Consider the following 57,671-nt stretch of genomic DNA (forward strand, 5'->3'; position numbering starts at 1 on the left):
CGGAGCGTCCGGGGCGGCATTCCCACGCAGAGCGTGGGAACGAGCAGGCTCGGGGGTTACTTGGGGTAGAGCGGCGGCAAGCTGGTGGTGTCGGTGGCCGGGTCTTGCTCGCGTTCGGCCACGGGGATCGCTTTGATGGCACGCCACAGGTCGTCACCCAACCAGTATTGGCCGCTTTCGCTATACAACGCGCCATTCAACCCATCCAGGGCATCGGACAGCGGCACAAACCGCGCGGCCATGTCGGCCAGCGTTTCCGGCTGTTGCCGTGCCCAGGCGTCGAGGGCCTGGCGGGTAGCATGAGGGTCGTTGGCCTGGGTGGCGCGCTTGAGGTCGTCGAGCAGCGTGCGTGGGCTGGGACCGGTTTGCGCGGCGCGTTGTACCGCCGGTTGCCGGCGTGCGCGCCACCACAGGCCAAAGCCCAGCAGGGTGGTGCAGGCCAGTATCAGTGTGCTCAGTTGCCACAGCCACAGGCGGTCATCATCGGGGGCGGTGATGATGGTCGGTGTCGCCGGGGTGTCCACCACCAGGCTGGGGTTCACCGCCACGTGCACGGTGCGCGCCGGCAGGCTGGTGCGTTCCAGATGATCTTCGTGGGTGTTCCACCACACCACTTCCACGGCGGGCAGTTCCAGCTCGCCGGCGCGGGTCGGCACCAGGGCTTCGCGGTCTTCACGGCTGCCGGTCAGGCCGCGGTCGCTGGTACGGTTAGCCATCACTGGTTGGTCGGGGTAGCGGCGCAGGCCGTTGACCTCGGTGCCGGGCAGCGCCGGCAGCTGTGCGCTGGACAGGCCTTCGGCCTCCACGGTAAGGCTGCGGGTCAGGGAGTCGCCGACTTGCACGTGGTCCGGCGTGGGGTTCCAGCCTTCGCTCAAGGTCAGGCTGCGCGCGGGCAGCCAGGGGGCGTCGGCGGGGTAGGCGTCCGGTTTGGGTTTGACCGTCAAGGGCAGGGGCGCAGAGCTGACATGAATCATCTTGCCCGGCTTGGTGCCCTGCAGGGTGTTTTCCTGGGGCGGTCGCGATTCCACCAGGGTAGCGCTGAAGGTCTGCGCCGGAATCACCACGGCGCCACTGTGTTGCGGGTAGAGGGCGTAGCGGGTTTCGATCACGCCATGGCGGATGCTGTTGATGACCTTCTCATAGGTGCGTGATTCGCCCAGTTGTTCGACACGTGCATCCGGTATCTGCAAGGGCGTGAGGCTGCTGTCGTCATACAGCGACACCGAGTGGTACACGCGTACGGTCAACAGGGCCTGGGCCTGCACGTACACGCTGGTCTGGTCGAGGCTGGCTTCGATGAACACCGGGACCAGTTCGGCGCTGGTGTTCTGGCTGGCGCTTTCCACCACTTGCAGGGTGATCGGCTGGGTCTTGAGCGCGCCCACCTGCAGCGGCGGGATCACCACGTTGCCGTTCACCTTGGGCAGCAGGGTGATGATCCAGCGGGTGGTGGCGTGGTTGTCGCCGTCCAGCGTGGTGAGTTGGTTGATCTGGCGGGTGCCGCTGACTTCGAACTGCGCGTCCAGGGGCGACAGGTCCGGTTTGCCAAACTGGGTCACATCACTGGATTGCACCGTCAGCTCCACCGTTTCCCCGGAGTTGAGGCGGCTGCGGTCTACGCTGGCGACCAGGTCCGCCGCCTGGGCGTGGCCTGCCGACAACGCGAGCAGGAGCAAAAGGGTGGTGCGGCGGCTCATCGAGTGGTGTCCTGATGTTGTTGCTGTTCGTACCAGAATTTGCGGCGCAACAGCTCGCCGGGGTTGTCCGGGATCTCCTGCAACCATTGCTCCAGTGCTTGGCGGCGCTCGCCTTCCAGGCGTGTGTCGGCGGGGCGCAGTGGCGGCGTGGTGGTCTGCTCGTCGCCCAGTTCGCTGCCAGGCACTTCATTACCGCCTGGCTGTGGCGCGGCGCCTGTCTGAGTCTCAGCGGTACCGGCTTCGCCCTGGCCGTGGGACGATTGCTCGCCGCCCTGGGCCGTTTGTGCGCTGGTGCCCGGTTGCGCAGTTTGGCCGGGTTGGGCGGTTTCGTCATCTGCGTTTTTTGCGGGCGGGTCCGGCTCGGGCTGCGCTTGCTCCTGCATCAGCGCTTCAACCAGGGCTTTGTTTTTCAGCGCGGGCTGCAAATCGGGCTGGGCTTCCAGGGCTTGTTCATACGCATCAAGGGCCGCTTCAAGTTCACCGGCCTTGGCCAGGGCATTGCCGCGGTTGTAGTGGGAATAGGCGTCGCTGCCTTGGGCAAACCGCTTGATGGCCTCGGCGTAATTGCCGGCTTCATACAGCGCCACGCCTTGCCATTGCGGGTCCTGGAAGTGTTCTGCGGCTTCGGCCGGGCGTTTGTGCTTGAGCAGGTACTGGCCTTGTTGGTCGGGGCGCAGCCACAGGTCCTGCAGCCCAAAGGCGTAGCTGGGTTGCGGCGCGCCCATCAGCAGCAAGGGCAGGCAGAACAGCCAGCCGCGACGCCCGGCGCACGCGGCCAGCAGCAACAACGGCAAGAGCAGCCAGTAACCCTGATCGGCCCAGCTGTCCAGGCGCAGCCGTTGGCCGTCGTCGCGCAGGGCTTGGGCGCTGTCGAGCATGCCGAGTTGGCGCAGGTCCTTGTCATCCAGGCGCGCCGCACGGTAGCGGCCACCCATTTCGCTGGCGAACGCCTTGAGGGTCGGGCTGTCGAGGCGCGGCACCAGGATCGCGCCCTGGTCGTCCTTGAGGAACTCGCCGCTCTCCTGAGTCACCGGCGTACCTTCGCGACTGCCGATGCCGAGGATCGACAACGTTGGAGCCTGGGCACTTTGCAGTTGCAGGCGGATGCCTTGGCGCTCTTGTTTGGACAGTGAGGAACCGATCAGCAGCAGGCGCCCCTGGCCCAGACCGCCTTGCTTGAGCAGGCCCAGGGCTTTTTCCACGGCAAGATCGGCACGATGGCCGGGCTCGGGCATGATCGACGGGCGCAGGGCTTCCAACAGGTTGCGGCTGGTGGCCAGGTCATCGGACAGCGGCACCAGGGTATGGGCGCTGCCGGCATACACGATGATGGCTGTTTGCGCATCGGTGCGCGCTTGCAGTAAGTCATACAGCTTGCGCCGTGCCTGTTCCAGGCGGTTGGGCGGGCTGTCGGTGGCGAGCATTTCCGGGGTCAGTTCCAGCAGCACCACCAAGGGGTCGGAAGGTTTCTGGCTGGCTTGTTCAACCCGTTGCCAACTGGGGCCCAATAGCGCGAGCACGGCCAACAGCCAGGCGATGCCGAGCACCACCCACGGCGATTTACTCTCGCGGCCATTGCCACCACTGAGCAACTCGGCATGGAACGCCGGCGGCAGGATCATCTGCCAGCGCCCGGCGCGCTTTTGCCGGTGCCACAACTGCCACAGCAACCAGCCAAGCAGGGGCAGCAACAACAGCCACCAGGGGTGCAACCAGTGCGGCCACAGCGCGATCATCGACGCCTCCGCAAACGCAGACGCTGCAGACGCTGGCGCCATTCAGGGTGTTGCTGCAAAAAGATGCCCTTGCTCGATAGCCTATTGAAGCCGCGTTGCAAAGCGTTGTTCGGCCAGCGTTCCTGGATCACCAGCAACAGGCTCAACACCAACGCCAAGGCCAATGGGCCACTGTACAGCGCCTGGGCCGGGCGGGCCTGGGTGGGTTGTTGTTCCACGGGCTCGAGGGTGTCGAGAGTGTCCTTGATCTTCAGCAGTTCCTCGCCGTCTCGGGCGCGGAAATACTGGCCGCCGGTGGTCTCGGCCAGTGCCTTGAGCGCCGGTTCGTCGAGGTCCAGGCTCGGGTTTACGCCTAGGATGCCCAGGGAGCCGGTTTGCTCGGGGTCGGCGCCGATGCCGATGGGGTAGATTTTCACGCCTTCCTCGGCCGCCAGGCGCGCGGCGGTCAACGGGTCGATCTGCCCGGCGTTGTTGGCGCCGTCGGTGACCAGGATCAGCACACGGCTTTGCGCCGGGCGCTGGCGCAGGCGTTTTATGGCCAGGCCGATGGCGTCGCCGATGGCGGTGTTCTTGCCAGCAATACCGATGCGCGCTTCATCCAGCCAGGTGCGCACGGTGCGGCGGTCAAAGGTCAGGGGCGCTTGCAGGTAGGCTTGGCTGCCGAACAGGATCAGGCCCACGCGGTCACCTTCACGCTCCTCCAGAAAGTCTCCCAGCAGGTGCTTGACCAGGGCCAGGCGGCTGACGTCCTCGTCCTGCCAATGCATGTCGGGAAAATCCATGGAGCCGGAGACATCCACCGCCACCAGCAAATCCCGGCCGCTGGCAGCAATCGGCAAGGGTTCGCCCAGCCATTGCGGGCGGGCGGCGGCGGTCAACAGCAGCAACCACAGCACCACGAATGGGGCTTGCTGGCGCAAGCCGGGCAGGTTGACGCGGGCACGGCGGCGGGCCAGGCCTTCGAGGTCACTGAGGTAGCTGACTTTGAGCGCCGGTTCGCCGCTGTCGGCCACGGGCAGCACCAGGCGCATGACCCAGGGCAGTGGCAACAGGGCGAAGATCCACGGCCAGGCGAACTCAAACATGTTTGCGAATCCAGGTGTCGACGGCTTGGGTGAGGCCGGCGATGGCTTTGTCGTCGAGCTTGCATTCGGGTTTGTAGGCGCCTTCCACCAACACCATCCAGCGCGTCAGGCCGGCGGCGGGGCAGCGGTTATCCAGGAAGGCCAGCCATTTGCGCCCGTTGAGGGTATGGCTCTGGCTATAAGGGTAGTCGTTACGGCACAGACGCTTGAGCAGGCCGTTGAGTTGCTGCAACCAGGCGCCCGCAGGCGCACCGTCGTAGGGCTTGGGCATCAAAGCCAACTCGGCCAGGGCGGCGATACGCAACGGGTCCAGCGGTTGTTCGGCGCGGGCCACAGGGCGGCGGGCCGGCAGGAAACGGCGCAGCCACCACAAGCCCCAACCGAGCAGTGGGATCACCAGCAGCAATAGCCACCAGCCCGGCGCAGGTGGCCAGAAGCCAATGGCGGGCGGGGCGATCAGCGGTTGCAGTTGGTCCAGGCTGCTCATGGTTTTTTAACCGGGCGTTGCGGGTTGAGGTATTCGCGCAGTTGCTCGACCATTTCACTCTGGGTGCTCAAGGGCATCAACAACAGCCGCAGTTTCTGCGCGAGCAGTTCCCAGCGGGCGATACGTGCTTCGGCCTGGGCCTTGTAGGCCTGGCGCAGGTCGATGTTCAGCGTGTCCAATTCCAGTTGCGCACCTCTTTGCGCGAAACGCAGCAGCCCGGCGGCGGGCAGGGCGTGGTCCAGCGGGTCGGAGATCGGTAATAACAGCAGGTCGCAATGGCGCGCCAGCAGGCTCAGCTGTTGCTCGGCGCCTTCGGTGAGGGCGCGCTCATCACAGATCACCACCACCAGGCTGCCCGGGCGCAGCACCTCGCGGCCACGGCGCAAGGCCATGCCCAGGGCATCCGCTTCCGGGTGACGCTCGGTATTCAGGCTCTGGTTGACCCGCACCAGCCGGTTGAGCAGTTGCAACAGGCTCTGTTTGCTGCGCCGTGGCTTGATCTCGTAGTGCTCGCTGTCGCCGAACACCAGCCCGCCCACCCGGTCGTTATGGCCCAGAGCGGCCCAACCGATCAGGCTGGCGGCCTGGGCGGCAAGCACCGACTTGAACATTTGCCCCGAGCCGAAAAACAGCCGGCAACTTTGTTCGACCATGATGAAAATCGGCCGCTCGCGCTCTTCGTGGAACAGCTTGGTGTGCGGCTCCTGGGTACGCGCCGTCACGCGCCAGTCGATGGTGCGCACGTCGTCGCCGGCCTGGTACACGCGCACCTGGTCGAAATCGACGCCACGCCCGCGCAGCTTGGAGTGATGCAGGCCCACCAGCGGGCTACGCTGGCCAGGCGTGGAGAACAATTGCACCTCACGCACGCGGTGGCGCATCTCAATCAATTCACTGAGGGTTACGCGGATGCCATCGCTTGCGTTCATCGACTTCAAGCGACGGCAACGACGTCGAGAATGCGTTGCACCACGCGGTCCTGGTCGACACCGGCGGCTTCGGCCTCGAACGACAGGATGATGCGGTGACGCAGCACGTCGAACAAGACCGCCTGGATATCTTCCGGGCTGACAAAATCGCGACCGGCCAGCCAGGCATGGGCCCGGGCACAACGGTCCAGGGCGATGGAACCACGGGGGCTGGCGCCATAGGCGATCCACTCGGCCATTTCCGGGTCGAACTTGGCAGGGGTGCGCGTGGCCATCACCAGTTGCACCAGGTATTCCTCCACGGCATCGGCCATGTACAAGCCGAGGATTTCCTTGCGGGCGGCAAAGATCGCCTGTTGGCTGACGCGCCGCTCGGGCTTGGTTTCGCCATTCAATGCTTCGCCACGAGCTTGCTGCAGGATGCGGCGCTCGACGGCGGCGTCCGGGAAGCCGATCTTGACGTGCATCAGGAACCGGTCGAGCTGCGCTTCGGGCAGCGGGTAGGTGCCTTCCTGCTCGATGGGGTTTTGCGTGGCCATCACTAAAAACAGCGGCGACAACTCGTAAGTGCTGCGGCCCACGCTGACCTGGCGCTCGGCCATGGCTTCGAGCAAGGCCGACTGCACCTTGGCCGGGGCACGGTTGATTTCGTCTGCGAGCACCAGGTTATGGAAGATCGGCCCCTGCTGGAATACGAAGCTGCCGGTTTCCGGACGATAGATCTCGGTGCCGGTGATATCGGCGGGCAACAGGTCGGGGGTGAACTGGATACGATGGAACTGCGCTTCGATCCCTTCGGCCAACTCCTTGATCGCCTTGGTCTTGGCCAGCCCCGGCGCGCCTTCGACCAGCATGTGGCCGTCAGCGAGCAGGGCGATCAACAGGCGATCGATGAGTTTTTCCTGGCCGAGAATCTGCGTAGAAAGAAAGGTTCGCAGCGCAAGCAGCGCTTCACGATGTTCCATCGATGACGGTTCCTGGAAAGATGAGCCTGGGTGTCGTGACAGAACACCGGGCCTGGGGCGTTTACTTTAATGCATCGCGGGGTGTGGCGACTAATGGCTTGATGGGTATTTTTAGCAAAACCCATGGGATAGTAAGCGTCTGGGCAGGTAAAGCACGGTCACTGTGGGAGCTGGCTTGCCTGCGATGGCCNACTCGGTCTGGCTGAAAGACCCCACCGCCTGCATCGCAGGCAAGCCAGCTCCCACATGGGGTCTTCGGTGCATTCAAAAGACCGGTTTCAAGTCCGAATGAACGTGCCGGTGCCTGTGAGGATGTTCTGCAGGGTTTCCTGCACTTCGGCCATGTCTGACGCGGCGGTGCTGTGGGTGATCTCCAGCTGGTCCTTGCCGCCCAGGGCATCGGCATCGCCGGCCGCCAGTTCGATCAATAAGGTGGTCTCGCCCAACGTCACTTTCAGCCCATCCAGGGTCGAAGGCTCGTAGTCCCAGGTCAGCTCCACTTCGTCTTCATCCGGGTAACGGGTGAGCATGAACATTTCGCCGTTCTTGCCGTGACAGCAAAGCATGGCCATGTTGTCTTCTTCGTCGTCGCACGGGGTGGCCATCAGGGCGTCGGTTTTCAGCTGCAGCATGGGGCAATCCTGTGTAGGGGAGGGTAATTGTGCCACTGCGGCGAATTTTGTGCTTCATCCTGTGTCGGAAGTCAGGCATGACCTGACGGGCCGGATCGGTCATTTCTGGTACTGATAGTGTGCAAAGTAGCAAGATTTTCTACCGAAAATCCTGGGTTGCCCAAGTTGCAACCGACACCCTGCTTACCGATGACCGAATATGTCGCAGCGTCGCAAGCAGCGTTCTTCCTACACTCGTTAAGCTGCGCAACGGATGTGCCCTGTGCCAGGCGCCTGACCTGCCCGTCGTATCGTCATCTGGCCAACGGCATGCCGTATGGAAGTTGTATGTGACCTGACTGTCCTGTCCAGCTTCACCCACCTGTCACCCTGATTCGTTTATGGTGCTTGTCAGCACACCAGCGAACAGAGCTGACGGTCTCCCCGCAAGGGGATAACACGCGACGCTTTCATCAATAACAAGCCCAAGCGGAGTACCACAGATGGCGTTCTTCACCGCAGCCAGCAAGGCCGACTTCCAGCATCAACTGCAAGCGGCACTGGCGCAGCACCTCAGTGAACAGGCACTGCCACAAGTGGCGCTGTTCGCTGAACAATTCTTCGGCATCATTTCCCTGGACGAACTGACCCAGCGTCGCCTTTCCGACCTGGCCGGTTGCACCCTGTCTGCCTGGCGCCTGCTTGAGCGCTTTGATCACACCCAACCGCAAGTGCGGGTCTACAACCCCGATTACGAACGTCATGGCTGGCAATCGACCCACACTGCGGTCGAAGTGCTGCACCATGACCTGCCGTTTCTGGTCGACTCGGTACGCACCGAGCTGAATCGCCGCGGCTACAGCATCCATACCCTGCAAACCACCGTGCTCAGCGTGCGTCGTGGCAACAAGGGCGAGCTGCTGGAAATCCTGCCCAAAGGCACCCAGGGCGAAGGCATCCTGCAAGAATCGCTGATGTACCTGGAGATCGACCGCTGCGCCAACGCCGCCGAACTGAACGTGCTGAGCAAAGAGCTTGAGCAGGTGCTGGGTGAAGTACGCGTGGCTGTGGCCGATTTCGAACCGATGAAAGCCAAGGTCCAGGACCTGCTGGCCGGTATCGACGCCAGCGCGTTCGCCATCGACGGCGAAGAAAAAGCCGAAATCAAGAACTTTCTCGAATGGCTGGTGGGCAACCATTTCACCTTCCTGGGCTACGAAGAGTTCGTGGTACGTGACGAGGCGGACGGCGGTCATATCGAATATGACGCAAGCTCTTTCCTCGGTCTGACCAAGCTGCTGCGCGCCGGCCTCACCGCCGAAGACCTGCGCATCGAGGACTACGCGGTGGCCTACCTGCGCGAGCCGACCGTACTGTCGTTCGCCAAGGCCGCCCACCCAAGCCGCGTGCACCGTCCGGCCTACCCGGACTACGTGTCGATCCGTGAGATCAGCGCCGACGGCAAGGTCATCAAGGAACACCGTTTCATGGGCCTGTACACCTCCTCGGTGTACGGCGAAAGCGTGCGAGTGATTCCGTACATTCGTCGCAAGGTCGCGGAAATCGAACGTCGTTCGGGCTTCCAGGCCAAGGCGCACTTGGGTAAAGAGCTTGCCCAGGTGGTGGAAGTATTGCCCCGTGACGACCTGTTCCAGACTCCAGTCGACGAGCTGTTCAGCACCGTGATGTCGATCGTGCAGATCCAGGAGCGCAACAAGATCCGCGTGTTCCTGCGCAAAGACCCCTATGGTCGTTTCTGCTACTGCCTGGCGTACGTGCCACGCGACATCTACTCCACCGAAGTACGCCAGAAGATCCAGCAAGTGCTGATGGACCGCCTGAAGGCCTCGGACTGCGAGTTCTGGACCTTCTTCTCCGAGTCCGTGCTTGCCCGTGTACAACTGATTCTGCGGGTTGACCCGAAGAACCGTCTGGACATCGACCCGCTGCAACTGGAAAAAGAAGTGGTGCAGGCCTGCCGCAGCTGGCAGGACGACTACGCCAGCCTGGTAGTGGAAAGCTTCGGCGAAGCCCAGGGCACCAACGTGCTGGCGGATTTCCCCAAAGGCTTCCCGGCTGGCTACCGCGAGCGTTTCGCCGCGCATTCGGCTGTGGTCGACATGCAGCACCTCAACAGCCTGACCGAAGCCAACCCGCTGGTAATGAGCTTCTATCAGCCGCTGGGCCAGGTCTCCGGCCAGCGCGAGCTGCATTGCAAGCTGTATCACGCCGATACGCCGCTGGCGTTGTCCGACGTGCTGCCGATTCTGGAAAACCTCGGCTTGCGTGTGCTGGGCGAGTTCCCGTATCGCCTGCGCCATGCCAACGGTCGCGAGTTCTGGATCCATGACTTTGCGTTCATCGCCGCCGAAGGCGTGAACCTGGATATCCAGCAGCTCAACGACACCCTGCAGGATGCGTTCGTGCACATCGTGCATGGCGATGCCGAGAACGATGCGTTCAACCGCCTGGTCCTCACCGCCGGCCTGCCATGGCGCGACGTGGCGCTGCTGCGTGCCTATGCCCGTTACCTGAAGCAGATTCGCCTGGGCTTCGACCTGGGTTACATCGCCAGCACCCTGAACAACCACACCGACATCGCCCGCGAGTTGACCCGGTTGTTCAAGACCCGCTTCTACCTGGCGCGCAAGCTCACTGCCGACGACCTGGAAGACAAGCAGCAACGCCTGGAGCAAGCGATCCTCAGCGCCCTGGACGACGTTCAGGTGCTCAACGAAGACCGCATCCTGCGTCGCTACCTGGACCTGATCAAGGCCACTCTGCGTACCAACTTCTACCAGACCGATGCCAACGGCCAGAACAAGTCGTACTTCAGCTTCAAGTTCGACCCGCGTGCCATCCCCGAGCTGCCCAAGCCAGTGCCGAAGTTTGAAATCTTCGTGTACTCGCCGCGGGTCGAAGGCGTGCACCTGCGCTTTGGCAACGTGGCCCGTGGCGGCCTGCGCTGGTCCGACCGTGAAGAAGACTTCCGTACCGAAGTGCTTGGCCTGGTAAAAGCCCAGCAAGTGAAGAACTCGGTAATCGTGCCGGTGGGCGCCAAGGGCGGCTTCCTGCCGCGTCGCCTGCCATTGGGCGGCAGCCGGGACGAGATCGCGGCCGAAGGCATCGCCTGCTACCGCATCTTCATTTCCGGCCTGCTGGACATCACCGACAACCTGAAAGACGGCGCGCTGGTGCCGCCGGCCAACGTCGTGCGTCATGACGACGATGACCCGTACCTGGTGGTAGCGGCGGACAAGGGCACTGCGACCTTCTCCGACATCGCCAACGGCATTGCCATCGACTACGGCTTCTGGCTGGGCGATGCGTTCGCCTCCGGTGGTTCGGCTGGTTACGACCACAAGAAAATGGGCATCACCGCCAAGGGCGCGTGGGTAGGTGTACAGCGTCACTTCCGTGAGCGCGGCATCAACGTGCAGGAAGACAGCATCACAGTGGTAGGCGTCGGCGATATGGCCGGTGACGTGTTCGGTAACGGCTTGTTGATGTCGGACAAACTGCAACTGGTCGCAGCCTTCAACCACCTGCATATCTTCGTCGACCCGAACCCGAACCCGGCCACCAGCTTCGTCGAGCGCAAGCGTTTGTTCGAACTGCCGCGTTCGGCCTGGACCGACTACGACACCAGCATCATGTCTGAAGGTGGCGGTATCTTCTCGCGCAGCGCGAAAAGCATTGCCATCTCGCCACAGATGAAAGAACGCTTCGACATCCAGGCCGACAAGCTGACCCCGACCGAACTGCTCAACGCCTTGCTCAAGGCGCCGGTGGACCTGTTGTGGAACGGCGGTATCGGTACCTACGTCAAGGCCAGCACCGAGAGCCATGCCGATGTGGGCGACAAGGCCAACGACGCACTGCGCGTCAACGGCAACGAGCTGCGCTGCAAGGTAGTGGGCGAGGGCGGTAACCTCGGCATGACCCAGCTGGGGCGTGTGGAATTCGGCCTCAATGGCGGCGGTTCCAACACCGACTTCATCGACAACGCCGGTGGCGTGGATTGCTCCGACCACGAAGTGAACATCAAGATCCTGCTCAACGAAGTGGTGCAGGCCGGTGACATGACCGACAAGCAGCGCAACCAACTGCTGGCGAGCATGACCGACGAAGTCGGCAACCTGGTGTTGGGCAACAACTACAAGCAGACCCAGGCCCTGTCCCTGGCCGCGCGCAAGGCTTACGAGCGTGCTGCCGAGTACAAGCGCCTGATGAGCGACCTGGAAGGCCGTGGCAAGCTGGACCGCGCCATCGAGTACCTGCCGACCGAGGAGCAGCTCACCGAGCGCGCCTCCAGCGGCAAGGGCCTGACCCGTCCGGAACTGTCGGTGCTGATCTCGTACAGCAAGATCGACCTCAAGGAAGCATTGCTCAAGTCGCTGGTACCGGATGACGAGTACCTGACCCGTGACATGGAGACCGCGTTCCCACCGAGCCTGGTGGCCAAGTTCGGCGAAGCCATGCGTCGCCATCGTCTGAAGCGCGAGATCGTCAGCACCCAGATCGCCAACGATCTGGTCAACCACATGGGCATCACCTTCGTTCAGCGACTCAAAGAGTCGACCGGCATGAGCCCGGCGAACGTCGCCGGTGCCTATGTGATCGTGCGGGACATCTTCCATCTCCCGCACTGGTTCCGTCAGATCGAAGCCCTGGACCACCAGGTTTCCGCTGACGTGCAACTGGAGCTGATGGACGAGTTGATGCGCCTGGGCCGTCGCGCTACGCGCTGGTTCCTGCGCAGCCGTCGCAACGAGCAAGACGCCGGGCGCGACACCGCGCACTTCGGTCCGCACCTGGCGGCGCTGGGTCTCAAGCTTGACGAACTGCTGGAAGGTCCGACCCGCGAAGGCTGGCAGAACCGCTACCAGGCCTACACCCAGGCCGGCGTACCGGAGTTGTTGGCGCGCATGGTTGCGGGTACTACCCACCTGTACACCTTGCTGCCGATCATCGAAGCCGCCGACGTGACCGGGCATGACGCCGCCGAAGTGGCCAAGGCCTACTTCGCCGTCGGCAGCGCCCTGGACTTGCCGTGGTACCTGCAGCAGATCAGTGATCTGCCAGTGGCCAACAACTGGCAGGCCCAGGCCCGCGAAGCCTTCCGCGATGACGTGGACTGGCAGCAACGGGCGATCACCATCTCGGTCCTGCAAATGGCCGATGCACCACAAGACATGGAAGCCCGCGTGGCCCTGTGGCTTGAGCAGCACCAGGACATGGCGGATCGCTGGCGCGCCATGATGGTGGAAATTCGTGCCGCAGTGGGCACGGACTACGCCATGTACGCGGTGGCCAACCGTGAGTTGCTGGACCTGGCGCTGAGTGGCCAGTCGGTGTTGCAACCGGCTTGATGCCTCGCTAAACAAAAAGCCCCCGCATCGTGAGATGCGGGGGCTTTTTGTTTGATCTGGAATGCGATCAATGTGGGAGCTGGCTTGCCACCTTACTGTAGGAGNGTTTTTCGCGAGCAAGCTCGCTCCTACAATGGCATTAAGGCAAGCCAGCTCCCACAGGTTGATCTTCATTCACTGGGGATCAGTGGTGTTTGAGTAGTCGGGTTTCCAGGTGATCCAGGTGCTGGGTCATCAGGGCGACAGCCGTGTGGGCGTCGCGCTGTTCCACGGCATCCACAATCGCCACATGCTCCTGCCATGCGCAATAGGTGCAGGCCATTGTTTCAAATTGCGCAATGATCAACGACGTCAACGGCACCAGGCTGTTGAGAAACTGTGCCAGCGGCGCATTGCCTGCCATGTGCGCCAGTTGCAGATGAAACTCTCCCGAAAACCGGATCGCCGGCCCCCGCTGGTCACGCTCAATGGCGTTGCGCTCCTGTGCAATCAGCTCGCGCAGTTGGCGAATTTGCATCGCTGTGGCCTGGGCGCAGGCCAGTTGTACCACGGTCATTTCGGTCAGGCGCCGTGCTTCCAGAATCTGCCGTGTGTGCTGGGCATCCGGCGCGGCGACCTGGGCGCGCTGGTTGGGGCGCAGGATGACCACTTGCTGATGGGACAGCTTGGCGAGCACCCGGCGAATCACGCTGCGGCTCACGCCAAAGAGTTCGCCCAGGCCTTCTTCGGTGAAGCGGCTGGCGGGCGCAATGCGTTGCTCAAGAATGGCGTCGAACAAGCGTGGGTAGATATCGTCCACCGAGGGCTTTTTTTCGGGCGTCCAGCGTAGGGACGTGAGGGTGGAGTCGCGTTGCAGGGCGTGAGCGTTCATGGCCGGTCTCCGAAAATCAACTGCCCAGATGGTCGTCCGGGATATTCAAGCGAATGCCCATGCGCAGGCCTTCCTGCAGGATGTGCCGACGCATTTCGGCACTGGCCAGGGCGCTGTTCTTGTTGCGGATGGCGCGGACCACGGCTTCGTTCTCTTGCAAGCGTTCGGCCAGGTGTTCAGGGGAGTTGCGCAATACCTGGGCGCTTTGTTTGAGCGCGGTGCTGGTTTGCTGCACCACGTTCTGGAAGATCGGGTTGGAGGTCAGGGCGAAGAGTTCTTCATGGAAGTCGATATAGGCGTTCATGCCGGCTTCGGCATCGCCGGCATCCAAGGCTTCGCGCATGTCCATCAGGGTCAGGCGCAGTTGGCCGATTTCCTTGCTGCTGATCGACTGGGCCACCAGGCCGACGATGAAAGGTTCGAGGGTGTAGCGCAGTTGTAGGATGTCCTCGAGGCTGGCATCGGCCACGGCGTCGCTCGATTGCGGCTCGCTGACGCTGGTTTCCAGCACGACCACGCCTTTGCCCGGCATGGAGCGCACCAGGCCGAGGGTCTCCAGCACGATCACAGCCTCACGCAGGCTCGGGCGGCTGATGCCCAGCTGTTCGGCCAGTTCGCGTTGACCGGGCAGCATTTCACCGCGGCGCCACTGGCCTCGCGCCAAGGCGGCGCGCAGTTTTTCTACCACTGAATTGACGACGGTTGAGGTGCTGATCACGTCGAAGGCTCCTTGATGTTGCTCATACAGTATTCAGTCTGGCGAAGGTCCAATGTGGGAGCTGGCTTGCCTGCGATAGCGGTGGGTCAGCACCCAATGTATCGCCTGACACTCAGTCATCGCAGGCAAGCCAGCTCCCACATTGGGTGGGTGTTGTCCTAGAACTCCTGATGTGCCGGTAATACCGGCTTTTTGGCCTGAAAGGCATAACCTTGCTGGCCGTCGAGCACTTTGTTGGCGCGCTGGATATCAATGTCTTTTTCCCAACGGGCAATCGCCACCGTGGCGACGCAGTTGCCGATCAGGTTGGTCAGCGCACGGCCGATGCCCATGAACCAGTCCACCGCCAGCACCAACACCAGGCCGACCACCGGAATCGCCGGGATTGCCGTGAGCGTTGCCGCCAGGATCACCAGCGCCGAGCCTGGAATGCCATGGGCGCCCTTGGAGGTGATCAACGATACCAGGAGGATGGTCAGCAAGTCGGTCATCGACAGCGGCGTGCCGGTGGCGTTGGCGATAAAGACGATGGCCAGGGTCAGGTAGATCGAGAAACCGTCGAGGTTGAACGAGTATCCGGTGGGGATTACCAAACCCACGGTGGAGCTGCCAATGCCCAAATGTTCCAGCTTGCGCATGATCTGCGGCAGTACAGCGTCGGACGAAGCGGTGCCCATCACGATCAGCAGTTCTTCGCGCAGGTACTTGAGCAGCGGCAACATGCGCAGGCCCGACAGGCGCATCACCAGCCCGAGGATCACCGCCACGAAGGCAAAGCAGGTCAGGTAGAAAAGCCCCACCAGGCTGCCCAGGTGTTGCAGTGAGTCCAGGCCATAGGTGCTGGTGGTGAAGGCGATGGCACCGAATACGCCAATCGGCGCCAGGCGCACGATCATGCCCATGATGCGGAAGATCACATGGCTCAATTCGTTGATCAGTCGCGAAATCCCGCTGGCCGCTTCGCCCACCAGGTTCAGCGCGCTGCCGAACAGCACCGAAAACAACAGCACTTGCAGCACGTTATTATCGGCAAAGGCGCCAACTACCGAGTTGGGGATCAACTCCATCAGAAACTGGCTGGTGCCGCGGATGTGCTGGCCCTTGTCGGCCAGTTCATTCAAACCGGCGGAAGAGAGTTGCTCCAGGTGAATATTGGCGCCGCTGCCGATGCCGGTGCTGAAGGCCATGATCAGGCCGAGCACCAGGGCGACGGTGGTCAGCATCTCAAAATAGATCACCGACTTGAGGCCGATGCGTCCGACCTTCTTCAAGTCGCCCGCGCCGGAAATACCGCTGACCACCACGCAGAACACGATCAGGCCGATCAGCATTTTGATCAGCTTGATAAAGCCGTCACCCAAGGGTTTGAGTTGCGAGGAGAATTCGGGAAGGGCCAGGCCGCAGGCGATGCCGAGCATCAGGCCAATCACGACTTGCAGGAAAATCGAACGCGAGCACCATCTGAGCATGGGAGGGATCTCTATTCGGTGCCCTGGTGGTTCCAGGGCTTAATTGTTGTGGTCTTACCGGTAAGTCCAGTGCGGGGCCAGTCTACGCTCGGTTTTTTTCAAATCACAAGTAAATATTTGGCGGTTGGCAGGTCCCGGTCTGACCAGTTGGTCGGTAAGTACGATGCTTGAGCGGTTGGCGGAGATTAATTTTTTTTGCGTATCATCTTCCTCGGCATACGAGGTGATGGATGGACCAATCAGGGCTGACAATCGACGAAGCAGGGCGCATGTACTGCGCCTGGCGCACTGCAGCGCCTGCTTACCTGCATTACCACGACCACGAATGGGGCGTGCCGGTGGCGGATGACATCGCGTTGTACGAGAAGATCTGCCTGGAGGGCTTTCAGGCGGGGATGGCGTGGATCACCATCTTGCGCAAGCGCGAAAACTTTCGACAGGCGTTCGAGGGGTTTGATTTTCGCCGGGTGGCGCACTACGGCGAGGCGGACATCGAGCGGTTGATGAGCGACCCGGGCATCGTGCGCAATCGCGCGAAGATCGTCTCGGCCATCAACAACGCGCGCCGGGCCTGTGAACTGGTGGAGGAAACCGGCTCGCTGGCGCGCTGGCTGTGGGCGTTCGAACCCGACGCGCAAGAGCGGCCGGCAGTGGTGGACATGGCTTACTGGACGGCCAATCCGACCTCAGCGGCTTCGGTGCGCTTGTCCAAAGCCCTGAAGAAACGCGGCTGGACCTTTGTCGGCCCGACCACGATGTATGCGTTGATGCAGGCGATGGGAATGGTCAATGATCATCTGGAGGGTTGTGAGTGCCGCCCGCGCATTGAACACCAGCGCAACCTGTTCAAACGTCCCTGACCAGATACGGTTAAAACTGTGGGAGCTGGCTTGCCTGCGATAACGGTGGGCCAGTAAAAGATGAGCTGGCTGGTCCACCGCTATTGCAGGCAAGCCAGCTCCCACATGGGTATTGTGGTGTTGCTGATTACTTGGGAAGTGGGGTAAGTACCTCAGCCTTGTCATCCAGCACCATCACCACCAGCAGCTTGGCCGGTTGGGTCTGGCTGGCATTGCTTGACTCAAAATGCCGCGAGCCGGCCGGTTCGTAGAACGATTGCCCGGCTTTGTAGGTGATCGCCTTTTCATCATTGACCCGCGAGGTGATCTCGCCTTCGAGCACATAAGCCACGGCGGTGCCGGTGTGGCTGTGGGGCACGGTGGCCTGGCCGGGGGCGTAGTCCACGGTGAGCATGATGGTTTTCTTGCCCGGCACGTTGGTCAAGGCGTGTTCTTGCAGCACCTTGAGCTTTTCCTTGTTGTAGACCGGGTCGTGGGCAAATGCACTGAGGGAGGCGAGCATCAGTGTGGCAGCGAACAAGCGTTTCATGATGAGGGTTCCATCGGGTGAAAGACCGCTTCACCCTACGCCGCCGGGGGCTTGCCACCAATGACCAATGCGCCGGAAAACCGCCTAGCCAATCTGCAGGAGGATATCCCGCACCTTGTCCAGCGCCGGGTCGATATCCAGAGTCTCGATGGCACCGAACCCCAGAATCAGCCCCGAGCGCACCGGGCGGTCGTGAAAAAACACGTCCAAGGGATATAAACCCACCTCGACCTGACGCGCCCGTTCCATCAGCAATGGAATATTCACCGGCACCTTGCACAGGGCCGCCAGGTGAAAGCCCGCCACCGTCGGTACTGCCTCGAACCACGGCGACAGATCGCCCGCCAGACGCTGCAGGATGCGTTCGCGACGCCCCGCGTAGACGCCGTGACAGCGGCGAATATGTTTGAGCAGGTAGCCTTCGCTGATGAACTTGGCCAGTGCCCACTGCGGCAAGGTAGCGCTGTGCTGGTCGGTCAATTGCTTGGCCTTGAGCACCGCACCATAAATGGCCGGCGGCAGCACCGCATAGCCCAGGCGTAACTCCGGCGACAGGGTTTTGGAAAAGGTGCCGACGTAGGTGACCACGCCTCGGGTATCCATGCTTTGCAGGGAGTCGGTGGGGCGGCCTTCGTAGCGGAATTCGCTGTCGTAATCGTCTTCGATGATGATCGCGCCGAGCGCAATGGCGCGGTCCAGCAGGGCTTCGCGCCGCGCCTGGCTCATGGGCATGCCGAGGGGGAACTGGTGGGACGGCGTCACATAGATCAGGCGCGTGCCATCCGGGATCTGGTCGACCTGCAGGCCCTGTTCGTCGACGGCAACACTGGCGACGCGGGCGCCCATCGCGACGAACAATTGGCGTGCGGGGCTGTAGCCGGGGTCTTCCATCGCGACCAGGCTGCCGGGTTCAAGCACCACGCGGGCAAGCAGGTCCAGCGCCTGCTGTGCCCCATTGGTGACCACGATATTGCTGGCGCGGCATTTGACCCCGCGGGAAAACGCGATATGCCCGGCGATGGCTTCGCGCAGGGCGGGCACGCCTTCTGGCTGGCTGTAAAAGCCACTGTTCTGGGCGATGCGACGCAACGCATCCTGGGTGCAACGCCGCCATTCATCCTGGGGGAATTGGTGGCGTGTCGTCGCGCCGCCGATAAATTCGTAGCGCAGGAGCTCCTCGCGGGCGGGGTGGCCCATGGGTGAGGGCAGTGCGGCCCATTTGCCCAGGTTGGCGGCACACGCCAGGTCGGTGGCGGTTTGCACGCGGTCGGGCTGTGGCGCCCACGCATTGACGAAAGTGCCGCGGCCGATCTTGCCAACCAGCAGGCCCTCGTAGGTCAAGGTGGCGTAGGTGTCCGACACCGTCTTGCGCGAGATGCCCAGTTGTTCGGCGAGCAGTCGGCTGGGGGGCAGTTGTGCGCCTGCCGACAGCCGCCCGGTGGCGATGGCTTCGCGCAACTGCTGGTAGAGCTGTTCGGCCAGGTCCTTGCGGCCATTGATTACCACGTGCAGTTCCATGTTTCATCCCAAGGCTTCACTCCGCGCCAAGATTACTCGCTTGCGGTGCGGGCTCAAAATATCTATGAGTCAGTCGCCCCTGCGTATAAGCATCTACCGTCGCCTGGCTATTACCGGCCGCCATGATTTCCCCTATTGCAGGCACCGATTGCCTGCCGCCCGCGTTATTCAACGTGATGGCATAGGGAGCAGGACTCATGACGACATCGAAAACACATACTAAAAAGAGGCTTGAGACCTTGCTCGCCCTGGACCAGAGCCTGGGACCGCTGGTGGTTGGCGAGTTGACTGTCTCGCGTACAGACCTGGCCGCCATGGGTGCCCAGGTGGCGGGAAAAACGGTCAAGACCCATCGTCTGGCGGTACGCGAGGCAGATCAGACGCTGCTGGATTCAATCCGGTTCTCGGCGTCCAGACTGCAGCGTTATCTTCGTGGGAGTAGTTCTGTCAGCGACAGCAGCGCCGCTGTGCTATTTGAGTTCGCGGCGTTGCGCTCTACACAAGCTGCGCCTTTACTGGCGGTCAAGCCGGGAGACGAAAATCCCGGTGCAGTGGGCAAGCTCGATAGGCTGTTACGTTCAGTGCAGAAAACCAATCTCAACCAAGCGGCGCAGTTGGAGGGAATGCCTGGTTGGGTCGAGCCGAAGAAAAGCCGAAGCTTGGCGGTAATGGGCGCGGGGCTGGAGGTTTACGGGTACTACAGTGCGATCAACGCGTTGGCCGAAGCGATCAAGACCGGCGATATCAATGAGGCGGTAGTCACAGGCGCAGAGTTGTTTGCCAACCTCACGGGCACGGCACTGGAGTTGGCGCTGGAGCACTTGGGCAGACGACTGCTGGAAAACGGGCATAAGGTGTTAGCAGGTTTCAGCGCCAGTTCTCTTGGCCAGACCCTGCGACGGGGCGCCGGCCTGTTCGCTCTGGTGCTGACGTTGCCGTTTGACTATCACAATGCCAAGCAATCGCTGCATAAGGCGGCGAACAGCACTGGCAAGGAAGCGCTTGATCATTACGTCAACGCCGGCTTCAGTATCGTGAGCGCCAGCGTCAGTGTGGCCCTGGGGGTTGCAGCGTTGGCTGGATTCGGCGTGGCCGGCCCGCTGGGTATTGCCGCCGCCGCCGTATTGATGTTTGGCGCGCAACTCTATGCGGCGGTTCGTCTGGTGGATGAAATTGATGACTATATCGAGCTGAGTGTTTTCGAGCGGCTGCACACGGGCTGGTTGGCATTTCAGGGCAAGGAACCGGAGAAAGAAATACGTGAGCGGTTCGCCCTGGCCAGGATGGAAAATTGGTATGCGCAGCACCTGACCAATCAGGCCCAGACCTGGCTCAGGGGGGCGCTCAGAGGCACCGTACAGGCGGTAGTCAATGGTGGGTTTGAGGTGCGGCTGAGCCCGGTCCGGCATTGGAAGCATCGATGGAACGAAGCCGAGGGTGAGGATCCCTACATCGACACCACCGAGCCGATGCTCGTCGACCAGAATGATCAAATAGATGCTTCCAGCGCCTCGGTTGGCCGTCTGCCTGGTGTGGTGCTTGGTCAGGGTGATGCGAATTCCGCGGTGCTTTGGCGGCTGGGGGGCGGCAATGACGATGTCAAAGGCTTCGCTGAGATCCCCAATATTTTTCAGTTCGGTGAAGGCCAAAAGCAGCTGACCGGTGGCGCCAGGGACGACGTATTCAGCTATGACATGCCGACGGGCACACTGGACGAGGCCGACGCACATCGCTCGGCCAGTCAGCTGCGTGGCGAGGCAGGCAGCGATACGCTCTACCTGTCCAACTCGGCAATCTATGAGCACAACACGCAGGGCTATGCCATCGACCTGCAGGCGGGCACCGTCGTGCGGCGCAAAGATATCGACAAACCGCTGCCTCATCACTCGATCAGCCTCGACTCGATAGAAAATATCGCCACGCCAGCCGGGGTTGCCAGCCAAGTCAAGGGTTCGGAACAGGCCAATACGATAATCGCAAACGGCGATGGCGATCGGATCGAGGCCGCGCAGGGCAATGATACGGTGATCGTGCTGGGTTCCAACGCCTGGGTGGACGGCGGAGCGGGCAAGGACCGTTATGTTCTGGCCACCAACCGCGGCACGGTCTCGCTATACGAGCAGGACTGGGCCGAGGGTGCCGTGATCGAGATGCGCTGGCCTCTCTCGGCTATCGCCCATTGGGGCGTCCAGGGGTGTGCGTTGGTCATTGTGGTCTGGCGGGGCGTTAATGGCGAACTGCCGCAGCACGTGATCAAGCTTGAGCAGCTCTATACGCAAGGTGATGACCGGCGCTGGTTGAACAAGCACAGCCTGCTGTTTCTCACGGAGGACGGCTACATGCTTGAGCCGATTCTCGAACCGACATTGGTTGGCAACGAGGACGCCGACGTGACCGTCGCCGTGAGAGCAGGTGGCCAGGACGTCAGCCTGGACAGGGTGTTGAACGCCGGAACGTTCGTGGTGCCCCATGGGCGTTCGACCCGCTGTTTCATCGAACGTGGGCCACACAGAAAGGTGGTCGAAGTTCGTCTTAAAAGCGACGCGACTGCTTGCGTGTTGTACGTGGATTATTCGTCGCAGGAGATTCTCCAGGTATTGGCCGGTTACCGTGTGACCCTACGCAGGTTGGTTCACTTCGATTCGCTGACCTATAGCGACGTGAAATTAACCATCAGTTTCACCGACGGCAGTCAGTTGGTGCTCTGCGAATATGCCAGTGATCGATCCTCGATACGCACCAACGTGACGTCAAACATCATCGCGGTCAGCCTCAAACTGGACTGCCAGTTTGTACTGGTCATGAATGATGGCGTCTCATACCGGATACAGGCGGCCCAGCAAACCTATAGCCAGGACCGCGCCTCACCAGGTTTCAATACCTTCGATGGCAGCTCGGCATTGGTAAAAAGGCCCGGGATACACGGTTTTTTTCGACCGCATAGCGCCAAGGGGGTCTGGTTGCAATCGTCGCCGCAGAAAGTCGTTATTCCTGCCCCACCGCATTATCAAAAGTCTTACTCGTTGATGGGGCGGGCGTCGACCTATGAAGTGGTGCCCAGTACCGGCTCAACGATCTACCTGTCCACGCCGGACGCGCTGGCCAAAAAGTCGGACGCATCGTTCTGGCGGATCAACACGGCCAAGCTTGGTGAGCGGATTGAGCGGGCGCACATCGTCTTGAACGAAAACACGCTGACCCTCGGCAGCGTGAAGGTGCTGCTGCCACCCGTGACAGACCCTTCGGTGCCGCTGGAACAAGTCAGCGTACTCACCAAGCAGGGCGAGCAATACGACATCCGCCAGGACCTGGGGGGCATCTATCTCGCGCAACTGGATGCCTCCCCTTATCAGACTGTAGCCGAGGTCTGGGAAGCGTTGCGGCGTTCTCGTCAGTGGTCAACCTTGATGGCGCGTCAGTTGCGCGTTATCGGCTTGGAGCTGAGCGACGGCACGGTGTCAGGCGTTCATTACGATTCAGGCCGCGATTGCTGGGGGGCGGATGTTGATCCGCTGCGTACCGTAACGTCTGCGGACTTGCGGTTCAGCGGTGTTGACTCAGTCTGATTGATCATTAAAAGGGATTTTTTATTTATGCAGCAAAAACCGCAATCGCCCAGAACTGCCGGCCGACCCTCTGGGCGTGCCGGTGACGGTGCCGACACTGTCATGGTCAGGGACTATGGCCGCCCGACCAGTACCACTCAACCGGCGTATCAAGGCGCGCAGCGCACGCGATACCGCAATGGTGGTTTGCTTGGGGTCCCGCAACTAAGTGCTTTGGATCTGCCTGGGCCGCCACCGCCAACGGCTGTATGGGTGACAGGCGATACGCTTGGAGCCGTCAATGCCGAGGGTATGCATGATGTGAACGGCCGCAGTTACGTCAATCTGGATACCGGGCAAACGGTGCAAGTGATCCATCAGCCGGCCAGTGGTACTTATCACCCGCGCTTGGCGCATCAACTGGCTGCCGGCTCCGCTGTGGTACAGAGGGTTGGGAATACTTCAACCTGGACAAACGTGACGACTGCAGCGCATTCCAGTGTTCCGATAGCCACGCCAGTGACGATGCCAACACCTGGGCCGCGAGATCCGCAGTGGGATCTGCAGCTCTACGATGCGCGAGGTGCTGGTGCAGCGACGGGGACTCCTATCCCGGGGAAAAAACAGTACGTCATTGGCGGGCAAAACTACTACGGTGATGAGCTGTTTTCGTTGGACCACTACAAGGCAGGCGATAACAGGCTCTACATGCAGAATGCGAGTGGTGTGTTGCAGCCTCGCGGCTCCATCAGCGAAGACGGGATGATTCAGCTCTCTGGTGACCCGGCCGTCGCCTATTTGGAGGTGGGGAGCGTGCTGGTTCGCGTCGAGCTTGATAGCACGAGAAATAAATACCAACTGATCCCGAATGGTTCCAACAGCGCGCCGGGTATTTACCTGGATACTGGCGGCAGCCGGGCATCGTGGGTGCCCGAAATGCGCTTGGACAGCATCGGCGCAATCATTAACGCCGCCCGCAAATCGCTGGGCTACACCGGTGTTACCAGTGATATGAGCCAGGGCTTGATGTCGACGGTGGACAAGCAGACGTACTGCTATATGCGCCAATATGCGCGGCAGATGATTGCATTCGATAACCCGCGTATCCGCAACGCGCCCGTGCAGCAGCGAGATCGCATGATTGATGCACACATCTGGACCCATGGCTACCCGTATGAGCGCCTGTTGCTCGGGATGCACGCCAGGGCTGAGGGCGTCGCACTACCACCGGGTGTTGTGCAGTTTGATGCGTTTCAAGGTATGGCCACCGTGGCGGCCCGTCGTGAGGGAACGTTCAATCTAGAGGCCGTTGCCGTCAATGATCAGCTTCATTATCCCTATCGCGGCAGGCGCGGGGATGAACAGGATTTTTTTGATCAATGGAGCGCGTTGGACATTAAGCAGACCAGGCAGCGTGGGGCGGCCAATGAGCAAATGTACCGTGAGTTACTTAAAAATGATGGCTATCGAATCATTCCCGGTGGGACCTACGGCGGCAGCCAGAATGGCTTCGATCTGGTATTCATGGGGCCGGCGGGCGATGTCTATGTGCTTGAAGTCAAACATGCCAAATCCGGCCACGTCAGCATGGCCAGGGTCAATCAGCACTTCCAGATGGAGGATGGCTGGGTCACACGGGTCCTGAGCAAACTGGACAGTCACGATCCGGGTGCCGGGCAGCAGGTTGCGGATGCACTGGCACGTCAACGGCTTTTCAAGGTCATTGGTGCGACCCTGCCAGATGGCAAACTGGTGCTATTTAAGATCGACATGAGCGCTGTACGTGCGCGGTGACAAACAGGCGAGCCCGTTCGCCACCGACAGTGCCGGCGGCTTCAGGACAAGAAGCCACCGTCCACGTTGAGCGAAACGCCCGTGGTGTAGCTCGATGCGTCACTGGCCAGGTACAACACCGCGCCAGCCATTTCGCTGGGGTCGGCCACGCGCTTGAGCGGGATCTGCGCCAGGGCAACTTTCAGGATCGAATCGTTCTTGACCAGTGCCGAGGCGAACTTGGTATCGGTCAGGCCCGGCAGCAGCGCGTTGCAACGGATACCGAACGCCGCGCACTCCTTGGCGAATACCTTGGTCATGTTGATCACGGCGGCCTTGGTCACCGAGTAGATGCCCTGGAACACGCCCGGCGAGATGCCGTTGATCGAGGCCACGTTGATGATGCTGCCGCCGCCGTTCTCGCGCATCAGCTTGCCGGCTTCCACCGACATGAAGAAGTAACCACGGATATTCACGTCAACGGTCTTCTGGAATGCGCCCAGGTCCGTGTCCAGTACGTTGCAGAACTGCGGGTTGGTAGCGGCGTTGTTGACCAGGATATCCAGGCGGCCGAACTGTTCACGAATGCCGGCGAACACCTGGGTGATCTGCTCCATTTCACCAATATGGCAGGCAATGGCCGTGGCTTTGCCGCCCTCGGCGATGATCGCATCGGCCACGTGCTGGCAACCCTCCAGCTTGCGGCTGGAGACGATCACATGGGCGCCTTGCTGGGCCAGCAACTTGGCGATGGCTTCACCGATGCCACGGCTGGCGCCGGAAACAAACGCAATCTTGCCATCGAGGTCGAACAGGTTGGTCTTGGACATGAGGGTTCCTTGTAGTTGCACTCAGAGCGCTGATTTGCCGATGACATTCAGGCTCATCTGCTCCAGCAGTTTGTTCATGTGGATGAACTGCGCGAAGCGTTTGTCCTGGGTCTGGCCATGGAAGAAACGGTAGTAGATCTGCTGCACAATCCCGGCCAGACGGAACAGGCCGTAGGTGTAATAGAAATCGAAATTGTCGATCTGGATGCCGGAACGCTCGGCGTAGTAGTCGACAAACTGGCGGCGGGTGAGCATGCCGGGGGCGTTGCTCGGCTGGCGGCGCATCAATTGCACCGGCGCCGGGTCTGCGGCCTCGATCCAGTAGGCGAGGGTGTTGCCCAGGTCCATCAGCGGGTCGCCCAGGGTGGTCAGCTCCCAGTCCAGCACGCCGATGATCTGCATCGGGTTGTGCGGGTCGAGGATCACGTTGTCGAAGCGGTAGTCGTTGTGCACGATGCTGGAGGTGGGGTGGTCGGCAGGCATCTTGTCGTTGAGCCAGGCGCGTACCGCCTCCCATTTTGGCGCGTCGGGCGTCAGGGCTTTTTCATAGCGCTCGCCCCAGCCGCGAATCTGCCGCGCCACGTAGCCTTCAGGCTTGCCCAAGTCGGCCAGGCCGCAGGCGTGGTAGTCGACCTGGTGCAGTTCGACGAACTTGTCGATAAAACTCTTGCACAAGGCTTCGGTGCGGGTAGCGTCCAGGCCCAGCTCAGCCGGCAGGTCGGAACGCAGGATGATGCCGTTGACGCGCTCCATCACATAGAACTCAGCGCCGATCACCGATTCATCGGTGCAGTGCACATAAGCCTTGGGGCAGTACGGGAAGCCATCTTTGAGCTGGTTGAGAATGCGGTATTCGCGGCCCATGTCGTGGGCAGACTTGGGCTTGTGACCAAACGGCGGGCGACGCAGTACAAATTCCTGGTCGGGGTATTCCAGCAGGTAAGTCAGGTTCGACGCGCCACCAGGGAACTGGCTGATTTTGACGGTACCGCTCAGGCCCGGAATATGAGCTTTGAGGTAGGGATCGATCAGGCTGGCATCAAGTTCTTCGCCTGGGCGAATCTGGGTCGATTGGTCGTTCAGCGCCATGCTTATCCCTTCTGCTTATTCTAAAGGCCTTGGACTATTTCCTAATCTAATGCGCATAGCCGCCCAGCGACAAGGTCGGGGCGGTTTAATAGGTTAGCGTGTTGAAGGGTGATCAGCGTGCCTGATTGGTCATTTTGCGGGCGCTGGCAAGGCAACCGGTGTAAGCACGGGGCGGCCGGCAAAGTATTCCACCAGGTTATCAGCGACGCGCTGCACCGTGTCATGGGCCGCTTCCGGGGACAGGCCGGCCACGTGGGACGTCAGCACGGTATTGCTCAGGCGCTTGAGGGCATCGGGCACTGCAGGCTCATCGTCAAACACGTCCAGCGCGGCGCCGCCGATGCGGCGCTGCTCCAGCGCGGCGACCAGGTCGGCGGTCACCACTACGCTGCCGCGCCCGATGTTGACCAGAAAGCCGTGCGGCCCCAGGGCGTCCAGGGCGTGACGGTCGATCAGGTGACGGGTGCTGGCACCGCCGGGCGTAGCCAGCACCAGGAAATCCGAGGTACGCGCCAGCTCGACAGCCGTCGCACAGTAGGTGTAATCCACGTCATCGCGGGGTTGGCGGTTGTGATAACTCACCTCCATGCCGAACCCCAGGGCGGCGCGCCGGGCAATCTCCATCCCCACCGCACCCAGCCCGAGAATCCCCAGGTGTTTACCGCTCAGGGAAGGGCGCATCACTTTCGGCCATTCGCCACGCCGCACCGCTGCATCCGTCTGGGGAACGCCACGCACCAGCGACAGCAGCAGCGCCATGGCATGGTCGGCCACCGACGGCGCATTTACCCCTGCACCGTTGGTCACCACGATCCCACGATTGCTCGCGGCCTGCAGGTCCACGTGTTCGTAGCCGGCACCGATCACGCAGATGATTTCCAACAACGGCAGTGCCGCGATTTCATCGGCGTACAACCCCAGCGGGCCACGGGTCAGCACGGCCTTGATCTGCCCACCGTGCAACTTGATCGCCTGAGCGCGTTCGACGGGCGTCGGCGCCAGAATCACATGAAAGTCATTGCTCTCGATGATTTGCAGGTACTCGTTGATGGTTTCAACCAGGACCAGAACGGTGGTGGGCATGGGGCAGCTCTCCGGTGAGTTCGATGCTCTGAGTATGCTGCATTTTTGTTGCGCGAAATGCCGAGGGCCCGAGAAAGCGCGACTGATTTTGCGAAAGGTGCCAGCGTCTCGGCGAGCGGGAGACGCTGTTTGCACGCGGGCGAATTATTTAGCGGGTGCAGGCTTGCGCACCTTGCTCTGTTCGGCCGCTACGATGTCCATGTAATCGTAGGTAGGAAAGAACTCTGTCCTGAAGGGTCCCCATGCAGAGCGTTCGATGGCGAGATTGACCTCCCGCAGGCGCGAGGCGGGGAAGCGTAGAACGATGACGTGGCCGATCCCCATGGCGATGGTCCAACTGACGATCTCTACCCCTTCAGGAGGGAATACTTTAAAGAGTTCCTGTTCGGTGAGTTTTGTTCTTATTTCGTTCAAGTTGCGAGATTGGTCATGTTTGAGGAAAACGGTCAGCAGCACCGCATTGTCAGCGCTGATGGCGACAGGTTTTCCTGATGTGGAAGCCTGCGCATGAAGGCCGCCTGAAACAAGGGTAGAGAACAATAAAACAGACGCCAATAAAGGCTTTAATAGCGTTTTCATTGAGTGAGGCCTTTTATGAGTATTGTCGCTACTCGTGGGGTGAGTGTTGAGGGTTAGTGGGTGGGGGTGGTTTTTACTGATCCGGTATAGGGCGCATGAACCACATGTATTCGAACAAGAGGGTTGGCGTCGATCATGTCGCGCGGAACTTCACGAGAATAAGTGAACTCCTGATTGTTCAACGTCTCAAGTTTTCTGACGATGGTTCTCGTTGCACCTTTATCGGGTATCAGGATATGGTTTTTCCTGTCCCCTGTTACCATGAAGTAACCGCCGCCGCCGTTGTCATATTTTGATAGCCCGGTATCGGTGTAGAAAAATTCGTAGCGATTACGCTCAGGGTCCCACGCTGATATTCCAACGACACCTGGGTACTTGTCCTTTACATCGATCTCTGGGGCGCCCTCTATATAAACTTTTGTCGTCAGCCAGCGGGGGGATGTGCCCAGGGCACTTGCGTCGGAGTTTTCTACTGCCGGTTGTGCTTGGCTGGCCAATGGGCTGAGCATTCCGGTGGCAAGTATCAGCGAGAAAATAAGGTTCTGTTTTTTCATCAAGTCGCTCCTGGCGAGTGAGGTTTTTAATTCTGCTGTCGTGGGTTTAGAGGACTTTGTTTTTTGAGCTGAGCTGGAATATAGACGTGATAGGAGGGGCTCTCAATGCTGGGGAAAACTCTTGCAACAAAACCCGCAATAATTAGAGTTTCAGTCCAGATGCGCTGATTAACTGTCTGTAAGAACTTTCTTATATGTGAGGGTGCGTAACTTTAACTAATGTTGGATTTCTGTCAGCTGCTTGCCACTGGAGAACTTTGAATGACTGGATTTGTTTAAACATAGCTTCGCCGGCCTTGCGTGATCGACCCTCCCAATGCCACCCGGCAGGGGCACTCGTGAGGTGGGTAAAGGCGGTGCGCATCTGGCGTTGACTCAACTGAGCTGCCCATGGACCGCCTTCCAGGCTTTGCACTGCATTGCCGTTCCTCAGCTAAGTCTTTGCTTATTCACAAGAATCCCGGACAATCGCGCCCCTGTTAAGGTCAGGGCGCTGCCTGTCAGGTTTTTCTGACTCGTCCTGGCCGTGTGAATGCGGAGATCCGACCGGATGAATGATCAGGCCAATAGCGTCGACGAACGCTATGCAACGACACCTGCAACGCTCACAAGCTGGAGCCGCCAGGACACCACCTGGATGCTCGGGCTGTTCGGTACCGCCATTGGCGCCGGTACTTTGTTCTTGCCGATCAACGCGGGCCTGGGGGGCTTCTGGCCGCTGGTGATCCTGGCGTTGCTGGCCTTCCCGATGACGTTCTTTGCCCACCGTGGGCTGACCCGTTTCGTGCTGTCCGGCCGCGAAGGTTCCGACATCACCGACGTGGTGGAAGAGCATTTCGGTATCAAGGCCGGTGCACTGATCACCTTGCTGTACTTCTTTGCGATCTTCCCGATCCTGCTGATCTACAGCGTGGCGCTGACCAATACCGTCAGCAGCTTCCTGGAGCACCAACTGCACATCCTGCCGCCGCCCCGGGCGATCCTGGCGTTTGTATTGATCCTCGGCCTGTTGGCCGTGGTGCGTTGCGGTGAGCAGGTGATCGTCAAGGCCATGAGCCTGATGGTGTACCCGTTTATTGTGGCCTTGCTGTTCCTGGCGGTGTATCTGGTGCCGCACTGGACCGGTGGCATTCTCAGTACCGCCAGCGAAGTGCCGGCACCGTCGGCGTTGCTCAACACGCTGTGGCTGGCGATTCCGGTGATGGTGTTTTCGTTCAACCATTCGCCGATCATCTCGGCCTTTGCGGTGGACCAGAAGCGCCAGTATGGCGCTCACGCCGAGGAGCGCAGTTCGCAGATCCTGTCCCGCGCGCACTTGCTGATGGTGGCGATGGTGCTGTTCTTCGTGTTCAGTTGCGTGCTGACCCTGTCACCCGCGCAGTTGGCGGAAGCGAAAGCGCAAAACCTGTCGATCCTGTCGTACCTGGCCAACCACTTCGATAACCCGACGATTGCCTTTGCCGCACCGTTGATTGCGTTCGTGGCGATTGCCAAGTCGTTCCTGGGCCACTACATCGGTGCAAGCGAGGGCCTCAAGGGCCTGGTGGTCAAGACTGGCCGCCGTCCGGCACCCAAGACTCTGGACCGCATGACCGCCGCCTTCATGCTGGTGGTGTGCTGGATCGTCGCCACGCTTAACCCGAGCATCCTTGGCATGATCGAGACCCTGGGTGGGCCGGTGATTGCGTCGATTCTGTTCCTGATGCCGATGTACGCCATCCGCAAGGTGCCGGCCATGGCCAAGTACCGTGGGCAGGCGTCGAATGTGTTTGTGACTGCAGTTGGCTTGGTTGCCATTACGGCGTTGGTGTATTCGCTGGTTGCTTGAGCCCTGATGCGGTCTGTCTGACTGCACAGCTCTAAAAGTGTGGGAGCTGGCTTGCCTGCGATAGCTATCTGTCAGTCATTACATTCATGACTGATACACCGCTATCGCAGGCAAGCCAGCTCCCACATTTGTTTTGTGTTGGCAGTAAAGGTTAATTCCAGGCATAAAAAAACGCCGCGTACCTTGCGATACGCGGCGTTCTTCACATCAACACACCGTTAAGCTTGAATCACCGGGATGTTGGCGCTTGCTGCGATCTTGCGGAACTCAGCGATCTGGTCGAAGTTCAGGTAGCGGTAGACGTCACTGGCCATGGTATCCAGTTTCGCTGCGTAGCCCATGTACTCTTCGACTGTCGGCAGGCGACCCAGAGTGGAGGCGACTGCCGCCAGCTCAGCCGATGCCAGGTAGACGTTGGCACCATCACCCAGGCGGTTCGGGAAGTTACGGGTCGAGGTCGACACGACGGTGGAGTTCGGCTCAACGCGTGCCTGGTTACCCATGCACAGCGAGCAGCCTGGCATTTCCATACGTGCGCCAGCCTTGCCGTAGATGCCGTAGTAGCCTTCTTCGGTCAGTTGGTGAGCGTCCATCTTGGTCGGCGGCGACAGCCACAGACGGGTAGGCAGCTGGCCCTTGACCTGCTCCAGCAGCTTACCGGCAGCGCGGAAGTGACCGATGTTGGTCATGCACGAACCGATGAACACTTCGTCGATCTTCTCGCCAGCGACGCTGGACAGCAGACGGGCGTCGTCCGGGTCGTTTGGCGCGCAGAGGATCGGCTCGTTGATTTCCGACAGGTCGATTTCGATGATTTCGGCGTATTCGGCGTCGGCATCGGCTTCCATCAGCTCCGGGTTGGCAACCCAGGCTTCCATCGCTTGGGCGCGACGTTCCAGGGTGCGTGCATCGCCGTAGCCTTCGCCGATCATCCAGCGCAGCAGGGTGATGTTGGAGTTCAGGTACTCGGTGACGGACTCTTTGGACAGCTTGATGGTGCAACCGGCAGCCGAACGTTCAGCCGAGGCGTCGGACAGCTCGAAAGCCTGTTCCAGCGTCAGGTCGTTCAGGCCTTCGATTTCCAGGATGCGGCCAGAGAAGGCGTTCTTCTTGCCTTTCTTTTCTACGGTCAGCAGGCCAGCCTGGATCGCGTAGTAAGGAATGGCATGAACCAGGTCACGCAGGGTGATGCCAGGCTTCATCTTGCCTTTGAAGCGCACCAGAATCGATTCCGGCATGTCCAGTGGCATTACGCCAGTGGCTGCGGCGAACGCGACCAGGCCAGAACCGGCCGGGAACGAGATGCCCATCGGGAAACGGGTGTGGGAGTCGCCACCGGTACCGACGGTGTCCGGCAGCAGCATGCGGTTCAGCCAGCTGTGGATGATGCCGTCGCCTGGACGCAGCGATACACCGCCACGGGTCATGATGAAGTCAGGCAGGGTGTGGTGGGTGGTCACGTCGATCGGCTTCGGGTAAGCCGCGGTGTGGCAGAAGGACTGCATCACCAGGTCGGTCGAGAAGCCCAGGCACGCCAAGTCTTTGAGTTCATCACGGGTCATTGGGCCGGTGGTGTCCTGGGACCCCACGGTGGTCATCTTCGGCTCGCAGTAGGTGCCTGGACGAACGCCTTTGCCTTCTGGCAGGCCACAGGCCTTGCCGACCATTTTCTGCGCCAGGGTGAAGCCTTTGCCGGTGTCGACAGGCGCTTCAGGCAGCTTGAACAGGTCAGTCGGGCCCAGGCCCAGCTCAGCGCGTGCCTTGTCGGTCAGGCCGCGGCCGATGATCAGCGGGATACGGCCGCCGGCGCGAACTTCGTCCAACAGCACCGGGGTCTTCATTTCGAAGGTGGTCAGGACTTCGTCGGTGCCGTGCTTGCAGACTTTGCCAGCATGCGGGTACAGGTCGATCACGTCGCCCATGTTCATGTTGGTGACGTCGAATTCGATTGGCAGTGCGCCGGCATCTTCCATGGTGTTGTAGAAGATCGGAGCGATCTTGCTGCCGAAGCAGAAACCGCCGGCACGCTTGTTCGGCACGTAAGGCACGTCGTCACCGAAGAACCACAGTACCGAGTTGGTCGCCGACTTACGCGACGAACCGGTACCGACCACGTCACCCACGTAGGCGATCGGGAAGCCTTGGCCGCGCATTTCTTCGATCTGCTTCATCGGGCCGGTCTTGCCTTGCTCGTCCGGCACGATGCCTTCGCGAGCCATTTTCAGCATGGCCAGGGCGTGAAGCGGGATGTCAGGGCGGGACCAGGCGTCAGGCGCAGGCGACAGGTCGTCGGTGTTGGTTTCGCCGGTGACCTTGAAGACGCGCAGGCTGATTTTGTCGGCCAGGGTAGGGCGGTTGCGGAACCACTCGCCGTCAGCCCAGGACTGGATCACGCCTTTGGCGTGCTCGTTGCCGTTGCGGGCTTTTTCGGCGACGTCGTGGAACGCATCGAACATCAGCAGGGTGTGCTTGAGTTGGGCGGCCGCGACGGGCGCCAGTTCGGCGTCGTCCAGCAGCTCGACCAACGTCACGATGTTGTAGCCGCCCTGCATGGTGCCGAGCAGTTCAACAGCGCGTTTCTTGTCGATCAGGGGGGAAGTGGCTTCGCCCTTGGCCAGGGCAGACAGGAAACCGGCCTTGACGTAAGCGGCTTCGTCAACGCCTGGTGGAATACGGTTGGTGATCAGGTCAACGAGGAATTCTTCTTCGCCAGCCGGAGGATTTTTCAGCAGCTCGACCAGGCCTGCGGTTTGTTCGGCGTTAAGCGGCTGGGGAACGATACCCAGTGCTGCACGCTCTTCGATATGTTTGCGGTAGGCTTCAAGCACAGTTATTACCCTCATCAGTGGTCCCACGGGACGCTCATCCAGAAATGAACGGCACGCATGCGCTCGGGGGCTTTTTGGGCCGCAAAGCCAGCGCTGCCGGCATTCCTTACAGAAGCTGCTTTCAAAGTTTTACGCCTGCAGAACGGAGCTGATGAGGGTTGGCGCGGGCTCTGACCTACCGGGTCGAACCTGCGCCAACACCGTTCTGAAGGAACGACTGTGCTCGTGACGCTTTGAAAACAGCTTCCAGCGGATTATTGGCGCCTTACAAGGCCGGGTGATTCTACGGCAAAAAAAATCTAAAGGTAAGTTGCCTGCTCAAGTTTGCTGGGTGATCAACCTTAGACAAAGGGCTAACATGGCACACTGTTTCGCTGATTTGCGTGTTGCTGCTTATGCCCAACCAAACCATCAAGACCCCCTGCGTCGGCCTGTGCTCCACGGTCTACGGCGATCTCGTGTGCCGTGGATGCAAGCGCTTCCACCATGAAGTGATCCAGTGGAACGGCTATAACGAAGAAGAAAAACGCGCGGTCTGGCTCAGGCTTGAGCAGCTGTTGGTGCAGGTCATGGCCGGTAAAGTGGAGGTTTTCGACCCCAAGACCCTGCGCGGGCAGTTGGAGCAACGCAAGATTCGCTTTGTGCCACACCAGTCCGAGTATTGCTGGGCCTACCAGTTGATCGCCCGTGGGGCCCGGGTGATCAATAACCTGGAGGCCTATGGCATGGTGCTGTTGCCGGAGTTTCGCGACTGGGCGCTGCCTGAACTGCGCGATGCCATTGATCGCGAGTTCTTTATCTTGTCCGAGGCGCATTACCAGCGCTATATCGCGCCGGGCTTCTTGAAAGATGCGCTGGGTAACTGACTGGCGAGGTCAATGTGGGAGCTGGCTTGCCTGCGATAGCGGTGTGTCNAGCAAATGCGCCCGCTTACCCACCGCAATCGCAGGCAAGCCAGCTCCCACATTTGGTCCACATTGCCTGAAGGTCGGTGTCAGGGCTTGGTCGCCAGCTCTTCCAGATGGTCCATGAGCGTCTGCGGTTTGAGCACCAGCACATCGCTTTGCACCGCATCCAGCACCACTTCTGCGGTATTGCCGATCAACGCCCCGGAAATCCCCGTGCGCGCCACCGTGCCGATAATGGTCACCGCCGCCTGCAACCGATGGGCGATATGTGGGATCAGCACATCGGCCGGGCCTTCCTCGATATGCAGGTGCCTGTCGTCCACGTCGAACTCGGCCTGGAAGGCCTTGCATTGCTCGCGGTAGCGCGCCTCAATGGTTTCCTTGAGCTGAAAGGTCGGGTCTGCCGCCGACAGCATGGGCGAGGGGTGAGCGCTGATCACATGCAACTGCGCTTTGGCGAGGCTGGCGATATCAAAGCCATGGTCGATGATCGAATTGTGCAGCGAGCGGTGTTCGCCGTCGGCGTTGCCCACGTCGATGGCCGCCAGGATCACGCCGCCCGCCCAGGGGGTGGCGGTCTTGACCAGCAACACCGGCGTTGGGCAGTAGCGCAGCAACTTCCAGTCCGCCGGGGTCAGCAGGGCTTTTTTCAGAGGGTTGTCGGGGAAGTGCTGTTTGATCACCAGGCCACAGCCTTCGGCTTGCTGCACATCGATGATGGTTTCATGCAGGCTGTCGTTCCAGGCCTGCTCGGTGGTGACGCTGTAGCCGTCTTCTTTCAAGCCTTCCTTGAGCAGGCTCAGCAGCGCCGAATGCTCGTGCTTCTTGTCACAGACCAGCAAGTGCAGGTGCGCGTCGGTGACTTTGGCAATCAGCTTGGCACGCTTGAGGGCCAGGCTTTCCGAATGCTCGGGCTCGATGACCACCAGGATGCTGCGGATGGCTTGCATGGTCGGGATCTCCAAAAGGGCAGGCGTTGGATAACTATAGTTGCTGCTACGCAGCCGTCATGTTGATACACATCAAGGCCGGTGGCTGGTGGTCTGCGACGGGGTCGGTATAATCGGCGCCCTTTTGTGATCCTTTGCCCGTGAGCCCGATGAACCTGCCCGAAATCCATGAATTCCTCGGCTGCCGCACCCCCGATGCCTGGGTCCAGGCCGCGTTGGCCGATCAGGAAACCCTGCTGATCGACCACAAGAACTGCGAATTCAAAGCCGCCAGCACCGCCTTGAGCCTGATGGCCAAGTACTACGGCCACGTTGACCTGATCAACATGATGTCGCGCCTGGCCCGCGAAGAGTTGGTGCACCACGAGCAGGTCATGCGCCTGATGAAAAAGCGCAAGGTCGAACTGCGTCAACTGCACGCCGGCCGTTACGCCTCGGGTTTGCGCAAGGTGGTGCGCAGCCATGAGCCGGTCAAGCTGGTGGATACCCTGGTGGTGGGGGCCTTTATCGAAGCGCGCAGTTGCGAGCGGTTCGAAGCGCTGGTGCCGCATTTGGACCAAGAACTCGGCAAGTTCTATTTCGGCTTGCTCAAAAGCGAGGCGCGGCACTTCCAGGGCTACTTGAAGCTGGCATACCAGTACGGCGACGCCAAGGATATCGCCCAGGTGATCGAGCGGGTACGGGCCACCGAGCAGGACCTGATCGAATCACCCGACGTCGAGTTCCGCTTTCACAGTGGCGTGCCAGCCTGAGGCCACGGCCACACCGATCAAGGCGGTGATCCCGGTCAGCAGCAGGATCACCGTTGGCGTGCCCAAAGGCGCTGCCAACACGGCAATCATCAAGCCCGCCAAGGGCTGGGCCAGGTTGTTGAGCAAGGTCATCACGCCAACGGTCTTGCCGAAGTCCTGCACCGGAATCACCCGTTGGCGGGTGCTGCGCAGGTACACGTTGAACATCTTGTCGAAGCCGGTCAGCAGCAGGAACCCCACCGTGTAGGCCCACACGCCGGGGCTGAGCGCGGTGATCAGCGCGCCGACGGTGATCATCGAGTACGACAACCCGCCCAGTACCTTCAGCTTCAGTGATGAATGCGCCAGGTAGAACAGAATCGCGATTGTCACCAGCGCCCCGGCGGCTTGCAGCAGGGCATAGGCGTCTTTGCCCGCTGCGTAGTGGCCGGTGACCATGGCAGCCGAGGTAGCCAGCGTCACGCCGACCATCAGGTTCACACCGACCGCCAGGACGATGATGCGTTTCAACTCCACCCGGTTGAGGATGTGGCCAAAAGCGGTGCGCAGGGGTTGCAGCCAGTTACCCGGCTGTTGTTCATGGATGTGCAGGTCCACCGTGGTGTTGCGCTGCCAGATCAGCATCGCCAGGTCTGCCAGCACAAACAGCGCGGCGACGCCCAGCACTACCCATGGCCACGCCCAGACTTCCAGCATCAGCGCCGCCACCAATGGCCCGAGCACCAGTCCGCCCTGGTCGGCGATCTGCGAATAGGACAAGGTCTTGGCGTAGGTGTACTGCCCGAAGATATGCGGCATCACCACTTCCCGCGCCATGATGCCCTGGGTGGTCAGCACGCCGCACAACGCGGACAGCATCACCAGCCAATGGATACCGTCGAACAGCCCATACAGCGCCATCGCCACCACGCAGGCCAGGGCCCGATACACCTGGCTGATATGCAGGATACGCACCGGTGAAAACCTGTCGCACAACGCCCCGCACACCGGAAACGCCAGGTAGCGCGGCAGTGACTCGACAAAAAATGCCAACCCCGCCCACGACACGCTTTGCGTGGTCTGGAACACGATCAGTGGCACGATAAACAGCAGAACCTGGTCGGCCAGCCGTGAAAGGAACAGCGAAATGAAGAACGCCAGGTAATCCTTGCGCATGGAACTCCCTGTCAATGGCGTTAAAAACTGCAGGCTATTTGTTAAAAACTCTTAAAAGCATGAAGCTTCTTCGCTGGGGACTGGTCAGCCACCTCTGTCGGCCAGCTTGCCACCTATAATGGCCCCATTTCAATCCGCGCATCCACACTGAGAACTTATGGAAAACCTGGGTCTGGGCAAGGTCCTGCTCGTTGAGGACGATGAAAAGCTGGCAGGGCTGGTCTCGCATTTTCTGTCGCAGCATGGTTTCGAGGTACGGGTGGTGTACCGGGGTGATGAAGCCTTGGCGGCGTTCCTGGATTTCAAGCCGAAGATCGTCGTGCTCGATCTGATGCTGCCGGGTCAGAGCGGGCTGCATGTCTGCCGCGAGATTCGCAACGTGTCGGACACGCCCATCGTGATCCTCACCGCCAAGGAAGATGACCTGGACCATATCCTTGGCCTTGAGTCCGGTGCTGACGACTACGTGATCAAGCCGATCAAACCGCCGGTGTTGTTGGCGCGCCTGCGTGCGCTGCAGCGCCGTCAAGTGCCCGAGCCCACCGTGCGCGGTGCCCTGGAATTTGGCCGCTTGTCGATTGATCGCAGTTGCCGGGTGGTCCGCCTGGGCGGCGAGACCATTGACCTCACCACCATGGAATTCGAGTTGCTGTGGTTGCTGGCCAGCAGCGCGGGCAAGATTCTCTCTCGCGACGACATCCTCAACCGCATGCGCGGCATTGCCTTTGACGGGCTGAACCGCAGCGTAGACGTGTACATCAGCAAACTGCGCGGCAAGCTCAATGACAACCCCCGCGAGCCGGTGTGCATCAAGACCATCTGGGGCAAGGGCTACCTGTTCAACCCGTTCGCGTGGGAGGTGTAGATGCTGCGCTTGTACCTGCGCCTCTATTTGATTCTCGCGCTCGGTCTGGCCGGGTCGATCTGGCTGGTCAACTTCGGCCTGGACGCTTACATGCCCGAGTCCAACGAGACCTATAACCGTGAAGCCCTGCGCGGCCCGGCCTGGGCCCTGGTGGAACAGTTGCGCCCCGTGCAGGCAGAGGCGCGCCAGGCACGCCTGGACGAACTGCAACCGCATTACGGCTTGCGGCTCGAACTGGTGCAGCGCGACACCCAGGATTTGAGCGAACGGGAACAGAAACTCCTGGCGGCTGGCCAGGTGGTGGTGCGCGAGGACTTCATGAAATTTCTTGCGCCTATCGACGACGGCCCGCAACTGCTCGAAATCAGATTGCCGGAGGAACCCAAGTGGTTGTACCTCTGGGCCTACGCTTTCCTGGGCGTGAGCCTGGCCATCGTCCTGTATTTCTGGGTGCGTCCACACTGGCGCGACCTGGAGCACATCCGCCTGGCAGCGCAACGTTTCGGTGACAATGACCTGGGCTCGCGCATCTTGTTGCCGACTCGCTCCACCGTGCGTTCACTGGCCGGGCACTTCAACCAGATGGCCGAGCGCATCGAAGGTTTGATCGCCAACCAGCGCGAACTCACCAACGCGGTCTCCCACGAATTGCGTACGCCGATTGCGCGGCTGTCATTCGAGCTGGACCAGCTCAGGCAGCAGAGCGACCCACGGCAAAGCCGAGCATTGATCAACGACATGTACGCCGACCTCGGTGAGCTGGAAGAAATGGTCTCCGAGCTGTTGACCTATGCCAGCCTTGAGCCAGGCGCGACCCAGGTGACTCGCGAGCAAATCGAGGCCCACAGTTGGCTCGACAGTGTGATCGGCAGCGTGGCCCTGGAGGCCGAAGCGGAAGGGGTGCAGTTGTCGTTGCGCACCTGCGAGGTGGACGTTATCCAGATCGAGCCACGCTTTATGGCGCGGGCCGTGATCAACCTGCTGCGCAACGCGATTCGTTATGCCGATCGTCGCGTGGAAGTGTCGCTGGTCAAGTTTGGCAGCGGTTACGAAGTGCGGGTCAACGACGATGGGCCGGGAGTACCGCTGGAGGGTCGCACCAAGATATTCGAACCCTTCCTGCGCCTTGACGCCAGCCGCGACCGCCGCACAGGCGGATTTGGTCTGGGCCTGGCGCTGGTCAAGCGTGTCAGCCAGTGGCATGGCGGGCAGGTGGAAGTGCAGGATTCGGAGTGGGGCGGGGCGTCGTTTCGAATGACGTGGGCCTATGCAGAGTAAGGGGGCTTGCCCCAATGCCATCCTGTAGGAGCGAGCTTGCTCGCGAAAAGCCTCAACGATAACGCGTGTTCTCTGGATAAACGCGGCGCCTGCGAGTTTTTCGCGAGCAAGCTCGCTCCTACAGAGGGCAAGTCAGATCAGAAGGTGTACTGCAGCTCCCCCAACACCGATGCCTGCAGCCGCTGCTCCACGATCGGGCTCTTGCCTGCTTCATCGGCCAGGTATTGCACATCCAGCAAGGTCGAGAACTGCGTGTGTTCGTTGATCGGCACGCTCCATGAAAGGTTCATGCCATTGCTGATATTGCCGGCCCTTGCCTTGTATTCCTTGAAGCGGCTGCGGGTGGCCTGGTCGGCAGTCACGCCGTACCAGGTTTGCAGGTAGTTGCGGTCACCGAAGTGGCTGTTGATGGCGGCATCGACGGAGCCGTAGCGGCCTTCATAGAGATTGGTACCCAGGCTCAACTCCAGGTGGGTAAAAGCCTTGCCGGTTTCCTTGTGTTTATCTTCTTCAAGCGCATGTTCCAGGGTGGCGCCGATGATCACACCGCCGAGGTTGTAGGCGGCACTCACCCCCAATTGCGGACGTGACTTGATCTCGCCCATGCCTTTGAGGCGTTTGGAGCCGGCATGCATGCTTTCATTTTTATCCTTGCGCGAATCGCTTGCGCCAACGTATGCGCTGAAGCTCAGGGCATTACCTTCGTAACCCCAGCCCAAGCCCGTATCAGTGTCGAGGAAGACGCCCCAGGGGCTGATGATTTTGCCACCGAGCACAGGCGCCGTCATACGTTCGTCGCTGCCACTGTAGCGGGGGGCGTTGGCCATGCCGGCCTCGAGGCTGTATTGCCAGTCTTCGGCAAGCGCCGTATCGGCGGCGGCGAGCAGGCACAGTGAGGTCAATGACAGGCACAGGTTTTTTGAGTGCATCAGGGTGTTTTCCTGGTTAGAGGTTCAAGGGTGTGTGGGGTGAATGGGTGCGTTTGAACGAGTAGCCCGAAGCACTCAGGCCGTTGACCTGGCGGCTGACGGTATCGCCCAGGCCGTAGCCGTTGCCGGCCAGCACCGCATGGGCGTTGTCGATGGGCAGCAGGATGTAGTCGGTCAACGGCTCGCCGTGCAATTGGCCGCGAATCACCAGGAAACCGTCCTCCTGGCGCACGCTGATGCCACTCAATGGCGCGTCGGGTTCATGGCTGTTGAGCACCTGGTAGGTGCCGACCGTGTTGGCCCACGCGGCGGACAAGGGCGGCGGCTCGATGCGCTCGCCGATGGCAATGCGTTGGCCGTGGCTGCGGGCGGTGAGCATTTGGCGGCCTTGTACCGTGAGCACATCCAACTGCACGCGGCCCAACTCGCCGAGGTCCTTGCGCCAGAAACCCAGTATCTTTTTCTGCGCCCGCAGCCAGCCTTGCTCATCACGCAATAGCTGGAAATTGTAGCCGGCCAGTTCACCGCTCAAGCGCGCATGCTCATCCCTGATGCGGAACACGCCCCAGGCGGTGGCGTAGAAGCCTGCCAGGCGCTTGCGATCCACCGCCGCCGGTACATGGCGCAGCTTGAGGCCGTGGCTGGGGGCCTGGCAGTCATCGGCGCATACGGGCTTGCCGGTCTGAGCCTGGAGCATCAGGCGCAGGCTGTCGGTGGTCAGCGACACCACCATGTCTTCGGCGTTGCTGTCGTTGGCCATGATGACCACGGCCAGTTGCTGATCCGGCAGCAGGGTCAACTGGGCCACGAAGTCGTCGCCGCCACCGCTGTGCTGGTAGGTGCGCACACCGGGGCCGATGGGCTCGTCACCACAGGGCGCCAAGAACCAGCCCAAGCCCATCTGGCAGTCGAAATCCAAGGCATTGCCGGTGTTTTGCTGGGTAAACATGGCGTCGATAGACGTGCTACCGAGGATCTGGCTGCCCTTGTAGGTGCCCTTGGCAAACAGCATGCGTACGTAGCGGCTGAGGTCTTTGGGGCTGGTCCACAGGCCGCCGGCGGCGAGGTCACGCACCTGTGGGTCGGTGCTGGCCTTGCCATCCTCGTAGCCGTGGGCGCGATAGCTCATTTGCGCACCGGTGCCCAGGAAACTGGACTGGTTCATTCTCAAGGGTGTGAGCAGGCTGCTTTGTAACTGGGCTTCGAAGCTTTTGCCGCTGCTGCGCTCAATGGCGGCGCCCACCAAGGCATAGCCAAGGTTGGAATACGCCACTTGGGAGCCCGGCAGGCTGCTCAGCCACACACCCGACACACGCATCGGCATCTGCCCCATGGCATAGGTGCTGCGCAGGTCGCGCAGGTGCTCGCTGGGCAAGCCGGATTGATGGCTGAGCAAGCGCCGCAAGGTGATCGCTCGATCCGCCTTGGCCTGGTCGCTGTGAAAGCGGGAGCGCACGTAGAACTCACGCAGGGTCTGCTGGATCGGCGCATCCAGCGCCAGGTGTTGCTGCTCCACCAGTTGCAGCGCCGCCGTGGCGGTTAGCAGCTTGGAGATGCCACCTGCGCGAAACGCGGTATTGGGCGTGACCGGCACCCCCAGGTCTTTGTCAGCCAGGCCAAAGCCGCGGGCCCAGATCAGCTCCTGGCCATTGACCAGGGCAATCGACAATCCCGCCACATTGTCCCGAGCCATCTCCCGGGGAATGCGGGTTTGCAGGTAGCGGATGATTGCGCCGTAATCGCCTTTTTGAATCGGCGGCGGGACAGGCGGTTGCGAGTGGCAACCGATACTGCCCAACAGGCAACCCAAGAGCGGAATACCGCGCAATCTGCGAAACATCAAGAGCACCCGAATGATGATTTGGATGCTGGAATGCTAGGGCGGCGGGGGCCGAGAATCTTTGAGTGCTTTGTCGGGAAACTGTCAAAGACTGTTAACGGCCGCTTATAAAAACATCAGGATTTGCCCAGGGGTGCGGGCATCAACGTGGCGATCAGGGCGCGAATGGTCCCCGGCAGCGCTTCCAGCTCGCGTACCAGGATGCTGCGCTCGCGAATCGCCCAGGGCTCGTCCAGTTTTACCGTCACCAGCTGCATGGTGCGGCTGTGACGCAGGGCGGCGGACTCGGGAATGATACCGATGCCCACGCCGGCCTCGACCATCCGGCAGATCGCCTCGAAGCTCGAGACCTGGATACGCAGCGACAATTGCTTGCCCAGACGCTCGACGTGTTCGCGCAGGAAACTCAACAGCGTGCTGCCTTCATGCAGGCCGATATGCTGATACGCCAGGGTCTGCTCAAGGGTCACCGAAGGCTGGTCGGCCAACGGATGCCCGACGGGTACCATCAGCACCAGTTCGTCGGTGCTGAAATGCAACACTTGCAGGCCGGAGGCTTCCACGGGGCCGGCGATGATGCCCATGTCACTGGTGCCATCGAGCACCCCACGCACGATGTCCCGCGACAGGCGCTCCTGCAGGTCGACGGTGACGCCCGGGCGCTGTGACAGAAAGCCTGCCAAGACCTCCGGCAAAAACTCGGTGACCGCCGTGGTGTTGGCGAAGATACGGATATGCCCGGCCGAATCCACGCCGTATTGGGTGAACTCGCTTTTGAGGTAATCCACCTGGCGCATGATCAACCGCGCATGGTGTAACAGGCGCTCGCCTGCTGGGGTGATCTCCACGCCTCGGCTGTCGCGGTACAACAGGCGCGTGTCGAGCTGGCCTTCCAGGGCCTTGATCCGCGCACTGGCGGCAGCCGGCGACAGGAAGGCGCGCTTGGCACCCTGGGTGAGGCTGGGGGATTCGGCGATATGGATAAACAGGCGCAGGTCGGCGAGATCGAAGTGCATGCAAAACTCCCGGACAACAGGTTTCCTGTGGGAGCGGGCTTGCTGTGGCGAGGGAGCTTGCTCCCGCTCGACAGCGCAGCTGGAGCCGGCTTTTTTGGGGGCGCTACGCACCCCAGCGCAAGCAAGCTTGCTCGCCACAGCAAGCCAGCTCCCACATTGGTTCACGGTGTGGCTGTAAGCGTTCAGCTTAACCGAACGCTGGTTTATTGAAATGCAAATTCTCAGAACGGGCAGGCCCTTGCATGATCCACGGCAGACACCCACTGCCTGAGGACCTGCACCCGATGAGCGCCACTGATTGGATCGGCCGAAGTGAGACCGCCCACGACCACCTGAGTCATAACCTGCTCAAGCGCATCGCCGCGACGTTAGGTGAAGAGGTGCCTGCCGACGGCGACGCTGTGCCTGCGCTGTGGCAATGGTGCTTTTTCCAGGACCCGCTGCCGGAGGTGGCGCTGGGCGGCGACGGCCACCCAGCACGCGGCGGGTTCCTGCCGCCGGCCGATAACCGCAATCGCATGTGGGCCGGTGGGCGTCTTGAATTTCTGCAGCCACTGCGGGCTGGCGAGGCGGCTACGCGCGTGTCGACCATCACCCAGGTCGAAGAAAAGACCGGGCGCACCGGCTCACTGCTATTTGTCACTGTGCGCCATGACTACTCCCAGGAAGGGCGGCTGGCCATCCGCGAGGAACAGGACATCGTCTACCGCGAACCCACGCCACCCAAGCCTGGCAGCGGCGACGCGCTGGCCCGGGGCGAATGGACAGAGGCCGTCGAGCCGACGCCGACCCTGTTGTTCCGCTACAGCGCCGTCACGTTCAACGGCCACCGCATCCACTACGACTACCCCTATGTCACCGGCACCGAAGGCTATGCCGGCCTGGTGGTGCATGGCCCGCTGATCGCCACTTTGAACCTGCGTGCGTTCTGCCGGGCGCACCCTGAGGCGACTCTGCGCCGCTTTGCCTATCGCGGCGTGCGCCCACTGATTGCGCTACAGCCTTTTGAGGTGGGCGGGCGTATCACCGCAACCGGCGTCGCAGAACTCTGGGCGGGCAACACTGAAGGCCTGGCGCAGACCGCCCAAGTGCATTTCGAATAACCCGATAACAACAGGCGGAGAGCCGTTAATGAATGCCCATGACAACGAAGAACTCAAGGCCATCCGCGACGGCGTGCGCGCCTTGTGCGCCGAGTTCGATGCCGCTTACTGGCGCAAGATCGATGAAGAAAAAGGCTTCCCTGAAGCCTTCGTCAAGGCCCTGACCGACGCCGGTTGGCTGTCGGCCATGATCCCCGAGGAATACGGCGGTTCCGGCCTGGGCCTGGCCGAAGCCTCGGTGATCCTTGAGGAAGTCAACCGCTGCGGCGGCAACTCGGGCACCGTACACGGCCAGATGTACAACATGTTCACCCTGCTGCGTCACGGCAGCGAAGCGCAAAAACGCTTCTACTTGCCCAAGCTGGCCAGCGGTGAATTGCGCCTGCAGTCGATGGCCGTCACCGAACCCACTACCGGCACCGACACCACCAAGATCAAGACCACGGCGATCAAGCGCGGCGACAAGTACGTGATCAACGGCCAGAAAGTCTGGATCTCTCGGGTACAGCATTCCGACCTGATGATCCTGCTGGCACGCACCACGCCCTTGGCCGACGTAAAGAAAAAGTCCGAAGGCATGTCGATCTTCCTGGTAGACCTGCGCCAGGCCGTCGGCAACGGCCTGACCGTGCAGCCCATCGCCAATATGGTCAACCACGAGACCAACGAGCTGTTCTTCGACAACCTGGAGCTTCCCCTGGACAGCCTGATTGGCGAGGAGGGCAAGGGCTTCAAATACATCCTCGATGGCCTGAATGCCGAGCGCACGCTGATTGCCGCCGAGTGCATCGGTGACGGCCGCTGGTTCATCGAAAAGGCCAGCGCCTATGCCCGCGACCGTGTGGTGTTTGGCCGGCCAATCGGGCAGAACCAGGGCGTGCAGTTCCCGATTGCCGAGGCGCATATCGAGATCGAAGCGGCCGACCTGATGCGCTGGCGTGCCTGCGAGGAATACGACAGCGGCAAGAACGCCGGGGCCAGTGCCAACATGGCCAAGTACCTGGCGGCCAAGGCGTCCTGGGAAGCGGCCAACGTCTGCCTGCAAACCCACGGCGGCTTCGGCTTTGCCTGCGAGTACGACGTGGAGCGCAAATTCCGCGAGACCCGCCTGTACCAGGTGGCGCCGATCTCCACCAACCTGATCCTGTCCTACGTGGCCGAGCATTTGCTCGAATTGCCACGCAGCTTCTGAGGGCCTTGAGCATGCATCATACCCAAGCCCTGTGCCGGTTCCTGGCCGAGCTGACGTACTCACAATTGCCCGAGCCCGTGCTGGCGCGTACCGAAGAGCTGTACCTGGATTGGCTCGCGTCCGCCTTGGCCAGCCAAGGCGCGCACCCGATTCCCTTGTTTGAACGCTACGCGCAGAAGATGGGCCCGAGCAGCGGCCCGGCCCAGGTGATCGTCAACGGCACCGGCACCAGCGCGTATTTCGCCGCACTGGTCAACGCCGCCTCCTCACACCTGGTGGAGCAGGATGACCTGCACAACAGTTCCGTGCTGCACCCGGCCACCGTGGTGTTTCCCGCCGCGTTGGCGGCTGCCCAGGACCTCGGCAAGTCTGGCCGTGAACTGTTGCTGGCCTCGGTGGCCGGCTACGAGGCGGGGATTCGCATCGGTGAGTTCATGGGCCGCTCGCACTACCGCATCTTCCACACCACGGCCACGGTCGGCACCCTGGCGGCGGCGGTCGCGGTGGGCAAGTTGCTCGATTTCAACGAAGAACAATTCATCAACCTGCTCGGCAGCGCCGGCACCCAGGCTGCCGGGCTGTGGGAGTTTCTGCGCGATGCCGCCGACTCCAAACAACTGCACACGGCCAAGGCGGCGGCGGACGGCTTGCTGGCGGCTTACCTTACGGCCGATGGGCTGACCGGCGCGCGCAATATCCTTGAAGGTGAGCAAGGTTTGGCGGCAGGTATGTCCAGTGATGCCCAGCCGGGCAAATTGTCCGCCGAGCTGGGCAGCCGTTGGGCGCTGGTGGAAACCTCGTTCAAGTTCCACGCCTCCTGTCGCCACACCCATCCTGCTGCCGACGCGCTGCTGGCCGTGATGCAGCGTGAAGGCTTGAGCGCTGCGCAGATCTCCCAGGTGCGAACCCACGTGCACCAAGGCGCCATTGACGTACTCGGCCGAGTGACGGTACCGGCCACCGTGCACCAGGCGAAGTTTTCCATGGGCACCGTGCTTGGGCTGATCGCTGTGCATGGCAAAGCCGGGTTGCCTGAATTCCATGAGCTGGCGTTGACCGATCCTGCGGTCGCGGCGTTTCGCGACAAGGTCAGCATGACCCTGGACGCGGAAGTCGACAGCGCCTACCCGCAACGCTGGCTGGGCCGCGTCACGGTCACCACCACCGATGGCCGCACGCTGCGCGGTGCCATTGATGAACCCAAGGGCGACCCGGGCAACACCCTGAGTCGGGCCGAACTGGCGGATAAGTTCCAGCGCCTGGCCCACTTCAGCGGCGCCCGCACCCCGACCCAGGCCAGAGGCCTGATCGAGCAGGTGTGGAACCTGCGCACTACCGCGTCCATGGCCCATTGGCTTTGAGGGATTTGTCATGACTGAACAACGACCGCTGGACGGCATCACCGTCGTCAGCCTGGAACACGCGATTGCCGCGCCATTTTGCACGCGCCAGCTGGCCGACCTCGGTGCCCGGGTCATCAAGGTAGAGCGCCCCGGCACCGGCGACTTCGCCCGTGGCTATGACGAGCGGGTGCGTGGCCTGGCGTCGCATTTCGTCTGGACCAACCGCTCCAAGGAAAGCCTGACCCTGGACCTCAAGCAGGACGAGGCGGGCGCTATTCTGGATGCGCTTTTGGCCGATGCCGATGTGTTGGTGCAGAACCTTGCCCCCGGCGCGGCAGCGCGCATGGGCTTATCGTTCGAGGCGCTGCACGTGCGCTTTCCACGCCTGATCGTCTGCGATATTTCCGGCTACGGCGAAGGCGGGCCCTACGAGAAAAAGAAAGCCTACGACCTGCTGATCCAGAGCGAGGGCGGCTTTCTCTCGGTGACCGGTGGCCCAGGTGAAGAGCAGATGGCCAAGGCCGGTTGCTCCATCGCGGATATCTCCGCCGGGATGTACGCCTACAGCGGCATTCTGTCGGCGCTGCTGCTGCGCGGCAAAACCGGCCAGGGCAGTCGCATCGATGTGAGCATGCTCGAAAGCCTGGTGGAGTGGATGGGCTACCCGATGTATTACGCCTTCGACGGCGCGCCGCCGCCACCGCGTGCGGGTGCCGCGCATTCGACGATTTACCCCTACGGGCCGTTTCCCACCGGGGGCGGCGGCACCGTGATGCTCGGCTTGCAGAACGAGCGCGAATGGGCGGCGTTCTGCGACAAAGTGCTGCTCACCCCGGCGCTGGCCATGGACGAACGCTTCAGCGCCAATTTCAAGCGTTCGGCCAACCGCGAGGTGCTGCGCCAGATCATCGTGGAGCGCTTTGCCCAACTGGACGTCGAGGCGGTGATCCAGCGCCTGGAGCATGCGCAAATTGCCAGTGCCCGGGTCAACGACATGCAAGGCGTGTGGGACCACCCGCAACTCAAGGCCCGCGACAGCTGGCGTGACGTCGACAGCCCGGCGGGGCCGTTGCCCTCGCTGCTGCCACCGGCCCGTAACGCCGCGTTTACCCCGCGCATGGACGGCGTTCCAGCGCTGGGGCAACACAGCCAAGGCATCCTCGACCAGTTGGGTTACTCCATTGAGGCCATTAACAGTCTGCGCGAGCGCGGCGTTATCTAATCAGGAATCACGTGATGCCAAAGCCATTAGTACGTTCTGCGCTGTTTGTGCCGGGCAGCCGCCCGGAGCGGTTTGCCAAGGCCCTGGCCAGCGGCGCCGACGCAGTGATTGTGGATTTTGAAGACGCGGTGGAAGAGCCGCTCAAACGTCAGGCCCGGGATAATCTGGATGCATTCCTGCGCGCCCATGCTGAAGCCCGGGTGTGGGTGCGCATCAACGCGCCGCAACATGCCGAGCATTTTGAGGACGTGGCGTTCTGCAAGGCCCATGCAAATGTCGCCGGGGTATTGCTGCCCAAGGTCGAAAGCGCGGCCCAGGTGGCTGTGGTGGCCGCGACCGGCAAGGCTATCTGGCCGATTATCGAAAGCGCACGCGGTTTGCTGGCACTGGCGCAGATTGCCCAGGCGCCCCAGGTGGAGCGCCTGTCGTTCGGTGGCTTGGACCTGGCGCTGGACCTGAACCTGAGCAGTCACTCCCGTGCCGCCGAATTGGCCCTCGACCAGGCGCGCCTGGCGTTGATCGTGCATTCGCGCGCCGCGGGCCTGGCGGCGCCGCTGGACGGCGTGCACCCGGCCATCGACGACCCAGAAGGCCTGCACCGTTCGATCCGGCACGCCTATGAGATGGGTTTTGCCGGGGCGTTGTGCATTCATCCCAAGCAAGTGGCGGTGATCCATGCCGCGCTAGCGCCGAGCGCCCAAGAGCTGGCCTGGGCCAGGCGAGTGGTGGAGGCGGGCGCCCATGGGGCAGGGGCTTATCAGATTGATGGGCAGATGGTGGATGCGCCGGTGTTGCTGCGCGCGCAACGGCTGCTCACTGCCAGCTCTGACTGACGGAACCTGGAGCCAGCTCCCACACTGGACGCATTCGGCCAAGCCGAACGCAGGTATCTAAAATTCGAAATTCACGACACGCTTAACATCAGGCACCTTGCCTTAAACACAACAATAAGAAGGTGATTCCCATGCTCAAGCTTTCCCGGGCGCTGCTGTGCGCCGCCACCTTGTTTACCGCTGGCCTGGCCCAGGCGGCAGACCCGATTGTGATCAAGTTCGCCCACGTGGTTGCTGAAAACACCCCTAAAGGCCAAGGCGCGCTGCTGTTCAAAAAGCTTGCTGAAGAGCGCCTGCCCGGCAAGGTCAAGGTCGAGGTGTACCCGAACTCGTCGCTGTTTGGCGATGGCAAGGAAATGGAAGCATTGCTGCTGGGTGATGTGCAGATGCTGGCCCCGTCCCTGGCCAAATTCGAGCACTACACCAAGCAAGTGCAGATCTACGACTTGCCGTTCCTGTTCAGCGACCTGGCCGCCGTCGACCGTTTCCAGGCGGCCCAGGGCAAGCAACTGCTGACCTCGATGCAGGATAAAAACATCCTCGGCCTGGCCTATTGGCACAACGGCCTCAAACAACTCTCTGCCAACAAGGCCCTGCATGAACCCAAGGACGCCCGTGGCCTGAAGTTCCGCGTGCAGGCTTCCAGTGTGCTCGAAGAACAGTTCAAGGCGATCCGCGCCAACCCGCGCAAGATGAGCTTTGCCGAGGTTTACCAGGGCCTGCAGACCGGTACCGTGAATGGCACCGAGAACACTTGGTCGAACTATGAAAGCCAGAAGGTCAACGAAGTGCAGAAGTACTTCACCGAGTCCAACCACGGCCTGATCGACTACATGGTGATCACTAACGCGACATTCTGGAACGGCCTGGCGCCGGATGTGCGCAGCACCCTGGAGCAGATCATGGCCGAGGTCACCGTGGAGGTGAACAAGCAGGCCGAAGCGCTGAACCAGTCGGCCAAGCAGAAGATCATCGACGCCAAGACCAGCGAAATCATCGAACTGACCCCCGAGCAACGTGCGCTGTGGCGCGAAGCCATGCGCCCGGTGTGGCAGAAGTTCGAAGGCGAGATTGGGGCCGGCCTGATCAAGGCGGCGGACCAGTCCAATCAGTAATCCCCTGTGGGAGCGGGCTTGCCCGCGACTGATCGTTCCCACGCTCCGCGTGGTAATGCATCCCGTGACGCTCCCGTCGCCTTACGCACGGCGTGATACAGGACGTGGAACGTCCGGGGCGGCATTACCACGCGGAGTGTGGGAACGATCTAGCAGGTTGACCTGGCTTTTTACCTATCTCTGCCTCGCGAGGTTTTGCCATGCAAACGCTAAGGCGCGTCTGGGAGCACCTGGAGGAAGGCTTTATCGCTTTCCTGCTGGCCGCCATGACCCTGGTGACGTTCGTCTACGTCATGCTCAACAACGTCTACACCCTGTTCTTTACCCTGGCCGACAAATGGGCCTGGAGCAGCCCCTTCTTCAATGCCCTGGGCGACGGCAGCATGACGTGGGCCCAAGAGATGACCTGGAGTGTGGCGCTGACCAAGGCCATGTTCGGCTGGTTGATTTTCTTCGGCATTTCCTACGGCGTGCGCACTGCTGGCCACCTGGGTGTGGACGCGCTGGTGCGGCTGACCCGGCGCCCGGTGCAGCGTCTGCTCGGCATGCTCGCCTGCCTGTGCTGCCTGGCCTATGCCGGGCTGTTCATGGTGGCCAGCTACAAGTGGGTAAGTGCGGTAATGACCGCGCATATCGGCGCCGAAGACCTCGACCAGTTCGGCATCGATGTCGGCGACATCGTGGTGATCGTGCCCATTGGCTTTGCGTTGGTATTGATCCGCTACCTGGAAATTTTCTACCGCATCTTTACCCACCGCCAGGTCGGGTTGGGGTTGGCCGACGAGGCCGGTGAGGCCAGCAAGTTGGCCGGCAGCCATGAGGAGCGTCACTGATGGCCGTGCTCTGTCTGTTTTTGCTGTTGTTCGTGTTCATGTTCCTGGGCGTGCCGATTGCGATTGCCCTGGGGCTGTCCGGTGCGGTGTCGATTTTGATGTTCAGCCAGGACTCGGTGAGTTCCCTGGCGATCAAGCTGTTTGAAACCAGCGATGCCTACACCTTCCTGGCGATTCCGTTTTTCCTGTTGTCCGGTGCCTTCATGACCACCGGCGGCGTGGCCCAGCGGCTGATCGACTTTGCCAACGCCTGTGTCGGGCATATCCGCGGTGGCCTGGCGATTGCGGCTGTGCTGGCGTGCATGCTGTTTGCAGCGCTGTCCGGGTCGTCACCGGCCACGGTGGCAGCAGTGGGTTCGATTGCCGTGGCGGGCATGGTGCGCTCCGGTTATCCGAAGGAATTTGGTGCTGGCATCATCTGCAATGCCGGGACCTTGGGCATTCTGATCCCGCCGTCGATTGTGATGGTGGTGTATTCGGCGGCGACCGAAACCTCGGTGGGCAAGTTGTTCATGGCCGGGGTGATTCCGGGCTTGCTGCTGGGCCTGATGTTGATGGTCGCGATCTACATCGTCGCCCGCATCAAGAAGCTGCCGGCGCAACCCCGGGCGACATTCCGTGAATGGCTGAGCTGTGCACGCCGAGCGTTCTGGGGCCTGTTGCTACTGGTGATCATCCTCGGCGGCATTTACAGCGGCATGTTCACCCCGACCGAAGCGGCGGCAGTGGCGGCCGTGTATTCAGCATTCGTCGCGCTGTTCGTCTACAAGGACATGAAGCTGCGCGACTGCCCCAAGGTGCTGCTGGAGTCGGGGCGCTTGTCGATCATGCTGATGTTCATCATCGCCAACGCCATGCTGTTTGCCCACGTGCTGACCACCGAACAGATCCCCCAGCAAATCACCGCGTGGGTAATCTCGGAAGGACTGACGCCGATTGGCTTTTTGATCATGGTCAACGTGGTGCTGCTGATTGCCGGCAGCTTTATGGAGCCTTCGGCCATTGTGCTGATCCTGGCGCCGATCTTTTTTCCGATTGCGATGAAGCTCGGGATCGACCCGATTCACCTGGGGATAGTGATGGTGGTGAACATGGAAATCGGCCTGGTGCACCCGCCGGTGGGGCTGAACCTGTTCGTGACCTCGGCGGTGACCGGGCTGACATTGGGGCAGACTATTCGCGCGGCGATGCCGTGGCTGATGATTTTGCTGGTCTTCCTGATCATGGTGACTTACTTGCCGTTCATTTCCCTGGCGCTGCCGCAGTGGCTCGGAATGTAGGGTGGGAGGGGGCTTGCCCCGATGGCGATGAGTCAGACACTCCCTCATCGGGGCATAGGTATCTACATAACTCAGGGACGACGCAGGCCCTGTGGCGAGGGCGCTTGCTCCCGTGACTACCCAACGGCGGACGCTGATCTAACTGACGCGCCGCGATCCAAATGTGGGAGCAGGCTTGCCTGCGATGGCGGCCTTATTGGTCCATCGCACTCAAGATCGCGTGCGCTACTTTCACCCTTTCGGCATTCGGGTAGTTCCGGTTCGCCAGGATCACCACCCCCATGTCCTTGCTTGGCACGTACGCCACGTAAGCACCAAAGCCGCCAGTGGACCCGGTTTTGTTGTACAGCACGTTGGCCGGCTCGGCCTGGGCGGGTGTCAACCAGGTGACCTTGTGCGGCTCCATCGCCATCGGTGTGGAGTTGCCGTCCAGTAACGCTTGCAGGCCGATGGGGTAGGGGTAGCGTTCCCAGCCCAGCCCCTGGGTCATGCCGTTGACGGTGTAGTAGCCGGCGTGACTGGTGGCAATGGCCTGTTGCACCGGTTGTTCCAGGGTTTGCGGGTGCATGTTCGCGATCACGTAGCGGGCCAGGTCCTGGCTGCTGCTCTTGAGGCCATAGGCTTCGAAGTCCAGGGCGCCAGGGTTGACGCGTACCGGTTTCTGCTGGCTGTCATAGCCCTGGGCGTATTGGCCAGCCTTGTCGGCGGGGACGCGAGTATAGGTATTGGTCAAGCCCAGCTTGGGCAGCAGGGTTTTTTCCATGGCGACGGTGAAAGGCTGGCCCAGGCTTTTTGCGGTCACGTAACCGAACAGGCCAATGCTGGGGTTGGAGTAAAGGCGTTGTTCCCCCGGCGCATAAGTGGGTTTCCAATGCTGGAAGTAATCCATCATGGTGGTTGCACTGTCGGCGGCATCCGGAAACTGCAGCGTCAGGCCGCCGGCGGTGTAAGTGGCCAGTTGCAGCAGGCTGATGCGATCGAACGCGCTGCCAGCCAGGACGGGCAGATGTTGGCTGGTCATGTCCGACAGCTTGAGCTTGCCGATGGCCTGGGCATACCCGCCGAGGGTGGCGTTGAAGGTTTTGCTCACTGAGCCGATTTCGAACAGGGTGTTTTCGGTGACGGGTGTCTGGGTGTCTTTGGCGGCGACGCCGTAGTTAAAGTATTGCACCTTGCCGTGTTGGACGACCGCGACCGTCAGGCCCGGGATGCCTTGCTGTTTCATCAGAGGGGTGACGTGGCTGTCCACGACCTGGCGCATATCGGTGGCTGCCATGCAGCTGCCGGCGCCGAGCAAAAAGGCTGAAACCGCATATTTTTTCAGGGTGTGTTTCATGGTTCGCTTCCATGTAAATAAGGCAATGACGATCGGAACCTGCGCAGGCGTGGCAAATGTAGGTGGATTTCCGGGCGCCGGCAAACGATGATATCTCGCACCTGCCATTAGAAAAATTTGGGTCAAGCCATGTTGCGTTCCCACCTGCCGCTCAATGCGTTGCGCGCTTTCGAAGCGTCGGCGCGCCATTTGAGCTTTACCCGTGCGGCCATTGAGCTGTGCGTGACCCAGGCGGCGGTCAGTCATCAGGTCAAAAGTCTCGAAGCGCAACTCAACGTCACGCTGTTCAAGCGCCTGCCACGGGGCTTGATGCTCACCAGCGAAGGCGAATCCCTGCTGCCCGTGCTGCGTGACGCCTTCGACCGTATTGCCCTGACCTTGGATCAATTTGAAGGCGGGCATTACCGTGAAGTCCTGACGGTGGGGGCGGTCGGCACCTTTGCGGTGGGCTGGTTGTTGCCACGCCTGGCGGATTTTCACAGCCGCTACCCGTTGATCGACTTGCGCTTGTCCACCCACAACAACCGCGTGGATGTCGCTGCCGAGGGCCTGGATTATGCCATCCGCTTTGGCGCCGGCGCGTGGCACGGCACCGACGCCTGCCCCTTGCTTGAGGCACCGCTGACGGTGTTGTGCGTGCCGCAGATTGCCGAACAACTGCACAGCCCGGCTGACGTACTGAAACACACCTTGCTGCGTTCCTACCGTGCCGATGAGTGGAACCTGTGGTTCCAGGCCGCCGGTTTGCCCAGCGATACACGGGTGCCGCGCAGCGTGGTGTTCGACTCTTCGCTGGCGATGATGGAGGCCGCGCTGCAAGGGACTGGCGTAGCACTGGCGCCAGCCCTGATGTTTTCACGGCAATTGGAGATCGATGTGATCCGCCAGCCGTTCAAGGTGGGGATCACCACCGGCAGCTATTGGTTGACGCGCTTGCAGTCGCGGGCTGAGACACCCGCGATGTTGGCGTTCAAAGGGTGGTTGCAGGCAAGTGTTGGATAACATTTGGGGAGGCAGGTCCTCATTTATGTAGGAGCGAGCTTGCTCGCTCCTACATCAGGTATTGGCGGAACCATCCCAGGGTGCGTTCCCAGGCAAGGTTCGCCGCTGCTTCGTCATAGCGCGGTGTCGAATCATTATGAAAACCATGATTGGCGCCCTTGTAGATAAACGCCTCATACCTCGTCCCCGCGGCCTTCAATGCCTGCTCATACGCCGGCCAGCCTTCATTGATGCGTGTATCCAGCTCACCGAAATGCAACATGACCGGCGCCTTGATGCGCGGCACGTCCTTGGCGTCGGGTTGGCGCCCGTAGAACGACACTGCCGCGCCCAGTTCCGGGTAGGCCACCGCCGCTGCATTGGTCACGCCACCGCCGTAACAGAACCCGGTGATGCCGACTTTGCCCGTGCTGCTGTCGTGCTGCATCAGCCACTCGATGGCGGCGAAGAAGTCGTTCATCAGTTTGGTCGGGTCGACGGTCTGCTGCAGGGCCACGCCTTTTTCATCATTGCCAGGGTAGCCGCCCACCGAGGTCAGGCCGTCCGGGGCCAAGGCGATAAAGCCGGCCTTGGCCAGGCGTCGGGCGACGTCTTCGATATAGGGGTTCAGGCCCCGGTTTTCATGCACCACCACCACGGCGGGCAGCTTGCCTGCCGCCTTGGCTGGGCGCACCAGATAGCCGCGCACGGTGCCGTTGCCTTTGGGCGAGGGGTAGGTGATGTAGTCGGCGACGATATCCGGGTCGGTGAATTTCACCTGCTCGGCCAAGGCGTAATTGGGGCTCAGGGCCGCGAGCAATGCCGAAGCGGTGAGGCCACCGAGGGTGAACAGCGCGGCGCGGTCGAGAAATTCGCGGCGGTTGATCTTGCCGTGGGCATAGCCGTCGTAGAGTTCCAGCAGTTCGGGAGCAAAGTCTTTCGCGGTCAGACGAGTCATCGGTGCAGTCCTCGATTAGCGGTTGCCGTCACTGTAGACCAGGATCAAACCTCGCGGCCATGGGCGGCGGCGGCCAGTTGCCCGGTGTCGACGCGCACGAACACCGAGTCGCCGACGGCGGTGAGCACGCTGCCTGCATACACTTCGCAGACCACCCGGCTTTTGCGACCGATTTCGCCTTCGACCCGCGCCCGCAGGACCAGGGGCACACCCATGGGCGTGGGCTTGATGAATTTGATCCCCAGGTTACCGGTGACGCAGTCGATGCGCGGCAGGCTGCCGGGTTCACGCTGTTCGGCGCGGTAGTGGTAGGCCATGGCGGTCCAGTTGGAATGGCAGTCCACCAGCATGGCGATCAGGCCACCGTAGACCAGGTCTGGCCAGCCGCTGTATTTGGCCTCGGGTTGATGCTCGGCAATGACGTGTACGCCATCGTCATCCCAGCGGCTCTTGATGTGCAGGCCATGAGGGTTGCTGCTGCCGCAGCCGTAGCAGATGCCTTCCGGCGCCGTGGTGTCCTGGAGAGAAGCGCTGTGCATGCAGAGTCCTTGTTGTTGTTTGGGCGACGCTTCTATTTAGCAGGCCAGGGGTTAGCGAGCAAACTTCTTCGCCCCGGCCACGCAGCCGATCACCGCCACCGTCACCAGCACCATGCCCAGGCTGACCTGTTCATGCAGCAAACCCGCTGCCAGCGCCAAGCCGAAGAACGGTTGCAGCAACTGCAACTGGCCGACCGCGGCAATCCCGCCCTGGGCCAGGCCGCGGTACCAGAATACAAAGCCGATCAACATGCTGAACACCGCCACGTAGCCCAGGCTCAACCAGGCCGGCAAGCTGATACCGCTGAGGGTAGACGGCGCCAACAACAGGCTGCCCAGGATCGAAAACAACCAGAACACCGGCCTCGGCCGTTCACCGCCGCGCAGCACACCGAACACCGCCGTAGCCAGTGGCAGCAGGCCGATAAAGACGATGGAGTGGGCCGAGGTCACGTACTGCAGGGCCAGGGCCGTCAGCAGTGGAAAGCCGATCACCACGCCAAGCGCGACGATAACCAGCGGTGCCGATTGCTGGCGCGTGGGGCGTTTTTCCTTGAATACCCCCAATAGGCACAACCCCAGTAGCGCCGCGAGAGTGGCGCGGATCATGGTCAGGAACACCGGATCGAATTCCATGACCGCCAGGCGCGTGGCTGGCAGCGAGCCGCTGAAAATCACCACACCGATAAAACCGTTGATCCAACCCTGGGTGCTGCTGTCCAGAGTGCCGAGAGGAGAAGTGCGTTCCATGGGGGACCTGTCCGAAAATGGCAGTTGCGTGGTGGGCATCCTAGGATTGAAGATTAAGACAATCAAAAAATTGTCATGGATACAGCCCTATGCCCCGTGCTCGCTACAAGACGCTGGTCGATACCTTCGCCGAGGCCATCCGCAGCGGCCAATTGCAGCCCGGCACGCGGTTGCCTACCCATCGGCAATTGGCGGCCGAGCATGGCCTGGCGTTGGTCACCGCCAGCCGGGTGTACAGCGAGCTGGAAGCCATGGGCCTGGTCAGTGGCGAAACCGGGCGCGGCACTTTCGTGCGTGAGATTGCCTTGCCACCGGGGCAGGGCAGTGGGCAGATGACGGTTGCGGCGGGTTTGCTTGACCTGAATTTCAACTATCCGTCTTTGCCGGGTCAGGCCGAGCTGCTGCGCACGGCGTTGCGCCAACTCGCCCTGTCTGGCGACCTGGAGGCGTTGCTGCGCTACCAGCCCCATGCCGGACGTGTGCACGAGCGCGCCGCCGTGGCCCGGCACTTGTTGAACCGAGGGTTGACGGTGCAAGCCGAGCAGGTGCTGGTGGTCAGCGGCGCCCAGCATGGCCTGGCGGTGAGCATGATGACCTTGCTCAAGCCTGGGGATGTGGTCGCGGTGGATGCACTGACCTATTCGGGGTTCAAGGTGCTGGCCGAAACCCTGCACCTGGAACTGGTCGCCATCCCAGTCACAGCCAACGGCCCGGACCTGGACCACTTGCACAGCCTGTGTCGCCAGCGCCCGGTGCGAGCGGTGTACAGCATGCCGACCCTGCATAACCCGCTGGGCTGGGTGATGAGCCTGGCGCTGCGCGAGCGCTTGGTGGCAATCGCCCGGCAGCACAACCTGATGATCATCGAGGATGGCGCCTATGCGTTTCTCGCCGAAGAAGCGCCGCCACCCTTGGCGACCCTCGCACCGGAGCGCACGGTGTACATCGGCGGGCTGTCCAAGAGTGTCGCCACCGGTTTACGCGTGGGCTTTATCGCTGCGCCTATGGCTTGGGTGAGCGGCTTGGAGCGCACGATCATGGCCACCACCTGGAACGTGCCGGGGGTGATGAGCGCGATTGCGGTGGGCTGGCTCGAGGACGGCACGGTGGCGCAACTGGAGGCGCAAAAGCGTGCGGATGCCCAGGCTCGTCAAGCGTTGGCAGCACAGGTGCTGAGGGGCGTGAAGACCATCAGTCACCCGTCCTCCTACTTTCTGTGGCTACCGTTGGCGGAAGACGCCCGCGCCGATCAGGTCGCCATGACCTTGCAGCGCGCGGGCATCTCGGTTTCAACCGCCGAACCGTTCGCGGTCTCGGCCCAGGTGCCCCACGCGCTGCGCCTGGCCCTGGGTTCGGTGCCCATGGCGGCATTGCGTGAGGCGCTGGTGAAGGTGCGCAAGGTGGTGGCGTGGTGAGGTTTGCTCAGTACTTGTAAGCCTGGCGCCCAATCAGCAGCCATTGGCCGTGCTGTTTTTGCCAAACCTGAAAGTTGTCGATATCGGTTGGTGTGTCCACACCGCTGTTCACCGCCAGGGCA

The 57,671-nt window shown here is 61.4% G+C and carries 47 protein-coding genes (1 of these 47 running past the window's edge); 19 read left to right on the forward strand and 28 right to left on the reverse strand.

Annotated features, from left to right (window positions below; genetic code table 11):
• Positions 1-56: 56 nt before the first annotated feature.
• From ACTJLA_RS16550 to ACTJLA_RS16580, 7 genes are all read right to left on the reverse strand, one after another.
• Positions 57-1,697, reverse strand: a complete 1,641-nt coding sequence (locus ACTJLA_RS16550; RefSeq protein WP_440841621.1) for a BatD family protein — start codon at positions 1,695-1,697, stop codon at positions 57-59.
• Entirely contained in the window at positions 1,694-3,433 is a 1,740-nt protein-coding gene (locus ACTJLA_RS16555; protein WP_054921294.1) for a tetratricopeptide repeat protein, read from the reverse strand. Before ACTJLA_RS16555 ends, ACTJLA_RS16550 begins: the two co-directional genes overlap by 4 nt.
• On the reverse strand, positions 3,430-4,518 hold the full coding sequence (locus ACTJLA_RS16560) for a VWA domain-containing protein (protein WP_314551804.1): 1,089 nt from the start codon (positions 4,516-4,518) through the stop codon (positions 3,430-3,432). Before ACTJLA_RS16560 ends, ACTJLA_RS16555 begins: the two co-directional genes overlap by 4 nt.
• On the reverse strand, positions 4,511-5,005 hold the full coding sequence (locus ACTJLA_RS16565; RefSeq protein ID WP_003190798.1) for a DUF4381 domain-containing protein: 495 nt from the start codon (positions 5,003-5,005) through the stop codon (positions 4,511-4,513). Before ACTJLA_RS16565 ends, ACTJLA_RS16560 begins: the two co-directional genes overlap by 8 nt.
• Complete coding sequence (locus tag ACTJLA_RS16570; protein WP_200584149.1) at positions 5,002-5,934, reverse strand: DUF58 domain-containing protein; 933 nt, start codon at positions 5,932-5,934, stop codon at positions 5,002-5,004. Before ACTJLA_RS16570 ends, ACTJLA_RS16565 begins: the two co-directional genes overlap by 4 nt.
• Before the next feature lie 5 nt (positions 5,935-5,939).
• Entirely contained in the window at positions 5,940-6,899 is a 960-nt protein-coding gene (locus ACTJLA_RS16575) for an AAA family ATPase (RefSeq protein ID WP_020301524.1), read from the reverse strand.
• A gap of 278 nt (positions 6,900-7,177) precedes the next feature.
• The gene (locus ACTJLA_RS16580) at positions 7,178-7,531 is read right to left on the reverse strand and encodes a hypothetical protein (RefSeq protein ID WP_034126020.1); all 354 of its coding nucleotides are present in this window, start codon (positions 7,529-7,531) and stop codon (positions 7,178-7,180) included.
• Between the two features lie 482 nt (positions 7,532-8,013).
• On the opposite strand from ACTJLA_RS16580, the gene ACTJLA_RS16585 reads away from it, so the two are divergent.
• The gene (locus ACTJLA_RS16585; protein ID WP_072446314.1) at positions 8,014-12,882 is read left to right on the forward strand and encodes an NAD-glutamate dehydrogenase; all 4,869 of its coding nucleotides are present in this window, start codon (positions 8,014-8,016) and stop codon (positions 12,880-12,882) included.
• A gap of 184 nt (positions 12,883-13,066) precedes the next feature.
• Here ACTJLA_RS16585 and ACTJLA_RS16590 read toward each other — a convergent pair whose 3' ends face one another.
• The 3 genes from ACTJLA_RS16590 to ACTJLA_RS16600 form a co-directional block, all read right to left on the reverse strand.
• The gene (locus ACTJLA_RS16590; RefSeq protein WP_314543131.1) at positions 13,067-13,753 is read right to left on the reverse strand and encodes a GntR family transcriptional regulator; all 687 of its coding nucleotides are present in this window, start codon (positions 13,751-13,753) and stop codon (positions 13,067-13,069) included.
• Positions 13,754-13,769: 16 nt separating this feature from the next.
• Positions 13,770-14,471 carry a FadR/GntR family transcriptional regulator gene (locus ACTJLA_RS16595; RefSeq protein WP_014718317.1) on the reverse strand — a complete coding sequence of 234 codons (702 nt, stop codon included), beginning with the start codon at positions 14,469-14,471 and terminating at the stop codon, positions 13,770-13,772.
• A gap of 158 nt (positions 14,472-14,629) precedes the next feature.
• The gene (locus tag ACTJLA_RS16600) at positions 14,630-15,955 is read right to left on the reverse strand and encodes a C4-dicarboxylate transporter DctA (RefSeq protein ID WP_169855370.1); all 1,326 of its coding nucleotides are present in this window, start codon (positions 15,953-15,955) and stop codon (positions 14,630-14,632) included.
• 215 nt (positions 15,956-16,170) lie between these two features.
• Between ACTJLA_RS16600 and ACTJLA_RS16605 the strand changes: the two genes are divergently transcribed.
• Positions 16,171-16,800: a DNA-3-methyladenine glycosylase I gene (locus ACTJLA_RS16605; protein WP_072446318.1), complete on the forward strand. Its 630-nt coding sequence runs from the start codon at positions 16,171-16,173 to the stop codon at positions 16,798-16,800.
• A gap of 127 nt (positions 16,801-16,927) precedes the next feature.
• Here the strand turns inward: ACTJLA_RS16605 and ACTJLA_RS16610 are convergent, their stop codons facing one another.
• Positions 16,928-17,329 carry a cupin domain-containing protein gene (locus ACTJLA_RS16610; protein WP_054921306.1) on the reverse strand — a complete coding sequence of 134 codons (402 nt, stop codon included), beginning with the start codon at positions 17,327-17,329 and terminating at the stop codon, positions 16,928-16,930.
• A gap of 84 nt (positions 17,330-17,413) precedes the next feature.
• Entirely contained in the window at positions 17,414-18,847 is a 1,434-nt protein-coding gene (pdxR, locus tag ACTJLA_RS16615) for a MocR-like pyridoxine biosynthesis transcription factor PdxR (protein ID WP_314543142.1), read from the reverse strand.
• Between the two features lie 197 nt (positions 18,848-19,044).
• Between pdxR and ACTJLA_RS16620 the strand changes: the two genes are divergently transcribed.
• Entirely contained in the window at positions 19,045-22,413 is a 3,369-nt protein-coding gene (locus ACTJLA_RS16620) for a calcium-binding protein (protein ID WP_314543144.1), read from the forward strand.
• A 27-nt stretch (positions 22,414-22,440) separates the two neighbouring features.
• Positions 22,441-24,186, forward strand: a complete 1,746-nt coding sequence (locus ACTJLA_RS16625; protein WP_314543146.1) for a hypothetical protein — start codon at positions 22,441-22,443, stop codon at positions 24,184-24,186.
• 41 nt (positions 24,187-24,227) lie between these two features.
• Here the strand turns inward: ACTJLA_RS16625 and ACTJLA_RS16630 are convergent, their stop codons facing one another.
• The 5 genes from ACTJLA_RS16630 to ACTJLA_RS16650 form a co-directional block, all read right to left on the reverse strand.
• Positions 24,228-24,995, reverse strand: a complete 768-nt coding sequence (locus ACTJLA_RS16630) for an SDR family oxidoreductase (RefSeq protein ID WP_034126013.1) — start codon at positions 24,993-24,995, stop codon at positions 24,228-24,230.
• A 21-nt stretch (positions 24,996-25,016) separates the two neighbouring features.
• Positions 25,017-26,084, reverse strand: coding sequence for a phosphotransferase family protein (locus tag ACTJLA_RS16635; RefSeq protein WP_314543150.1), 1,068 nt, complete (start codon positions 26,082-26,084; stop codon positions 25,017-25,019).
• Between the two features lie 129 nt (positions 26,085-26,213).
• Positions 26,214-27,167, reverse strand: coding sequence for a 2-hydroxyacid dehydrogenase (locus tag ACTJLA_RS16640; protein WP_034126011.1), 954 nt, complete (start codon positions 27,165-27,167; stop codon positions 26,214-26,216).
• A 144-nt stretch (positions 27,168-27,311) separates the two neighbouring features.
• Positions 27,312-27,746 (reverse strand): hypothetical protein, encoded by a 435-nt coding sequence (locus tag ACTJLA_RS16645; protein ID WP_054921314.1) that lies wholly within the window; start codon positions 27,744-27,746, stop codon positions 27,312-27,314.
• A gap of 53 nt (positions 27,747-27,799) precedes the next feature.
• Complete coding sequence (locus ACTJLA_RS16650) at positions 27,800-28,300, reverse strand: DUF4822 domain-containing protein (RefSeq protein ID WP_314543154.1); 501 nt, start codon at positions 28,298-28,300, stop codon at positions 27,800-27,802.
• Between the two features lie 550 nt (positions 28,301-28,850).
• Here ACTJLA_RS16650 and ACTJLA_RS16655 point away from each other — a divergent pair.
• Entirely contained in the window at positions 28,851-30,128 is a 1,278-nt protein-coding gene (locus ACTJLA_RS16655; RefSeq protein ID WP_314543156.1) for a serine/threonine transporter, read from the forward strand.
• A 218-nt stretch (positions 30,129-30,346) separates the two neighbouring features.
• Here the strand turns inward: ACTJLA_RS16655 and acnB are convergent, their stop codons facing one another.
• On the reverse strand, positions 30,347-32,956 hold the full coding sequence (acnB, locus tag ACTJLA_RS16660; RefSeq protein WP_003190828.1) for a bifunctional aconitate hydratase 2/2-methylisocitrate dehydratase: 2,610 nt from the start codon (positions 32,954-32,956) through the stop codon (positions 30,347-30,349).
• A gap of 395 nt (positions 32,957-33,351) precedes the next feature.
• Between acnB and ACTJLA_RS16665 the strand changes: the two genes are divergently transcribed.
• Positions 33,352-33,822, forward strand: coding sequence for a DUF1289 domain-containing protein (locus tag ACTJLA_RS16665; protein ID WP_032892118.1), 471 nt, complete (start codon positions 33,352-33,354; stop codon positions 33,820-33,822).
• 128 nt (positions 33,823-33,950) lie between these two features.
• Here the strand turns inward: ACTJLA_RS16665 and ACTJLA_RS16670 are convergent, their stop codons facing one another.
• The gene (locus ACTJLA_RS16670) at positions 33,951-34,814 is read right to left on the reverse strand and encodes a universal stress protein (RefSeq protein ID WP_034126007.1); all 864 of its coding nucleotides are present in this window, start codon (positions 34,812-34,814) and stop codon (positions 33,951-33,953) included.
• A gap of 149 nt (positions 34,815-34,963) precedes the next feature.
• Between ACTJLA_RS16670 and ACTJLA_RS16675 the strand changes: the two genes are divergently transcribed.
• Positions 34,964-35,566, forward strand: coding sequence for a tRNA-(ms[2]io[6]A)-hydroxylase (locus tag ACTJLA_RS16675; RefSeq protein WP_440841630.1), 603 nt, complete (start codon positions 34,964-34,966; stop codon positions 35,564-35,566).
• Here ACTJLA_RS16675 and ACTJLA_RS16680 read toward each other — a convergent pair.
• On the reverse strand, positions 35,522-36,721 hold the full coding sequence (locus tag ACTJLA_RS16680; RefSeq protein WP_197901288.1) for an MFS transporter: 1,200 nt from the start codon (positions 36,719-36,721) through the stop codon (positions 35,522-35,524). The genes ACTJLA_RS16675 and ACTJLA_RS16680 overlap by 45 nt on opposite strands.
• A gap of 157 nt (positions 36,722-36,878) precedes the next feature.
• Between ACTJLA_RS16680 and ACTJLA_RS16685 the strand changes: the two genes are divergently transcribed.
• Positions 36,879-37,586 (forward strand): response regulator, encoded by a 708-nt coding sequence (locus tag ACTJLA_RS16685; RefSeq protein WP_014718339.1) that lies wholly within the window; start codon positions 36,879-36,881, stop codon positions 37,584-37,586.
• A complete protein-coding gene (locus ACTJLA_RS16690) occupies positions 37,587-38,864 on the forward strand; it encodes an ATP-binding protein (RefSeq protein ID WP_034126004.1) in 1,278 nt (425 codons plus the stop codon).
• A 137-nt stretch (positions 38,865-39,001) separates the two neighbouring features.
• On the opposite strand, the gene ACTJLA_RS16695 is transcribed toward ACTJLA_RS16690, so the two are convergent.
• The 3 genes from ACTJLA_RS16695 to ACTJLA_RS16705 all read right to left on the reverse strand — a co-directional run bounded on the left by ACTJLA_RS16695 (position 39,002) and on the right by ACTJLA_RS16705 (position 42,649).
• Positions 39,002-39,793 (reverse strand): MipA/OmpV family protein, encoded by a 792-nt coding sequence (locus tag ACTJLA_RS16695; protein ID WP_197901289.1) that lies wholly within the window; start codon positions 39,791-39,793, stop codon positions 39,002-39,004.
• Between the two features lie 16 nt (positions 39,794-39,809).
• Positions 39,810-41,633 carry a serine hydrolase domain-containing protein gene (locus ACTJLA_RS16700; protein ID WP_314543165.1) on the reverse strand — a complete coding sequence of 608 codons (1,824 nt, stop codon included), beginning with the start codon at positions 41,631-41,633 and terminating at the stop codon, positions 39,810-39,812.
• 116 nt (positions 41,634-41,749) lie between these two features.
• Positions 41,750-42,649 carry a LysR family transcriptional regulator gene (locus ACTJLA_RS16705; RefSeq protein WP_034126002.1) on the reverse strand — a complete coding sequence of 300 codons (900 nt, stop codon included), beginning with the start codon at positions 42,647-42,649 and terminating at the stop codon, positions 41,750-41,752.
• Between the two features lie 284 nt (positions 42,650-42,933).
• Between ACTJLA_RS16705 and ACTJLA_RS16710 the strand changes: the two genes are divergently transcribed.
• The 8 genes from ACTJLA_RS16710 (at position 42,934) to dctM (ending at position 51,570) form a co-directional block, all read left to right on the forward strand.
• Positions 42,934-43,752: an FAS1-like dehydratase domain-containing protein gene (locus ACTJLA_RS16710; RefSeq protein WP_314543168.1), complete on the forward strand. Its 819-nt coding sequence runs from the start codon at positions 42,934-42,936 to the stop codon at positions 43,750-43,752.
• 28 nt (positions 43,753-43,780) lie between these two features.
• Positions 43,781-44,944 carry an acyl-CoA dehydrogenase family protein gene (locus ACTJLA_RS16715; RefSeq protein WP_314543170.1) on the forward strand — a complete coding sequence of 388 codons (1,164 nt, stop codon included), beginning with the start codon at positions 43,781-43,783 and terminating at the stop codon, positions 44,942-44,944.
• Between the two features lie 11 nt (positions 44,945-44,955).
• Positions 44,956-46,305 (forward strand): MmgE/PrpD family protein, encoded by a 1,350-nt coding sequence (locus tag ACTJLA_RS16720; protein ID WP_314543172.1) that lies wholly within the window; start codon positions 44,956-44,958, stop codon positions 46,303-46,305.
• 10 nt (positions 46,306-46,315) lie between these two features.
• Positions 46,316-47,509: a CaiB/BaiF CoA-transferase family protein gene (locus ACTJLA_RS16725; RefSeq protein ID WP_314543175.1), complete on the forward strand. Its 1,194-nt coding sequence runs from the start codon at positions 46,316-46,318 to the stop codon at positions 47,507-47,509.
• Positions 47,510-47,523: 14 nt separating this feature from the next.
• Positions 47,524-48,342, forward strand: coding sequence for an HpcH/HpaI aldolase/citrate lyase family protein (locus ACTJLA_RS16730; RefSeq protein WP_057975756.1), 819 nt, complete (start codon positions 47,524-47,526; stop codon positions 48,340-48,342).
• A gap of 131 nt (positions 48,343-48,473) precedes the next feature.
• Complete coding sequence (locus ACTJLA_RS16735) at positions 48,474-49,457, forward strand: TRAP transporter substrate-binding protein (protein ID WP_057975757.1); 984 nt, start codon at positions 48,474-48,476, stop codon at positions 49,455-49,457.
• Between the two features lie 200 nt (positions 49,458-49,657).
• Positions 49,658-50,290, forward strand: a complete 633-nt coding sequence (locus ACTJLA_RS16740; protein ID WP_034125996.1) for a TRAP transporter small permease — start codon at positions 49,658-49,660, stop codon at positions 50,288-50,290.
• Entirely contained in the window at positions 50,290-51,570 is a 1,281-nt protein-coding gene (gene dctM / locus ACTJLA_RS16745; RefSeq protein WP_014718351.1) for a C4-dicarboxylate TRAP transporter large permease protein DctM, read from the forward strand. The genes ACTJLA_RS16740 and dctM overlap by 1 nt, the downstream gene beginning before the upstream one ends.
• Before the next feature lie 193 nt (positions 51,571-51,763).
• Here dctM and ampC read toward each other — a convergent pair whose 3' ends face one another.
• Positions 51,764-52,906, reverse strand: a complete 1,143-nt coding sequence (gene ampC, locus ACTJLA_RS16750; protein ID WP_314543184.1) for a class C beta-lactamase — start codon at positions 52,904-52,906, stop codon at positions 51,764-51,766.
• Positions 52,907-53,035: 129 nt separating this feature from the next.
• Here ampC and ACTJLA_RS16755 point away from each other — a divergent pair, with 129 nt between their 5' ends.
• Positions 53,036-53,908, forward strand: a complete 873-nt coding sequence (locus tag ACTJLA_RS16755) for a LysR family transcriptional regulator (protein WP_314543186.1) — start codon at positions 53,036-53,038, stop codon at positions 53,906-53,908.
• Between the two features lie 49 nt (positions 53,909-53,957).
• Here the strand turns inward: ACTJLA_RS16755 and yghX are convergent, their stop codons facing one another.
• The 3 genes from yghX to ACTJLA_RS16770 are packed head-to-tail and all read right to left on the reverse strand — an operon-like array spanning position 53,958 to position 56,134.
• Positions 53,958-54,845 (reverse strand): YghX family hydrolase, encoded by an 888-nt coding sequence (yghX, locus tag ACTJLA_RS16760; protein ID WP_034125993.1) that lies wholly within the window; start codon positions 54,843-54,845, stop codon positions 53,958-53,960.
• Between the two features lie 44 nt (positions 54,846-54,889).
• Positions 54,890-55,384, reverse strand: coding sequence for a PaaI family thioesterase (locus ACTJLA_RS16765; protein ID WP_054897340.1), 495 nt, complete (start codon positions 55,382-55,384; stop codon positions 54,890-54,892).
• 51 nt (positions 55,385-55,435) lie between these two features.
• A complete protein-coding gene (locus tag ACTJLA_RS16770; RefSeq protein ID WP_440841636.1) occupies positions 55,436-56,134 on the reverse strand; it encodes a DMT family transporter in 699 nt (232 codons plus the stop codon).
• Between the two features lie 89 nt (positions 56,135-56,223).
• Here ACTJLA_RS16770 and ACTJLA_RS16775 point away from each other — a divergent pair, with 89 nt between their 5' ends.
• Positions 56,224-57,549: an aminotransferase-like domain-containing protein gene (locus ACTJLA_RS16775; RefSeq protein ID WP_057975759.1), complete on the forward strand. Its 1,326-nt coding sequence runs from the start codon at positions 56,224-56,226 to the stop codon at positions 57,547-57,549.
• A gap of 7 nt (positions 57,550-57,556) precedes the next feature.
• On the opposite strand, the gene ACTJLA_RS16780 is transcribed toward ACTJLA_RS16775, so the two are convergent.
• On the reverse strand, positions 57,557-57,671 hold the 3' portion of the coding sequence (locus ACTJLA_RS16780; protein WP_003190851.1) for a nuclear transport factor 2 family protein. 317 nt of this gene lie beyond the right edge of the window; the window shows 115 of its 432 coding nt (coding positions 318-432); its start codon lies off the right edge, out of view — the gene reads right to left on this strand; its stop codon occupies positions 57,557-57,559.

This window comes from Pseudomonas sp. 22072 (genome assembly GCF_052046095.1).
Classification (GTDB): domain Bacteria; phylum Pseudomonadota; class Gammaproteobacteria; order Pseudomonadales; family Pseudomonadaceae; genus Aquipseudomonas; species Aquipseudomonas paracarnis.

Bases quoted from the DNA above. Each gene is read 5' to 3' on its own strand.
- ACTJLA_RS16550 (WP_440841621.1), bottom strand. From the start codon at position 1,697: ATGAGCCGCCGCACCACCCTTTTGCTCCTGCTCGCGTTGTCGGCAGGC.
- ACTJLA_RS16555 (WP_054921294.1), bottom strand. From the start codon at position 3,433: ATGATCGCGCTGTGGCCGCACTGGTTGCACCCCTGGTGGCTGTTGTTG.
- ACTJLA_RS16560 (WP_314551804.1), bottom strand. From the start codon at position 4,518: ATGTTTGAGTTCGCCTGGCCGTGGATCTTCGCCCTGTTGCCACTGCCC.
- ACTJLA_RS16565 (WP_003190798.1), bottom strand. From the start codon at position 5,005: ATGAGCAGCCTGGACCAACTGCAACCGCTGATCGCCCCGCCCGCCATT.
- ACTJLA_RS16570 (WP_200584149.1), bottom strand. From the start codon at position 5,934: ATGAACGCAAGCGATGGCATCCGCGTAACCCTCAGTGAATTGATTGAG.
- ACTJLA_RS16575 (WP_020301524.1), bottom strand. From the start codon at position 6,899: ATGGAACATCGTGAAGCGCTGCTTGCGCTGCGAACCTTTCTTTCTACG.
- ACTJLA_RS16580 (WP_034126020.1), bottom strand. From the start codon at position 7,531: ATGCTGCAGCTGAAAACCGACGCCCTGATGGCCACCCCGTGCGACGAC.
- ACTJLA_RS16585 (WP_072446314.1), top strand. From the start codon at position 8,014: ATGGCGTTCTTCACCGCAGCCAGCAAGGCCGACTTCCAGCATCAACTG.
- ACTJLA_RS16590 (WP_314543131.1), bottom strand. From the start codon at position 13,753: ATGAACGCTCACGCCCTGCAACGCGACTCCACCCTCACGTCCCTACGC.
- ACTJLA_RS16605 (WP_072446318.1), top strand. From the start codon at position 16,171: ATGGACCAATCAGGGCTGACAATCGACGAAGCAGGGCGCATGTACTGC.
- ACTJLA_RS16610 (WP_054921306.1), bottom strand. From the start codon at position 17,329: ATGAAACGCTTGTTCGCTGCCACACTGATGCTCGCCTCCCTCAGTGCA.
- pdxR (WP_314543142.1), bottom strand. From the start codon at position 18,847: ATGGAACTGCACGTGGTAATCAATGGCCGCAAGGACCTGGCCGAACAG.
- ACTJLA_RS16620 (WP_314543144.1), top strand. From the start codon at position 19,045: ATGACGACATCGAAAACACATACTAAAAAGAGGCTTGAGACCTTGCTC.
- ACTJLA_RS16625 (WP_314543146.1), top strand. From the start codon at position 22,441: ATGCAGCAAAAACCGCAATCGCCCAGAACTGCCGGCCGACCCTCTGGG.
- ACTJLA_RS16630 (WP_034126013.1), bottom strand. From the start codon at position 24,995: ATGTCCAAGACCAACCTGTTCGACCTCGATGGCAAGATTGCGTTTGTT.
- ACTJLA_RS16635 (WP_314543150.1), bottom strand. From the start codon at position 26,084: ATGGCGCTGAACGACCAATCGACCCAGATTCGCCCAGGCGAAGAACTT.
- ACTJLA_RS16640 (WP_034126011.1), bottom strand. From the start codon at position 27,167: ATGCCCACCACCGTTCTGGTCCTGGTTGAAACCATCAACGAGTACCTG.
- ACTJLA_RS16645 (WP_054921314.1), bottom strand. From the start codon at position 27,746: ATGAAAACGCTATTAAAGCCTTTATTGGCGTCTGTTTTATTGTTCTCT.
- ACTJLA_RS16650 (WP_314543154.1), bottom strand. From the start codon at position 28,300: ATGAAAAAACAGAACCTTATTTTCTCGCTGATACTTGCCACCGGAATG.
- ACTJLA_RS16655 (WP_314543156.1), top strand. From the start codon at position 28,851: ATGAATGATCAGGCCAATAGCGTCGACGAACGCTATGCAACGACACCT.
- ACTJLA_RS16665 (WP_032892118.1), top strand. From the start codon at position 33,352: ATGCCCAACCAAACCATCAAGACCCCCTGCGTCGGCCTGTGCTCCACG.
- ACTJLA_RS16670 (WP_034126007.1), bottom strand. From the start codon at position 34,814: ATGCAAGCCATCCGCAGCATCCTGGTGGTCATCGAGCCCGAGCATTCG.
- ACTJLA_RS16675 (WP_440841630.1), top strand. From the start codon at position 34,964: ATGAACCTGCCCGAAATCCATGAATTCCTCGGCTGCCGCACCCCCGAT.
- ACTJLA_RS16680 (WP_197901288.1), bottom strand. From the start codon at position 36,721: ATGCGCAAGGATTACCTGGCGTTCTTCATTTCGCTGTTCCTTTCACGG.
- ACTJLA_RS16685 (WP_014718339.1), top strand. From the start codon at position 36,879: ATGGAAAACCTGGGTCTGGGCAAGGTCCTGCTCGTTGAGGACGATGAA.
- ACTJLA_RS16690 (WP_034126004.1), top strand. From the start codon at position 37,587: ATGCTGCGCTTGTACCTGCGCCTCTATTTGATTCTCGCGCTCGGTCTG.
- ACTJLA_RS16695 (WP_197901289.1), bottom strand. From the start codon at position 39,793: ATGCACTCAAAAAACCTGTGCCTGTCATTGACCTCACTGTGCCTGCTC.
- ACTJLA_RS16700 (WP_314543165.1), bottom strand. From the start codon at position 41,633: ATGTTTCGCAGATTGCGCGGTATTCCGCTCTTGGGTTGCCTGTTGGGC.
- ACTJLA_RS16705 (WP_034126002.1), bottom strand. From the start codon at position 42,649: ATGCACTTCGATCTCGCCGACCTGCGCCTGTTTATCCATATCGCCGAA.
- ACTJLA_RS16710 (WP_314543168.1), top strand. From the start codon at position 42,934: ATGAGCGCCACTGATTGGATCGGCCGAAGTGAGACCGCCCACGACCAC.
- ACTJLA_RS16715 (WP_314543170.1), top strand. From the start codon at position 43,781: ATGAATGCCCATGACAACGAAGAACTCAAGGCCATCCGCGACGGCGTG.
- ACTJLA_RS16720 (WP_314543172.1), top strand. From the start codon at position 44,956: ATGCATCATACCCAAGCCCTGTGCCGGTTCCTGGCCGAGCTGACGTAC.
- ACTJLA_RS16725 (WP_314543175.1), top strand. From the start codon at position 46,316: ATGACTGAACAACGACCGCTGGACGGCATCACCGTCGTCAGCCTGGAA.
- ACTJLA_RS16730 (WP_057975756.1), top strand. From the start codon at position 47,524: ATGCCAAAGCCATTAGTACGTTCTGCGCTGTTTGTGCCGGGCAGCCGC.
- ACTJLA_RS16735 (WP_057975757.1), top strand. From the start codon at position 48,474: ATGCTCAAGCTTTCCCGGGCGCTGCTGTGCGCCGCCACCTTGTTTACC.
- ACTJLA_RS16740 (WP_034125996.1), top strand. From the start codon at position 49,658: ATGCAAACGCTAAGGCGCGTCTGGGAGCACCTGGAGGAAGGCTTTATC.
- dctM (WP_014718351.1), top strand. From the start codon at position 50,290: ATGGCCGTGCTCTGTCTGTTTTTGCTGTTGTTCGTGTTCATGTTCCTG.
- ampC (WP_314543184.1), bottom strand. From the start codon at position 52,906: ATGAAACACACCCTGAAAAAATATGCGGTTTCAGCCTTTTTGCTCGGC.
- ACTJLA_RS16755 (WP_314543186.1), top strand. From the start codon at position 53,036: ATGTTGCGTTCCCACCTGCCGCTCAATGCGTTGCGCGCTTTCGAAGCG.
- yghX (WP_034125993.1), bottom strand. From the start codon at position 54,845: ATGACTCGTCTGACCGCGAAAGACTTTGCTCCCGAACTGCTGGAACTC.
- ACTJLA_RS16765 (WP_054897340.1), bottom strand. From the start codon at position 55,384: ATGCACAGCGCTTCTCTCCAGGACACCACGGCGCCGGAAGGCATCTGC.
- ACTJLA_RS16770 (WP_440841636.1), bottom strand. From the start codon at position 56,134: ATGGAACGCACTTCTCCTCTCGGCACTCTGGACAGCAGCACCCAGGGT.
- ACTJLA_RS16775 (WP_057975759.1), top strand. From the start codon at position 56,224: ATGCCCCGTGCTCGCTACAAGACGCTGGTCGATACCTTCGCCGAGGCC.